This is a genomic window from Thermosynechococcus sp. (assembly GCF_046299655.1).
Classification (GTDB): domain Bacteria; phylum Cyanobacteriota; class Cyanobacteriia; order Thermosynechococcales; family Thermosynechococcaceae; genus Thermosynechococcus.
Genome location: NZ_JBKBHZ010000002.1, coordinates 223,229 through 263,961 on the forward strand (window position 1 = coordinate 223,229; position 40,733 = coordinate 263,961).

Consider the following 40,733-nt stretch of genomic DNA (forward strand, 5'->3'; position numbering starts at 1 on the left):
GACCTCAAGGGACATGCCGATACCCCCAGCGCTGCTGTCGAAAAGGATCCAATTCTTGCCGAAGCCGCAACGCTGGCCAAACAGCGGGGTGTGGAGTACCAATGTGTGCTGACCACTGGCAAGCCTGGTGAAGAAATCTGCCGCATTGCTGCCGACACCAATGCCGATCTCCTTGTTCTGGGTTCTCCAGATCGGCGTCCCTCGATCGCCCGCAGTTTACCCGACTTGGATCGCCTTTTGGGTACTTCCCTTTCTGACTATGTGCGGGTTTATGCCGAGTGCCCTGTGCTCTTTGTGCGACAATTGGAGGGGTAGTCGGGTCTGGCGGCAGTGACCTTTTTCGATCATTTGCGCTGGCAGGGCGATCGCCAGTGGCGGCAATGGAGCGAAGCTGTTGAGTACACTTTTCTTCAACTCTTTCACCAGCAAACGGCGCCATTTTGGCAGGATTCTCCCCCCTTAGAGGCATGGCTACGCTGGTTCTTTCAGGGGGTCTTGCTCCTTGGCCTTGGATTCGTTCTGTATTTCCTAGGGCGGAGCCTGTGGCAATGGTGGCAACGGCGATCGCGCGCTTTCTCCCCCACAGCTATTTCTACCCTTGAGGAGCGCCCCAGACCCGTGCGGGAATGGTTGGAACTTGCCCAAAATCTACAATTGGCGGGGGACTATCGGGGAGCCTGCCGTGCCCTTTACATGGCTTTGCTCTATCGGTTGCAGGAGGCGGGCTGGCTGCGGCTTCAGCCCCATTGCACCAATGGCGACTACCTGCGGGAATTGGAGCGGCTCTTTCAACTGGGGGAGCGATCGCCCGCCGTGCGGCGGAGTATTCAGCATCTCTTTCAAGTTCACAGTCGCAGTTACTATGGTGCCGAGGCAGTAGATGCTCAAACTCTAGCCACCTGTCACGCCGCCTATTTTGAGGTGGAACCCTTCCTGCGGGAGTCCCAGCCATGATTGCGAGCAATCGCCGCCAGTGGGTTTTTCTTAGCTTTGCTGTCTTGGTGCTATTGGTAGTCGGCCTCCTGATTCTAGTGGTGGCTCCCAGTAGTCGCGCTGGTTCTTCCTTTGATTCCTCCCCTTGGGGCACGCAACAGTTTTATACCTACCTAGAGCAGCAGGGGTTTCGAGTGGAGCGCTGGCAGCGGAACTATAACAACCTCAGGGGCCGAGGACACATCTTTATTCAGATCAGTGGCGGTCCGATCGGTTGGCCACCCCCCCTTGTGGAGTGGCTAGATCAGGGCAATACGCTGGTGCGCTTCTACTGGCATGGGGAATCCACCGCAGCCCCCTTTGAGACACGGCTCTCCATGCCTCAAGGCAATGTGTTAGTTGAAACGCGCCGCCGCGTTCCCGTCCAGCAGGGCGATCGCCCCCTTCTCAAGGATAATCACGGTTTGATTGTCTATCTCAGACGCTCTAATAGTCCCCATAACCATGAGCAGCGCATCCTTGGCGTCTATCCTTGGTTAGTGGCCAATGTCTATGGCGGCGAAACCGGTCTTGCCAACTTTGCGGTTGTGACTCAGCTCTTGCAGGAGGTCATTGAACCGGAGGCAACCATTTACTTTGATGAATGGCTCCACGGCTATCGCCAACCCACCCCAGAGGATTTGGAGAGCGGCACCGTACCCCAGAGCCTCCTTGACTACTTCAGCCGCACCCCTTGGTTGGCGATAGGGTTGCAATTTGCCCTGTTGCTTCTCTTTTTGCTATGGCAGCAAAGTCAACGTTTTGGCCCCCCTGTGCTAGAAAAAGAACCCGTCTCTAGTAATAGTGCCGCCTACATTGAAGCCCTCGCAGGTGTTCTTGAGCGAGCACAGCAGCGACTGTTTGTTCTACAACAGCTTCAAGATCGCTTGCGCCGTAACTTAGCCCATCAACTCGGCCTTGCCGCCAATCCTCACCATCTGCCTAGGGATTCAGAACTCATGCAAGCATGGCAGACCGCAACGGGGCGATCGCTCAACTCCCTGCAAGACCTCCTCAGTAATCCCCACAGCATTGATGATTCTCAGTTGCTCAAATGGCTAGAGCAGGCCGCTAGGGTCCTAGAGGCGCTGAAAACGCCTAGCCCTTAGGCTTTGTCTTCACACACACTGGTCCATTGACAAGGGTTTGGCAAGCCAAGCGATAGTTTTCTGGCTTACGGCGGAGCTTGCGCTCCTCCACTGGCGTGCGGGGGGAGAGATTTTCCATGCCCTCGACAATCTCAACAATACAGGTGCCACACTGGCCATAGCCCCCACAATTAAAGAACTTGCCCTTGAGGGTATAGAGGTCAACTCCCGCTTCCATTGCTTTTAAGCGCAGATTCGCGCCGTTGGCAGCAATTATTTCTTTGTTTTCGTTAACAAACTTAATATTTGTGGCCACAAATTCAGCTTTGCTTGCCATAGGAACCGACGCTAGTTACCATTCTTAATACATTCTCATTTTGGCAGAAAAACTGCCCAACCGTAGCTGAAGTTACGGGTAAACTGGCTGTTAAACTCTTAGTAGGGAAGCGGTTGTTACCGTGATGCGGCTGCTTAATAAAATTTGTTCATGCAAACGCTAAATTTTTGTATAGGAGGAGCGTAGTCAATGGGACTACCTTGGTACCGAGTCCACACCGTCCTGATCAACGATCCAGGGCGGTTGATTGCGGCCCACCTGATGCACACGGCATTGGTCGCCGGTTGGGCAGGGTCGATGGCTCTTTATGAGCTAGCTATTTTTGATCCCAGTGATCCCGTTCTCAACCCCATGTGGCGGCAGGGAATGTTTGTGTTGCCCTTCATGGCACGGTTGGGGGTCACGGGGTCTTGGAGCGGTTGGAGTATTACCGGCGAAACGGGAATTGACCCCGGTTTTTGGAGCTTTGAGGGAGTTGCCCTCGCCCACATTGTGCTTTCGGGTTTGTTGTTCTTGGCGGCCTGCTGGCACTGGGTCTATTGGGATCTCGAACTCTTCCGCGATCCTCGCACCGGTGAGCCAGCACTCGACTTACCGAAAATGTTTGGCATTCACCTATTTCTTGCTGGTTTGCTCTGCTTTGGCTTTGGGGCTTTTCACCTGACGGGTCTCTTCGGTCCTGGGATGTGGGTCTCTGACCCCTATGGCTTGACGGGCAGTGTTCAACCGGTGGCTCCTGAGTGGGGCCCCGATGGCTTCAACCCCTACAATCCCGGCGGCGTCGTGGCTCACCATATTGCAGCAGGCATTGTTGGGATTATTGCTGGCATATTCCACCTGCTGGTGCGCCCACCCCAACGCCTTTACAAAGCGCTGCGTATGGGGAATATTGAAACGGTGCTCTCCAGCAGTATTGCGGCTGTCTTCTTTGCTGCCTTTGTGGTTGCCGGCACCATGTGGTATGGCAGTGCCACTACGCCCATTGAACTCTTTGGGCCGACTCGCTATCAGTGGGACAGTGGCTACTTCCAGCAGGAAATTAACCGCCGCGTACAGGCCTCCCTTGCCAATGGTGCCACTCTTGAAGAGGCTTGGTCAGCGATTCCAGAGAAACTGGCCTTCTACGATTACATTGGCAACAACCCCGCTAAGGGTGGCCTGTTCCGTACTGGCCCGATGAACAAAGGGGATGGGATTGCCCAAGCTTGGAAAGGCCATGCCGTCTTCCGCAACAAAGAGGGTGAAGAACTCTTTGTCCGTCGCATGCCCGCCTTCTTTGAGAGCTTCCCCGTGATCCTCACCGACAAGAATGGCGTTGTCAAAGCCGACATTCCCTTCCGTCGTGCGGAGTCGAAGTATAGTTTTGAGCAACAAGGGGTTACCGTCAGCTTCTACGGTGGTGAATTGAACGGCCAAACCTTCACCGATCCACCCACCGTTAAGAGCTATGCCCGTAAGGCCATCTTTGGTGAGATCTTTGAATTCGACAAGGAAACCCTCAACTCCGACGGGATTTTCCGCACCAGTCCCCGTGGCTGGTTTACCTTTGCCCATGCAGTCTTTGCCTTGCTCTTCTTCTTTGGGCACATTTGGCACGGTGCCCGCACCCTATTCCGCGATGTCTTCTCTGGGATTGACCCAGAACTCTCTCCAGAACAAGTGGAATGGGGCTACTACCAAAAGGTGGGCGATGTCACCACCCGTCGCAAAGAGGCTGTCTAATCATTCCTAGGGGACGACTATGGAAACCATCACCTACGTTTTCATCTTTGCCTGTATCATCGCGCTGTTCTTCTTTGCCATCTTCTTCCGTGAGCCTCCTCGGATCACCAAGAAGTAGCCTCTGACCCATCACCAAATCGGTCTTTCATACGTGCCGATCGCCCCTGCGGTCGGTTTTTTTGATTTTTCTCTGATGTTCAGGGGGATAATGGCTGCTGATTCCTAAATCTTTCGCTCCCGCAGTCACGGTTTCTGGTAGAGTCTTTATGGTACGGTGGGACGGCTAAGCTTGTTGTCTGTCAATCGCTAAGGAGAAACCTCTGAGTACCCGAGTCATTATTGTCCGCCACGGTGAAAGCACGTTTAATGTCCAAGAGCGGGTGCAAGGTCATAGTGATGCCTCTTCCCTGACGGAGCGCGGTCGTTGGATGGCTGCCCAAGTGGGTCTCGCTCTAAGGGACATTCCCATCCGCAAAATTTACACCAGCCCCCTGAAACGGGCAAAGGAAACCGCAGAGGGGATCTATGCCCAACTGCAAGCCCCTGAACTCCAGCCTCCCCAAGCCCTAGATTTGCTCAAGGAGATTGCCCTGCCGGCGTGGGAAGATCTGCCCTTTGCCGAAGTGAAGGCCCGCTTCCCAGAAGACTATCGCCGCTGGCAGGAAGCCCCAGAAACCTTGATGATGACAATCACCACGGAAAGTGGCCAAACCAAGGAGTTTTTCCCGCTATTGGATCTCTACGATCGCGCGGGTATGGTTTTGGAAGCGCTGCTGACGGCTCACGAAAATGAAACGATTGTCATTGTTGGCCACAGCGGCATGAACCGTGCCCTCATCTGCACGGGTCTCGGCTTGGGGGTCAAGGGCTATTTGCGGCTCCAGCAGGCGAACGGCGGCATCAGTGTCTTAAATTTCAGCAACGGCTTGCGGCAACCAGCACAACTGGAAGCTCTTAATCTCACTAGCCATCTCAATGATCCCTTTCCCCAGCCCCGCTTTAAGGAGCAAACGCTGCGCATCTTTCTGGTTCGCCACGGTGAAACGGACTGGAATCGCGAGGGACGCTTCCAAGGGCAAATTGATGTGCCCCTCAATGAAAATGGCCGTGCCCAAGCGGCGGCGGTCGCTGAGTTCCTCAAGGAGGTGCCTTTCCACCATGCCTTGAGTAGTCCCCTCCTGCGTCCCAAGGATACGGCTTTGGCGATTTTGCAGTACCACCCTGATGTAGCGCTAGAGCTAGAACCAGCCCTTACAGAGATTAGCCACGGTGATTGGGAGGGCAAGTTTGAACCGGAGGTGGAGGCGGCCTATCCGGGGGAACTGGAACGCTGGCGGACTACCCCTGCCCTTGTGCAAATGCCCAACGGGGAAAACCTCGAACAGGTGCGCGATCGCGTGGTCAGGGCATGGGAAAAATGGATTAGGCGCTGGCAAATCAATGCCCCCACCCCCCACAATGTCTTGGTCGTGGCTCACGATGCCACCAATAAGGTCCTGCTCTGCCACATCCTTGGCCTTGGCATTGAAAACTTCTGGCTCTTTAAGCAGGGGAATGGCAGTGTTACGGTGATTGACTATCCCCTCAAGGGTGGTCTGCCGCGATTGCAGGCAGTGAATATCACCACCCATCTGGGGGGCGTGCTGGATCGGACAGCGGCGGGAGCCTTGTAGGCCATGCTGTGGCGACTGTTGCAACAGGTGCGGCTGCTGGATCCGGTCAACCGCCAAGATCAACACGCAGATGTGCTGCTAGCAGAGGATCAACTGGTGGCGATCGCCCCGGCGGATGTGCCCGCTGCCGCGGAAATCATTCCAGCAGCCGATTGGGTTTTGGCGCCGCCCTTGGTGGATCTCTACAGCCACAGTGGTCAACCGGGCTATGAAGCGCGAGAAACCCTAGACAGCCTTTTGGCCGCTGCTGCTGCTGGAGGGGTGCAGCATTTAACCCTCTTGCCCACCACCGAACCCGTGATTGATGATCCTGCCCTTTGGCAAGCATTACAACGGCAGATACCGCCCACCGCTTGGTCACAGGTGCGGGTTTGGGGTGCACTCACCCAAGGATGCAAGGGAACGGCGCTCACGGATTTAGCGGAACTGGCAGCCAGTGGCGTGGTCGGCTTTTGTGATGACTGCGGATTGACCCACTGGCCCTTGCTACAGCGGGCACTCACTTATCTCCAGCCCCTGGGGAAACCCGTGGCCCTTTGGCCTTTTGATTCGGCCTTGGCGGCGAAGGGGGTGGCGCGGCAAAGTGGAGTCGCCACTCGTTTGGGCTTGGTGGAGCAACTGGTCTGCTGCGAAACCATTCCCCTATTGGCGATTTTGGAATTGGCACGCACCGTCTCAACGCCGATTCACCTCATGCGTCTGTCAACGGCTCGCAGTGTGGAGATTCTGGCCAAGGAGAAGCCCGATCACGTGAGTGCCAGTGTCTCATGGCTGCACCTGCTCTTTAGCGTGGAGGATCTAGTCAATTACGATCCAAATCTGCGCCTAGACCCGCCGCTGGGAACGACGAGCGATCGCCAAGCCCTGATTGAGGGAGTGAAAACAGGGGTGATTGAGGCGATCGCCATTGACCATACCCCTCTACTCTACGAGGAAAAAATGGTGTCCTTCGCGGAGGCCCTCCCCGGCGCCATTGGCCTTGAATTAGCCCTCCCCGCCCTCTGGCAGGAACTGGTTGTCAAGGAATACTTGAGTGCTGTTGATCTGTGGCATGCCCTCAGTACAGCACCCGCTCGCATTCTAGGCATTGAGCCACCCCGCCTTGAACTGAACAGTCGCAACTTTGTTCTTTTTGATCCGACGGCGACTTGGCAAGTCACACACCAAAGCCTGCGATCGCGCGCACGCAATACCCCCTTTTGGCAGCAATCCCTGCGGGGTCAACTGGTGCCCTTTTCACCCAGCATCAACTCTGGCCGCACCCACTGATCAAATTCCTCCGCCGTGAGGTACCCCAATTCCACCGCCGCTTCCTTGAGGGTTTTACCTTCGCTATAGGCCTTTTTCGCGACGGCTGCCGCCTTGTCGTAGCCAATGTAGGGGTTCAAGGCCGTCACCAGCATGAGGGAGCGCTCTAAGTAGCTCTGAATTTGCTGCCGATTTGGTTCGATGCCTGCAAGACAAAACTGGGTAAAGGTCTGCCCCGCGTCACTCAGGAGTTCAATCGAGCGCAGCACATTGTGAATGATCAGGGGCTTAAAGACATTCAGTTCAAAATTGCCCTGGCTGCCGGCTATCCCCACTGCTGCGTCATTGCCCATCACCTGCACACACACCATTGTCAGGGCTTCACATTGGGTAGGGTTCACCTTGCCGGGCATAATGGATGACCCCGGTTCATTGGCGGGTAGAATGAGTTCCGCCAATCCACAGCGAGGGCCTGAGGCCAACCAGCGAATATCATTGGCCATTTTCATCATCGCTGCAGCTAAGGTTTTCAGGGCACCACTGAGCATCACTAGGGGATCATGGGCTGCCAGAGCGGCAAAGGGATTTTCAGCTTTGCGGAAGGGATACCCCGTCATTCGCGTCAACTCCGCTGCCACGCGATCGCCAAAGCCCGGCGGCGCATTCAGACCCGTCCCGACGGCGGTACCACCGATGGCAAGAGGATAGAGATGCTCTAATACGTACTCAATATGGGCTTGACAGGCGGCAATTTGACTGGCGTAACCTGAGAATTCCTGACCCAGGGTGAGAGGTACTGCATCCATAAGGTGGGTGCGCCCGATCTTAATAATGTCCGCAAAGGCCGTTACTTTGTCCTGCAATACCGCCAGTAGCCGCCGCAGCATCGGCAGCAGTCGCTCCTGAAGCTCAATCACCGTGGCAATATGCATTGCTGTTGGAAAGGTGTCATTAGAGGACTGGCTACAGTTCACATGATCATTGGGGTGAATTGGCGTTTTGCTCCCCTTAACGCCCCCCGCCAGTTCAATGGCACGGTTAGCAATCACCTCATTCACATTCATATTGGTTTGGGTACCGCTGCCCGTCTGCCAGATGGAGAGGGGAAACTGATCATCCCAGCGTCCCTCTATCACCTCAGTGGCGGCTTGAATAATCCATGCCGCTTTGTCGGCAGCTAAAACCCCTAAATCGCGGTTGGCGATCGCTGCCGCCTTTTTTAGCCGTGCCATGGCATGGATCACCTCTAGGGGCATCCGCAGGCCACCAATGGGAAAATACTTGAGGGAACGCGCTGTCTGGGCACCCCAGTAGCAGTCCGCTGGGACCTCAATGGCACCTAGGGAATCGTATTCTATGCGTGTTGCAGTAGTCATTCAGATTGAGCAAAGCAAGGAGTAAAAATCAACGCGTGTTGCTCTGCGAGCCGCGATCTTCCGAATAATCCGAATAATATCGTGACATACTCCCGACCCTCCTTCGCGTAGAGGGCGGGCTTCTCCACTCTTTCGACCTTCGCGTTTTATAGTGAGCCGATGCCCTAGGCCCACTGTTTTGATGAGTTTCGCCGAGTTGATGTCTCGCGACATGGATGCGCCACAATGAGAGCATTCATGCCAGCGGTCAGACCACTCCTTGGGGACTCGGTTCAGGCAATTTGCACAATACTGAGATGTGCCAGCGGGGTTAACCTTCCCGACCCACCGCCCAGCGTTTGCAGCTTTGTACGGCAGGATGTTGTTTAGGAACCCTGCTCTCCCCGCATCGGCAAAACTTTTATTCAGGCTGGATTTAGCCGCCTGACGATTGGGCGATGACTATAGCACAATTATGGTTATAGCACACACTTATTGCACAGCAAGACCCCCCTCGCTCGGGCACTTCGGGGGCAGCGAACCCCCTCAGCGCCCCTAGCTCTCATCCTGACGCTCCCCTTCGGAAGAGCGCGGGGCTTCCCGCCGATTATCTAAAAGTATTTGGGGAAAGCAAATGTCCGATTGCGGTTGCCATATTGAAGCGAAAAATGCAGCGGAGCGCAAAACCCTGCGCATCGTACTTCTTGTGAATTTAGGGATGTTTCTAGTGGAGTTGGGTAGCGGCATTCTTGCCCATTCCACAGCGTTGATTGCTGATTCTCTGGATATGCTTGCCGATGCTCTCGTTTATAGCCTTTCCCTTTATGCCGTGGGGCGTTCTCCAAAGCAGAAAACCCGTGCAGCAGCTCTGAGTGGTCTTTTTCAGATGACCCTTGCAGTTTTAATTTTGGGGGACGTGATTCGTCGCCTTTTAGCAGGTAATGCACCAGAGGCTGATTGGATGATGGCGATCGCTTTTCTAGGACTGGTGGCCAATGGCTACTGCCTTTACCGGATTGCTAAACATCGGCGAGGGGAAGTGCATATGCGCGCCAGTTGGATTTTTACCCAAAATGACGTGATTGCCAATGTCAGTGTGATGATTGCTGGGGGGCTAGTCGCCCTCTTGCAGTCCCCTTATCCTGACTTGATTGTGGGGTTTGGCATTGCTAGCCTTGTGTTCTGGGGAGGGATTCGCATTGTGCGGGATGCAAGGCAAGCGGTGATGAACACCCCTGTAGAATGAGTAGGGTTACTTTTGGGGAAGTCTGCTGTGAGCGCACTAGCGATCGCCATCATTGACTACGATATGGGCAACCTACATTCCGTTAGTAAAGCCCTTGATGTGGTAGGGGCAAGACCCTTAGTCAGCGATCGCCCCAGTGAGATTGTTGCCGCCGATGCTGTGGTACTCCCCGGCGTGGGTGCCTTCGACCCAGCCATGACCCATCTGCGCGAGCGGGAGCTGGTGCCGGTTCTTCACCAAGTAATTCAGCAAGGAATGCCCTTTCTGGGGATTTGCCTTGGCCTTCAAGTCCTCTTTGAATGCAGCGAAGAGGGAACAGAACCCGGCCTTGGTATTTTTGCGGGCAAAGTGCAGCGCTTTCAGTCAGCACCCGGCCTCACAATCCCCCACATGGGTTGGAACCAACTGACCTTGACCCAATCCGCCTGTGCCCTCTGGCAGAATTTACCCCCCGCCCCTTGGGTCTATTTTGTCCACTCCTACTTTGTTGTCCCCGCTGATCCAAGGTTAGTGGCGGCAACGGTAACTCATGGTCAGCAAACCGTAACAGCCGCGATCGCCCACAAGAATGTCTTTGCTTGTCAATTTCACCCGGAAAAGTCGGGCAAGATCGGCCTGCAACTACTGCGCAACTTTGTCACTCTGGTCACGCATCAGTATCGCTATTCTGATAAAGAATTAAGACATTATCCAAGACAATAGCTGCGAATCACTTCATCAATCCCACTGTTTGACCCTGCATACATCCGCGCTCGCTTCAGCCCACAAAAGTTGTGCTCAATCACGTCTAAATTAGGAGAGTATTTCGGTAGAAATCACACCTCGGAACCTGCCGCTTGCCGCCCCTTTCGGGTGAGTCGGTGCATGATCCGTAATCAACAACGAAGCTCTCTCTAACTCCGGCAAAATACACCACCGTTGCCTCGCCGTGACTCTTGGATTAGAGCAAGCCACGATAGCGAATAAACGTCAGCACTGCTGCCCACGACCCCAAGGCCACTTTCAGGGCAATGAGGATATTCAACCAAGGAATCCAGCCGCCACTAAGGAGCGTACCAAATCGTCCCGCAGGCAGTGCCGCTCCCATCAACAGGCTGGCACCGCAGAGAATAAAAACAATCACGGAGATTTTTTCCCATGTGGCGGCATGGAAGCGACGATAAATGCTCTCTAGCCACTCTGGCGCTGAGGTAATAGCCACAAGACCGATCGCCGTCCCACCAGCAACGCCAGCCGCAAATCCGCCCCCCGGACTCAGGTGCCCCCGCAAGGCCAACTCAATACACACAAGGGAGCAAATGGTGGCACCAAATCTTGCCAAAACAATCGAGGGCTGATCATTAAAGCGGCTAACGTGGCCAAGGGGTTTTTCATTGCTGAGTAGATACTGCGCCCCCATGATGGCAAGGGTGAATACCACCACCTCAAAAATGGTGTCGTACAGGCGATTGCACAAAATCACGGCGGTCACGGCATTGGGAATCGCACTCTGGTTAACAAGGGTTTCGACAATGGGAATCGTTGGTACCGCAGGCAGGGTGGGGATCATCAGCATTTTCACCAGCAGTAGCACTGCCGCAATGCCATAGAGCCAAATCATGCCGCTGACTCCTCTTCACTGGGCAAGGGGTAATACACGAGTTCTGTGAGACTGGTGAGGTGGGGCTTGAGGATGGTGTAGAGGCGTGCCACACGGGTCATTGTTAATAATTGAGTGGTTTCTTCAGCGCATAGGGCGTGGATCTCGCGATCGCGGAGCGCTATTTTGAGTTGCTCAAACGTGGGATAGATGATTAATTCAACGCGCAAATGATAGGGGGCAACGGCTTCACGAATGGCTGCCAGCAAGTGATCCAAGCTATCGGTGGAGAGTGCCGAAGCTAAGATGCCCAATCGCAGCACCAAGGAAGAGCGTACTGCAACGGCGTAGAGCATAATTGAGAGCATCGTTCCCACAAGGGCTTCGGTCAATGCCACATCGGCAGCACCGAGAATGGCATAGAGAAGGGCCGCCACGGCACCAATAATGCCGCGAATTACAAGGGCGTGGTAGGGATTGTCCTGAAACACCAGCATGAGAGCCGTTAGGGGCAAGAGTGCAGTGACAGCGATGAGCCAGCTATCCATCGGTGTCCTCCCCTTGGGAGCAGTAGGCCAAAACGTAGCCTAGAATGGTGTTCCAGAGGGCGAGGGAGATCAATGCCAAGACCAGAAGCGGCCATTCGCGGGGAATGCGGAGTAATACCCCGATCATGATCGCCATCGAACCCAAGGTATCGGAGACTGACAAAAAATGCAGTTTATAGAGGGGCGATCGCCGACCTACCAGCGGCCACGTTCCCCACAGCCAAAGAAAGAGACCAAAACTAATACAGGCATAACTGATCCACTGTAAAATCACTGACCCCCTCCCTAGAGATTGGCGACATCCCGTAGTCGCCGCAAAATCTGCGCCAGTAGCATCAGGGCACCATTGCCCACACTAAGAATAATCACCCCCACAATGCCAATCATCCAATCATCCCGCTGCACCGACACCAGCAAGATCATAATTGCTGCTTTTGTGGCAATACTGGCAAAGGCCAACATCTTCGACCAGATGTGCTCCCCCTTCCAAGCAGCATAGAGGGGAATACCCAGAATCAGCAGCATGATGACTAAAAAGGCCGTCATTTTTCGGGTCTGCGCTCCACTAGTTGGTGCACTTCAAACCAGCCCTCCTCGTCGTAGTGCAGCACGATCGTCTTGGGGGTGAAGGTAATCGTAAAAATGTCCAGAAAAATCAGAGCGGGGGCACGAGTCGGATCAACGGGTTCACAGACGATCGCTTCATGCCGATGGGGACGCACCATCATTTCAATAGCTTCAATATAAGCTCGGGGAACAGCCACCGCCACTTTCCTGAGGGTACTCAGCCACTGCCGTAGGGTTGCTACCCCCCCCTGCCCTTGGGGCAGCAGGAGCGAAACCAGAATTCCAATCGCCAGATTGACCAAACCAAAGTCCGCCGTCAGCAGCAGCCAAATCGTCAGGCGCAGGGCAAAGTTCAAGTAATTCATAGGGCTAACCCCACCAAGCCAAGTAAGAGCAATAACATCACTCCTAGAAGATGCTCTAGGCGTTCCCAAGCCCCTCGCCAAGCAGACTCCCAGCGGGAGACCCCCAAGGCCACTAAGCCACAGCCCACCAAGGGGGGCAAAACAGCGCGGAACAAACCCATGCCACTCCTGTAGGCTTCCATGTAGCCCGCATTGGCCAGCGCTAGCCCACCCAAGAGCACCATTGTGGCGGCACTGTAGCCCACAGGCATGGGGGTCTTGCTCGGATAGCGGGGCAAAAAGAGAAATTTGCTGTAAATTGTGGCGGTCAAAAAGCCAGCACCGTAGAGGAGTCCCTGCTGCCAAGGCTCAAGGTAACTTAGGGTCAAGGCCTTAGCGGGGAATCCCCCAAGGAGGGGGACACCAACAATGCCATAACCAGCCATCATCAGGGCGATCGCCACTGGGCGCGGCAGACCCTCTTGGCGCAATTCACTCAGACGATAGTGGCGCAGTTCCCCCACACTCAAAAAAAGACTGGCCTTGGCTAAGCCGTGCATGAGGGCATACAAACCCGCCGCCGGGGGAGCAATAATCACCCATCCCAGTTGGCCAAGGGTACTAAAACTGAGCAGCCGGCGTATATCCTCGGCGACTAAGGCCAACACCGCTCCCAAAAAGATCGAGGCGAGGGCAAACAACCCCACAATATCCGCAATGTCACTATGGAGCAGACTGACGCGAGCAAGGCTAAACACCCCAGCATTTTCGACAATGCCGGCTAGGAGAGCAGCAACTACAGGAGCAGCAACGACGTTAGTTTGGGGCAACCAAAGCCCACTAATGAAAATGGCGCCCTTGGCTAACAATGCCATCAGGATCAGGGCGACTGCCTCCGGCGGCGCTTGCCTCAAAGCACTAAAAGCGAACGTATGACTTGCCTGATAAACCAAGGCTACTCCCATGAGATAAAACAGCATGGCCACATTGCTGACCATGAGATAGCGCAGCCCAATCCAAAGGGGGCGATCGCTCCGAGGGTAGGCAATGAGAAGAAAAACAACAATCCCCAGCACCTCAATGTTGACGTAGAGACTGAGGAAATCCGCTGAAGTAAAGACGGTATTGGCACAACCGTGGAGCAGACACAGCAAAACATAAAAGAACGCCTTGTAACCTGCCTGCCACGTATGGAACAGCGCCGCTAAAATCACAAGGGCATTGGTGACAATAAAGTAGCCGCTGAGGGGGTCAATGCGTAGGGAAATGCCAAAGCTATCGAGAAGGACAAACGCAGTGTTGACTTGGTTGATGGTGATGCCTAAGCCGACACAGAGGGAAACAACGGCGATCGCCAGCGTCAGACCCCGCGCCAAGAGGGGCAATAAGTAAAGCGTTAAGCCTGCCACAAAAGGCAACAAAATCCAAGCGATCGCCAGCTCCGTCATTGCTACTTCCTACAGATACTTTTGATCAATTTCTGGTGTTTCTAAAGTTGGGTTATCCCGCGCTAGCTTCATTGCCGCCACCAGCATCAGCGTTTGAATCGAAAGGCCAATCACGATCGCGGTTAAAATCACGGCTTGGGGCACCGGGTCGGCGTAGGCAACATCAAAGGCACCCCCACGGGCAATAGGCGTGACCAAACCACTGTGGGTGGCAATCACCACAAACAAAGCCACCACCCCAGTACTCATGACATCCATTGTCACAATCTTCATCAGCAGATTTTTTTTGACAATCGTGGCTAAAAAACCAACGAGGATAGTGACAAAAACACAGGCTTCCAAGAAAATCATCAGACCCAACCCACAGATACCTTGGTATTTAGAACAAACTGTAACATTCTGTTTTGCTGTTACGCCTCGCCTTTTGCCATAAAACTGCACCGCCGCAACCAACGGTGAGGAACCTTCGGCACGTCAACCTCCATCTTAACTTTATTCAGATCAATATCAATTCCCTATAGAATAGATTTTTGTCAATATCAGTGCTATAAACCCTATAACTTAGAAAAATGCTTAACAATTTGCAACATTCAGCAAATAGGTATATATTCTTATTCAAATACTTGAACAGATTACTGGACTCGTCCCTTGGGGGGTTGTCTGATGAATGTCCAATTTCCTTGGCTGACTGTACTCACACTGCTGCCTTTGGTGGCAGCCCTTTTCATTCCCGTGTTGCCCGACCGTGAGGGGAAAACAGTCCGCTGGTACGCCCTAGCGATCGCACTCCTCGAATTTGGCCTTTCGGCCATGGTTTTCTGGCAGCACTACAATGCTCAATCCGCCCAGATCCAAATGGTGGAAACCGTGCCTTGGCTGCCGCAAATCGGCCTGAACTGGTCCCTAGCGGTTGATGGCCTTGCCGTCCCCCTGATTTTGCTGACGGGTCTGGTAAACACAGTGGCAATCTTTGCGGCTTGGCAAGTGAAGCAAAAGCCGCGTTTATTTTATTTCCTGATGTTGGCGCTCTACAGTGCCCAAATTGGTGTCTTTGCCGCCCAAGACCTGATCCTCTTCTTCCTGATTTGGGAATTGGAACTGGTACCCGTCTATCTGTTGATCTCCATCTGGGGGGGTGCCAAACGCCAATACGCCGCTACCAAATTCATCCTCTACACTGCCGTTGGTTCCCTCTTTATCCTCCTTGCTGGCTTGGGGATGGCCTTCTATGGCGGTGACTTTACGCTTAACATGGCGGTCTTGGGTCTCAAGAACTATCCCTTGGCACTCGAACTGCTTGCCTATGGTGGCTTCCTGATTGCCTTTGGTGTCAAACTGCCCATTTTCCCACTGCACACTTGGTTACCCGATGCCCACGGTGAAGCTTCTGCCCCGGTCTCCATGGTGCTGGCGGGCGTGCTCTTGAAAATGGGGGGCTATGGCCTGATTCGCTTTAACCTGCAAATGCTTCCCGATGCCCATATCTACTTTGCGCCGGTTCTCATTGCCCTTGGGGTTGTGAATATTGTCTATGGCGCTCTGACTGCCTTTGGCCAAGAGAATCTAAAGCGGCGGCTGGCCTACTCTTCAATTTCCCATATGGGCTTTGTGCTGCTGGGCATTGGTGCCCTCAATGGCATTGGTCTCAATGGGGCGATGCTACAAATGCTCTCCCACGGTTTGATTGCGGCTGTGCTCTTCTTCCTAGCGGGGGTGACCTACGATCGCACCCACACTTTGGCCATGGAAAAAATGAGCGGCATTGCCCAATCCATGCCGAAAACCTTTGCCCTCTTTACCGCTGGCTCTATGGCCTCGCTGGCGCTGCCTGGCATGAGTGGCTTTGTCAGTGAACTCACTGTCTTTTTGGGCTTGACCAACAGTGATGCCTACTCCACCACCTTCAAAGTGGGGGTGATTTTCCTCGCTGCCGTGGGGGTGATTATCACGCCCGTCTATCTGCTCTCGATGGTGCGCCGTGTCTTTACGGGCAAACAAGCGGGCGAGATGTTTGACAAACTGCTGTTGGACATCAATCCCCGCGAAACCTTCATTGCCCTGTCCCTCTTGGTGCCGATTATTGCTGTGGGAATGTATCCTAAGCTGGCCACCCAAACCTACGATGTGACCACGACAGCGATCGCTAGCCATGTCCATGCCGCCCTACCCGCTGTGGCGCAGCACCATCTGCCCCTCTATGCTCAACTGACCCAATCCGCCCCCAGCCTAGTCAGTGAAGCAACCGTTGCCGGCAGTACTCTTTAGGGATTGGAGGGGGGAAGCCCCTTCTCCAACTGGCAGTTCAGGGCATTCATTGCTAGAGTGGAGTAACGGCATTCCTGCCCTTGGGCAGATTGCATACAGCCCTTTTCACAAAGACAATATGTGCTTAGCACTGTAAAAGCTGAGCTAGGGGAGCACTCCATCTCTTCTCTCCACCCCATACCCCAGAAAAGGGCTGTAAACTGAATACGGTGATTCAATAAAGGCTCTATGAGTAATCTTGAGAAACAAATTGAACAAGCCCGCGAGGAAGCCCACAAAATCTGTGACACCGAAGGGGCAACCTCTGGACAGTGTGCCGCCGCTTGGGATGCCCTTGAGGAACTGCAAGCGGAAGCTGCCCACCAACGCGCTGAGCAGCAGGATCACAAAACCTCCTTCCAGCAGTACTGTGATGACAACCCTGATGCTGCTGAGTGCCGCATTTACGACGATTAAGGGTTGAGGGTGTGGGTCGCTGGCAACAGTTGTGGGATCAATTTGCCGCAGCAACAGGTCAGCGGCTCCATGACGGCAAAGCCCTGTCAGTAGGGGGTGGCAGTATCAACACCGCCTATGTGTGGCAACATCCAGAGCAAACCCTCTTTATTAAGTTCAATCGCCCCGAGCGGCAGGCCATGTTTGCTGCTGAAGCCCATGCCCTGGGGGCGATCGCCAACGTGCAAGCGATCCGCGTTCCCCTTCCCCTGCTATGGGGGGTGGTGGAGGACGCGAGTTTTCTAGTCTTGGAATACTTACCCCTCACTAGTGCTGGCGATTGGTGGCAGATGGGGGTAGCACTGGCGCAGTTGCACCTCAAGGGGACGAGCGATCGCTACGGCTGGCCAGAAAATAACACCATTGGTGCCACCCCCCAAATCAACCCCTGGTCAGACAACTGGGGGGAGTTTTTCCGTGAAGCTCGCCTGCGTTACCAGTTTGATCTTGCCCGTCGGCGCGGCGGACACTTTCCCAAGGCGGAGAAGCTCCTAGAAGCCATTCCAGAACTCCTGAACCATGAGCCAACCCCTACCTTGGTTCACGGCGACCTCTGGTCGGGAAATGCTGCTTTTTGTCGCACAGGGGAACCGGTGATTTTTGACCCTGCCAGTTACTATGGCGATCGCGAAGTGGACTTAGCGATGAGCGAACTTTTTGGCGGCTTTCCTGCGGCCTTTTATGAGGGCTACAATGCCACCTATCCCCTCCCTGCTGGCTATGGGCAACGGAAAATAATCTACAACTTGTACCACATCCTCAATCACTTCAATCTTTTTGGCGGTAGTTATGCTGCCCAAGCCCAGTACATGATTGAGCAGATCCTGCGATTCCTCTAACTCATGCCCTAGCTCATCCTGAAGATCAAACAGTAACCGCTAGCCTGATATCGCTGTAGTATCGTGGAGTGCATGGCTTCTTTTGAGTGTTTGCGAGATTCCTTCCTATGTCCGATGGCAAAGTGCCACCCACAAATGCTTCTACCCCTGAATCAGTGACAGCCAAGACCAAAAAGGCCACAGAACCTTGGTGGTTGGAAATGGCCAAAACGTTGGGACTAGCGGCTGTCCTAGCCTTTGGTATTCGAACCTTTGTGGCCGAGGCACGCTATATCCCCACTGGCTCCATGGAAGAAACCCTGCTGATTAACGATCGCCTGATTATTGAAAAAATCAGCTATTACTTCCATCCGCCCCATCGCGGCGACATCATTGTGTTTAATCCAACCCCCACGCTTCAGCAGGCGGGCTTTCGCGATGCCTTTATCAAACGGGTGGTGGGCCTGCCGGGCGATCGCGTCGAACTGCGGGCAGGGCGGGTCTATGTCAACAATCAACCCCTGCCCGAACCCTATCTTGCGCCTGCAACATTTACCTCCGTGGATACCTGTGCGGGCATGCAGCCCTATTTGGCACAGCCGCAGGTGATTCCTGCCAATAGCTACTTGGTTTTAGGAGATAACCGCAATAACAGCTTTGATGGCCGCTGCTGGGGAGTGGTACCGCGCAATTACATTATTGGTCGTGCCGCCATTCGCTTTTGGCCCCCCGATCGCTGGGGATTGATTACTGATCCCAAGGAACCGCAACAGTGAGGCAAACCCTGCGCACTGAGGTACTTGTTGTTGGCGGTGGGACAGGGGGGGTAGCTGCTGCCCTAACGGCGGCGCGAATGGGCGCCCAAACGGTACTTGTCAGTGAAACCCCTTGGCTTGGCGGCATGCTCACGAGTGCGGGGGTAGCTGCCCCTGATGGCAATGAACTGATGGCATGGCAAACCGGCCTGTGGGGCAAGTTTCTGCGGGCGATCGCCCGCAGACAGCCGGGGGGGCTAGATCATGCTTGGGTGAGTTTCTTCACCTTTGAGCCAAAGGCCGCCGCTGATCTGTTTGCCGAGTGGGTCAAGGCAACCCCGAACTTGACGTGGATGGTTGGTGATCTTCCCCAAGCGGTTTTGCGCCAAGGCGATCGCATCCTCGGCGTGGAATTTACCAGCCTCACCATCCATGCCCAAATCACCATTGACGCTACAGAACTCGGCGATCTTCTTGCTCTAGGAGAGATTCCCCATCGCTGGGGGTGGGAGTGGCACGCGGAAACCCAAGAACCCTCCGCCCCCTTAGCCCCCACACCCCTGACGCAGACCTATCCCGTTCAAGCCCCCACATGGATTGTCGTGTTGCAGGACTACGGTGAAGGTGCAACCGCCCCAGAGATTCCCCCCTCCCCCCTGTGGGATGAGCGCAAGTTTAGGGGGGCTTGGGCAGGCTATGACCTGCAGCACTTTCTCAACTATGGCCGCCTACCGGGAAATCGCTTTATGCTCAACTGGCCGCAGCAGGGAAACGACTATGGGGTGGGTCTGGAACGGCTGGTTGGCTCTCCTCAAGAGCGACAGGCCTTTTGTCAAGAAGCCCGCTGGCACGCGCAGGATTTTGCCTGCTACATCCAACGCCACTTTGGTCGCCGCTATGGTCTCGCGGAGGATACTTTTCCAAGATTCCCTGACCAACTGGGGGGCGGTGCCTATGCACTCCATCCCTACTACCGCGAAAGTCGTCGCCTGATTGGTGTCACGACCATTCAAGAGCAGGATATTCTCCCCAGTGCTCTACCGCCCGTTGATGCCCAAGGTCACTACACAGGCATCGCCATCGGCAACTATCTCAACGATCACCACTATCCGGGGATGGAACTTCCTCTGATGCCTAAGTCCATCCGTTGGGGCGGTCGTTGGACAGGGACACCCTTTGTGATTCCCTATACGACCTTGATTCCCCAGCGGGTAGAGGGCTTTTTAGTGGCAGAGAAAAATATCTCCGTGACCCATATCGCCAATGGAGCCACCCGCTTACAGCCTGTGGTGATGGGCATTGGCCAAGGGGCAGGGTGGTTGGCGGCGACAGCCATTCGCCAAAGGAAATCTCCCCAGGAGCTGGTGGGTGCCCTTGACCTCAGGTCTCTTATTCAGGAGTGCCGACAGGCAATTTTTCCCTTCTTTAATCTGCCGCTGCTGCATCCAGAGTGGGAAGCTTGGCAACTCCGAGCGTTAGAGACCTTTGATCCTGCCCTTCCCCTGCCTTGGACGGTGGCGATCGCCCAGCCAACACCAATGACCGTGAGCGCAGGAATGCAAACGCTGACTGGCGAATTCGTCCAACTGGGAGAGCAGGCCTATCAACTGCGCACCGATCAAGAGTCTTGGCCTTTGGTAACACTCCACCCCACTGTGAACGATCGCCTGCAAACTGCCAAACACGGCCAGCGGCTTAGCGTAATGGGATTTCTCAATCCCTATGCCCCTTGGATGCGGGTAGAGCATGTGGCCTAGGTCTCGCAGCTCAGTTCCCCAAGGCGTTGATTGAAGCGCAGATTCTCAGTGTAGTCCACCGGAACATCAATAATACTGGGGACAGACTGCCCTAGGGCGGCTTTCAGAGTTGGAATAAAGTCAGCAGTCGCTTCAATGCGATAGCCTTTGAGTCCCATGCTTTCGGCCAACTTCACAAAATCCGGGTTGCCAAAGTGGACATAGGCCGACTCACCAAAGTAGCGTTGCTGTTTCCACTCAATGAGACCATAGCCGCCATCATTAAAGATGATGGTTGTAAAGTTAGTGCCCAACCGCAGCGCTGTTTCCAGTTCTTGGAAATTCATCATGAAGCCCCCATCGCCGGTGACTGCCACCACATGCCGCTGCGGATAGACTAATTTGGCCGCTACTGCCCCCGGCACGGCAATGCCCATGGCGGCAAAGCCATTGGAAATTAAGCAGGTGTTGGGGCGATCGCAATGGTAGTGGCGAGCAATCCACATCTTGTGGGCACCGACATCCGAAATCACAATGTCCTCTGGTCCCATCACTTGGCGCAGGTCATAGATGAGCTTTTGCGGCTTGACGGGAAAACTCTCATCTTGGGCATATTGGCAATAGTCGGCAACAATGTCCTGACGCAGTTGGACTGCATAGGGAGTGGGCTTATCTTGGCGATCGGCACGCTTGAGAATTTCATAGAGCGAATCAGAAATATCGCCCACCACCTCCACCTCAGGAATGTAGCTGCTGTCAATTTCCGCATGGGTGGCCGCAATATGGATAATGGGCAAGCGGCCATCGGGGTTCCAGCTTTTGGGGGAGTACTCAATCAAGTCATAGCCAACGGCAATAATCAAATCAGCGTGATCAAAACCGCAGCTAATGTAGTCCCGTTGCTGGAGTCCCACCGTCCACAGGGCAAGGGAGTGCTGATAGGGAATGACCCCTTTGCCCATGAATGTATTGGCTACAGGGATATTGAGCTTTTCGGCAAAATGGGTGAGAGCAGCGGCAGCGTGGGCACGAATGGCGCCGTTTCCCACCAAGATCAGGGGGTTCTCGGCAGCATTAATCAGTTCAGCGGCCTTGAGAATACTCTGGAAGGAGGCATAGGTTTTTTCCGGCGGGCTGGGCTTGAGGGGATAGCCCTCGGCTTCCATAGCAGCAATGTTTTCGGGCACATCAATGTGAACCGCCCCCGGCTTTTCATTCTGGGCAATCTTAAAGGCCTTGCGAACAATTTCCGGTGTAATGCTAGGGCGGACAATCTGGGCATTCCATTTGGTGACCGGGCTAAACATGGCCACCAAGTCCAGATATTGGTGGGACTCGATGTGCATGCGATCTGTCCCCACTTGTCCTGTAATGGCCACAAGGGGAGCGCCATCGAGGTTCGCATCCGCAACACCCGTCATTAAGTTGGTGGCACCGGGGCCAAGGGTCGAGAGACACACCCCCGCTCTGCCCGTGAGGCGACCATAGACATCGGCCATAAAAGCGGCGCCTTGTTCGTGGCGGGTAGTGATAAATTGAATCCGGGAGCGACGCAGGGCATGGAGGACATCGAGGTTTTCTTCCCCCGGCAGACCAAAAATATATTCCACGCCTTCATTTTCAAGGCATTTCACGAGTAATTCAGCAGTATTCATAGGATGGGCGATCGCGGGCACTACTTTCTATCGTAGTTCTGCTTCTTTCTATCGTAGTTCTGCTTCCCTTGCCCAATCCTTAAATGTTGGCAAATGCTGACGAAAGTTATACCACTGCCAGATCGGAGATCACCTTGGCCAAATCAATATCCTTTTGGGTAATGCCGCCAGCATCATGGGTGGTGAGGCAGACTGTCACTCGATTCCAAGAGATAGAGAGATCGGGGTGATGTGCGGCCTGCTCAGCGGGATCCACAAGGCGATTGACAAAGGCAATGGAGCCTAGGAAGTCTTTGAAGGTAAAGGTTTGCTCAAGGCGATCGCCCACCAATTTCCAGCCGGGCAGATTAACAAGCTGTGCCTCAATATCCGCTGGGGATAATCGCTCTGCCATAGTTTTGCCTCAACCGTATTAGCTCTAGGGTAGCAGAGCCAATTTACCAACTTGCCTTAACAACTCCCGGCAGTAGCCCTTGGTGTGCCATTTCCCGCAGGGCATTGCGGCAGAGGCCAAAATCACGATAGTACCCCCGCGGACGACCTGTCAACCAGCAGCGATTCCGCAGCCGCGAAGGGGCACTGTTACGGGGCAACCGTTGCAGTTGACGATGGATGCTCATGATCTCTTCTTGGGTTGCGGCACTGGCCAGTTTTGCTTTGAGTTCTTGGCGTTTGCTAGCGTATTTCGCAACGAGCCGTTGCCGCTTTTTTTCCCGTTCAATCATGCTTTTTTTGGCCATGGGGGTGTGCTTGTCCTCAATAATGATGAATTTGCTATCCTATATCCTATCAAAGAGCGATTTGCTGCTGCAACTGTTGATCCTTGTGGGGTATTGCCGTGCCCTTACATCTGTACAACACTCTGTCTCGCCGCCTTGAAGCCTTTACTCCCCTGCACCCAGAGCGGGTGACGATCTACGCCTGTGGTGTTACGGTGTATGACTACTGCCACTTGGGGCATGCCCGTTCCTATGTGGCTTGGGATGTGCTGCGCCGCTATCTCACCTTCTTGGGCTACACGGTGCATTATGTGCAGAATTTTACGGATATTGATGACAAAATTCTGCGCCGTGCCCATGAAAACGGTGAAACCATGGTAACAGTGAGCGATCGCTACATTGCCGCCTACCACGAAGACATGGCGGCCTTGAATATCCTACCTGCCAGTGCCTATCCCCGCGCGACAGAGGTGATTCCAGAAATTATTGATCTGATTCAAGGCTTGCTAGATCGCGGCTATGCCTATGTGGCCGGCGGGGATGTTTACTATGCGGTGGCGCAGTTTCCCAGCTATGGCAAGCTCTCTGGGCGACAGCTTGAGCAACTGATGGCCGGTGCCAGTGGCCGCATTGAGGAAGAAGAGCAGCGCAAACGCCATCCCCTTGATTTCGCTCTCTGGAAAGCCGCAAAACCCGAGGAAATGGGTGTCTATGATCCGTGGGAAGCCCCTTGGGGCAAAGGGCGTCCTGGCTGGCACATTGAATGCTCGGCAATGGTGCGACAGGCCTTTGGGGCAACGGTGGATATCCACTGCGGCGGTATGGATTTAATTTTCCCCCACCACGAAAATGAAATTGCCCAGTCGGAGGCGGTGACCCAGCAGCCCCTTGCACGGTTTTGGCTGCACAACGGCTTTGTGACCGTTAACGCCGAGAAAATGTCAAAGTCATTGGGAAACTTCACCACTATTCGCGATTTGCTGGCTCAAGGGGTAGATCCGATGGCCTTACGCCTGTTGGTGTTGCAGGCGCAGTACCGCAAACCCCTCGACTTTACACCGGAGGCACTTACCGCCGCTGCCAAGGGCTGGCAAACCCTAGCGGAAGCCCTGCGCTTGAATCAGCAGGTTCCCCTCCCCCCCACGCCGCCGCAAGACGTGAAAAGCCACCCCAGTTGCCAAGCCTTTTGTCAGGCCATGGATGACGACTTGAACACTGCCGCTGCCCTCGCGGTGATCTTTGAGTTGGCGAAAACCCTCAATCGGGAGCAACATCGCTATCTGCATGGCGGAGGGTTGGGGCGATCGCCCGCTGCGGTGAGTCGCGATTGGCATACCTTGGTTGCCCTTGCTCAGGTCTTGGGTCTAGAGGCCAAGGAGGCGCCAAAAACTTCGCCAACGATGGGACTCAGCGATGAGGAGATTCAAAACCTGATTGCTGCTCGTACCGCTGCCCGCCAAGCCAAGAACTATGCCGAGAGCGATCGCCTGCGGGATCTCCTTTTGGCGCAAGGGGTCAAACTTGTGGATCAAAAGGACGGCACCACCCATTGGTTTCGCGTGCCCGCTGGCTCAACCCCCTAACAGTGGAGACCACTATGCACGATTCCCTTGCTGACCTGCATCAGGAACTCTTGGCGCTTCTGTGCCGTGATGCCTACCGTGCCGGCGAGTTTATCCTTTCCTCTGGCCAAAAAAGCCACTACTACATCAACTGCAAACCCGTGACCCTATCGGCGCGGGGCGCTTACCTAGTGGGGCGGCTCTTCTTGGCGCAGTTAGCCCCTGAAGCAGTGGCAGTGGCGGGTCTCACCCTCGGGGCGGATCCCTTGGTGGTGGCAGTGAGTGTCCTCTCCAACTTGCAGGGGCAGGATCGGGCGGCACTGATTGTGCGCAAGGAAGCTAAAGGCCACGGCACAATGAGCTTTATCGAAGGTCCCCCCTTGCCCCAAGGGGCGGTGGTGACGGTGCTAGAGGATGTGATCACAACGGGGGGGTCTGCCCTCAAAGCGGTCCTGCGGCTCCAAGAGGCCGGCTATGTGGTGAATGAGGTTCTTGCCATTGTGGATCGCCAAGCGGGCGGGGAAGCCGCCTTTGCTGCTCAAGGGGTACCCCTGCGATCGCTCTTTCGGATGAGTGACCTCGAAGCCTACCTGAAGTCGGCCTAGATGCCCAACCGCTGGTAAATTTCCTCGAGGTGCCTGAGGTGGTGTTCAGGGTTAAAGCAGGCCTCGAGTTCCGCTGGCGTGAGGTAGCGCTGAATTTCTGGATCCCCTTTGAGGTTGGCGGCAAAATCGCCGTCGGGTTGATTCCAAGCGGCATGGGCGTGTTTTTGCACCAAGGCATAGGCAGCCTCGCGACTCAGCCCCTTCTCCACCAGGGCCAAGAGTACTCGCTGACTAAAGATGACACCGCCATAGCAGTTCATATTGCGGCGCATATTCTCCGGATAGACCTGTAGGGTTTGCACCAAGTCCGTCATCTCCACCAGCATAAAGTGGCTGAGAATCGAGCTATCGGGCAGAATTACCCGTTCCACCGCACTGTGGGAAATATCCCGCTCATGCCAGAGGGCAACATTTTCCAGAGCCGCCAAGGCATTGCCCCGCAGCACCCGCGCTAGACCCGTCAGCCGTTCAGACCGAATGGGATTGCGTTTGTGGGGCATGGCAGAGGAGCCTTTTTGGCCCTTGGCGAAGAATTCCTCGACTTCTAGAACATCGGTGCGCTGCAGGTTGCGAATTTCAACGGCAAAACGCTCGAGGCTTGCCCCCAAGAGGGCAAGGGTTTGGGCATACTCGGCATGGCGATCGCGGGAAATCACCTGCGTTGAAGCGGTATCCGGTTGCAGTCCCAGTTTTTGACAGGCGATCGCCTCTACGCGCGGATCCACATTGGCATAGGTACCCACTGCCCCAGAAATTTTGCCCACGGCCACGGTGCGCTGTAATTGACACAGGCGATCGCGGTGGCGCAGCAGCTCCGCCAACCAACCAGCGAGCTTGAAACCAAAGGTAATTGGCTCGGCATGAATCCCATGACTGCGTCCCACCATCACCGTATAGCGATGTTCTTGGGCGCGGTGGCGCACCGCCTGAATGAGATGCTCCAACTGCTCTTGGATCAGCCTCAGACTGGCCACCAATTGCAAGGCTAAACCGGTGTCAAGGACATCGGAACTGGTCAAGCCAAGGTGAATATAGCGCCCGGCATCGCCAACATGCTCATTGACATTGGTGAGGAAGGCAATAACGTCGTGCTTTACCTCCGCCTCAATTTCCAGCACCCGTTGGGGGTCAAACTTGGCCTTGGCTTTGATTTCAGCGACGGCGTCAGCAGGAATATGACCTAGTTCCGCTTGGGCTTCGCAAACCGCAATCTCGACATCCAGCCATGTTTTGAATTTGTAGGCATCGGTCCAGAGATTCCCCATCGGGGCAAGGGTATAGCGTTCGATCATGGGCGTGTATCTTTCTAAGGGTGGTGAAAAACTAATAATCTAATGGCGATCGCCTATTTGAGTTCGGGATGGTACACAGCCTCCGCCGTGGCAAAGCCATTGAGGCGGTAGATGAGTTGGTAAAGACGGCTGTAGTCCCGCTGATTAAAGTGCAAAATCAATCGCGGCAGATGGAGGGTGTGGGTCAAGGCGGGGCGGTTAATGGGTTGCTCGTCTTCCACTTCCCGCGGCAACGGTTCAGTGCGTTCAATCTGCCCCGACACGAGAATGTCCTGAAAATCGCGATTGAGTTCCGCTAGAGCAGCATCACTAATGTCTTGATTCAACCGCAGCACCAAGCGATCGCCCACATAGCGGCTAGAGTGATAGACACGATAAAAGCCACTTAGATAAGCCAAGCCTTCCTCAACACTGGTACAGATGCGGTAAAGTTCCTGATCTTCGCCGTTAATCAGTCCCTTGGCCACTAGCTCTTGGCGAATAAACTGATCCCAATGTTGCCAGTAGGTACCACCAGGAACATCCATCAAGACCAAGGGTTTAGGGGGAGCTTTGCCCGTTTGGCAGAGGGTCAGGCATTCAAAGGCTTCATCTTGGGTGCCAAAGCCACCGGGAAAAACGGCAATGGCATCGGTTTCCTTAAGTAAAAAGAGCTTACGCGTAAAGAAGTACTTAAAGTGAATCAAGCGCGGATCCCCTTCAATGTAGGGATTGGCTCCCTGCTCAAAGGGCAGTTCAATGTTGAGGCCAAAGGACTTATTGGGGCCTGCTCCTTTGTTGCCCGCCTCCATGATGCCACCCCCGGCACCCGTGATAATCATAAACCCGGCGGTGCTTGCCACTTGGGCAAAGCGCACCGCCATCTCATAGACTGGTGCTGTGGAGGGGATGCGCGCAGAGCCAAAGATGGAAATTTTGCGGGTATGGCGGTAAGGGGCAAAGACCCGCAGCGCTTGGTGCATATCCCGCAGGCAGGAACGTAGAATCTTCCAATCTAGTCGTTCCAGTTCCTCGTCAGCAATATCCAGAAAAAGTTGCAGAGCTTGGTAAATCACGTCGCCATGGGGCACACTATCCAAGCGACGAATTAACTGATCGAGGTCTTGCTGTAGGCTACTTAAAGCGACTCGCGAAAGGGTCATGGCACCCTAAAAACGTTATCACCCTATTTTATCAGGCAGTGGGATCACCTGATGCAGTGGGTAGGCTGAGGGTAAAGGTGGTGATGCCCCCTTCGCTGTGAACGTTAATTTCCCCCTGCAATTGCTCTACCAGCTTTTGGGTGAGGGCGAGGCCTAAGCCCGTTCCCCCCTGTTGCCACGGATCGGCATTGGGAATGCGATAAAACTTTTCAAAGATGCGCGGCAGCTCCTCACTGGGAATCTCGGAGGGATTACTCACTTGAATTTGCAGGCGATCGCCCCCGATGGGATCAAAACGGATAACAATCTGTGCGCCAGCGGGGCTGTACTTACAGGCATTGTTGAGTAACTCAGCTAAGATGCGGGCTAGGGCATGACGGTTGGAAAGCAGGGGCGGCAAAGTGGGAGGGCGGACAATCTCAAGGGATTGCTGCCGCTGTTGCATGCGATTGCGGAAGGGCTCGAGCACTGAAGGCAGCCAACTGTGGAGATCAATCACCTCCTGTTGAATCTGACTGCGCCCTGCCTCTAGGCGTTGCAGATCGAGTAAATCATTGATCAATTCCGTTTCGCGGTTGCACTCATTGGTGAGAATCTCAAGGTAGCGTTTCTGGCGATCGTCGGTGGCAAATTGCTTCAGCATATAGATGGCCATTTTCATGTTGGCCATGGGGGTACGTAACTCGTGGGAAACGGTGCTCAAGAAATCGTCCTTAATGGCATTGAGGCTCTCTAGCTCCTGCATTTTCTGTTCCAGTTCGGCAGTCCGTGCGCGCACCTGTCGCTCCAAATCCGCATTGAGTTCTTGCACCTGTTGGTAAAGCTGCGCTTGGTGAATCGCGAGGGCACACTGATCGGCAATGGTTTTGACGAGGCTTAAATCTTCTGGCGTCCAAGATTTAGGTAGGGTTTGTTGCCAAAGCGGGCGATCGCTCACTAAAACGGACGTTGCCTCACTGGGTTCCCACTCACAATCTAGGAGCGTAATTTGCCCAAGGAGTTGGCCAAGGTAAACCAAGGGGGTCATCACCACAGCGTTGACGTTGAAAGTTCTCAAATCCGTTTGCAGCGGCTGCGGTAAATCGGTACAACTAGCCGCCAAGACCACCTGTTCACCGTTGCGCAGGGCGGGTTCAAACAGGGCGATCGCTCGCTGGTTCAGAGCAATCAAGTGGTTGGGTAAGCTGACCAATTGAGGACGGCTGGCATAGGTAGGGGTATTGGGAGCATGGGTTTGCGTAATCAGACAAAGCGTGGATCCCAACGCTTCAAGGAGTAAGTCAGCGGTAATTTGCAGAACCTCCGCTGCCACCATGGTGGTGCGCATGGCTTGAATGATGCGGTTAATGATGGCCTCACGGCGGGCTTGGTTGCGCAGTTGTTCCTCGGCTCGTTTGCGATCGGTAACATCCATGACATAGCTGCGGATGAGTTTACTCTCGTAGATGTAGTGAATGGATTGCTCGTAGATACGCCCTTGGTACTCCACCTCCCGCACATGGACTTTTTCTTGGGTTTGCTTCATGTAGCGGGCGAGTTCCGGCAATCCCACTAGCAGAGGATGAGTCAACTTTTGTTGCTGCAAGTCCCGAAACTGCATCACTGCCGCTGGATTGAGATACGTCACCCTCCCTTCTAAATCCACTTCCAAAATCGGGTTGGGTGTTAGCTCCGGATAGGAGGCCAAACGCACTAAGGCCGCTTCACTAAAATTCTCGATATTCCCTTCACCGAGGGGGAAAAGCGTTGCAAAGGGATTGGTGCTTTTGGAGAGAAATCCTAAGACATCGGTGCTGCGGCAAAAATCCTCAAACTCCTCATCGGTCATATTGGTCAGGGTTAAGTAACGGGCGCGCACCTCGCCCCCAAAGACAATCATGTCGCCACTGCGCAAATCATGGGCAACAATCCGTTGACCGTTGACGAGAATGCCATTGGTACTCCGCCGACCCTGCAAATCACCATCAATCAGGCGAAAAAGATAGCTATTGGTCTCTGGACTGGTCACGCGCAATAGGATGGCGTGCTGCCGTGAGACCATCTTGGAGTGCAGCACAATGGAATTTGTGGGGTCACGACCGATGGAATAGGTGGCTGCCTCCAGTAAAATGGGTCGCCGTCCCTCACTGTCTTCGAGGACCAAGAGGTGACGAACGGCCTGCCGCTCATGGCTCACCCTTGCCTCCTTGCCTAGGCTGACGGTGTATCCTGACAAAAGGAAACAGGCGTGGCACTGGCCTTCCAAGAGGGTTCTTTGACGGGCAGGGTGGTATATTGGCGCACCAAGGCACGGAACTCATCGCCGTCAATGGTTTCTTTTTCTAGGATGAGTTCCACCAACTTATCAATGGCTGCCCGATGCTCGCGGATGAGTTTGCGAGCGGTTTCATAGCAGTGCATCACAATCTCGCGAACCTGGCGGTCAATTTGTACGGCCACCGCTTCAGAATATTCTGCACGGGGCAGCAAATCTCGACCGAGAAAGACCTCGTTACTTGGCGTTTCAAGGGCGAGGTGTCCCAAATCCGACATGCCGTAACGGGTCACCATTTCCCGCGCCAGATTGGCTACCGCTTGTAGGTCACTACTGGCACCCACGGTGACTTCAGCATCGCCAAAAATTTCCACTTCGGCAGCGCGCCCCCCCAAGAGAATGGTGATCTCATCGAGGAGCCATGCGCGGGTATAGAGGCCACTATCCACCCGCTCTTCATCAAAGATTTGCTGGGCAAAGCCACCGACCCCCCCCGAACGGGGAATAATGGTCACCTTGTTGAGGGGATCCGCGTGTTTCAAAAGCGTCATCAGCAGGGCGTGACCCACTTCGTGGTAGGCAATGAGCCACTTTTTCTTACTATCGAGGAGGGGGGTGAGGGTCATGCCAATCGTCACTCGATCAATGGCATCGTCAATTTCGGCATTGGTAATGGCGGGTTTGCGGCGGCGAGCCGTGAGAATCGCAGCTTCATTGAGGAGGTTGGCCAGTTCGGCACCGGAAAAACCGGGAGTACGGCGGGCGATCGCCTCTAGGGACACCTCTGGGGCAATTTTTTTGTCCCGCGCATGGACTTGGAGAATTTGTAAGCGCCCCTTGTAGCCGGGCAAATCAACGGTAATTTGGCGGTCAAAGCGGCCCGGACGCAGTAGGGCAGCATCCAAGACATCGGGGCGGTTCGTTGCCGCAATTACAATAATCCCCGTATTGCCCTCAAAGCCATCCATCTCCGTCAGCAGTTGGTTGAGGGTTTGCTCGCGCTCATCATTGCCGCCGCCAATGCCGGCACCCCGCTGACGACCCACGGCATCAATTTCATCAATAAAGACTAAACAGGGGGCGTTTTCTTTTGCCTTTTTGAAGAGATCCCGCACGCGGGAGGCACCCACGCCCACAAACATTTCCACAAATTCTGAGCCTGAAATGGAAAAGAAAGGAACCCCGGCTTCACCGGCGATCGCCTTGGCTAGGAGCGTTTTGCCCGTCCCTGGGGGGCCAATCAGCAGCACCCCTTTGGGAATACGCGCCCCAATGGCGGTAAATTTCTCTGAGTTTTTCAGGAAGGTGACCACCTCTTGCAGCTCTTCCTTGGCCTCTTCAATCCCTGCCACATCATCGAATGTCACTCCTGTTTGGGCCTCCATCTGGAAGCGGGCGCGGGATTTACCAAAGTTGAGAATTTGCCCTGGCCCCCCTAGTCCATTACTCGCGCGGCGAAGAATCATCAGGAATAAAATCAACAGGAAAAACCCCAACATCAAGTTGGAAATGACACCGATAACGGCACCATCACTGCCCGAAGGAACTACCCGCACCGTTGTGCCATAACGGGTACTCACTTGGCGCAGCAGTTCTATGAGTTCAGGATTGCGATCAAAAAGCCGTACCTCTTGGAGGGGAGATTGTTCGGGTTGATCTTTGCGGCGAAACTTGGCTAGCCCCTGTTCCTGATAGAGTTCGACGGAGCGGACTTCATCAGCCTTGAGGGCCTTGAGGAATTGACTGTAGGAAACGGTGTTGTTATTGCTCGACTGCGCTAAGCCAATGTTAGTGGGAGCTAACGAGAGACCCACGACCAAGGCCAGTTGACTCAGCCGTTGGGAAAAGCGTTGAGCGTGTTTCATGGAAACCCGTTTCCGAAATTCAGTTCTGATTTCCAGTGTAACAGCGATTTTTTAGTCCGCTAACGCCACAGAGGAGCCACAGCCAAGAACCATCGCCCTGAATATAAAATAGGACAGCATTCTCTTTAGAGCGCCCATGGGACTGATTGTACAAAAGTATGGCGGCACGTCCGTCGGTAGTGTCGAGCGTATTCAAGCGGTAGCCCGCAGGGTCAAGGCGACTGTGGCAGCGGGACATCAGGTAGTAGTGGTGGTCTCGGCCATGGGCAAAACCACAGATAGCTTAGTGCAACTGGCCTATGCCATTAGCGATCGCCCCAGTCAGCGGGAAATGGACATGCTGCTTTCGACGGGAGAGCAGGTCTCGATTGCCCTGTTGACCATGGCACTGCATGCCTTGGGAGAACCCGCCATCTCCCTTACCGGCGCTCAAGTGGGGATTGTCACTGAACCTGCCCACACTCGTGCCCGCATTCTCCACATTGAGACCCAGCGCCTCGAACGGCACCTCAAAGAAGGACAAGTGGTGGTTGTGGCCGGCTTTCAGGGGATTACCGCTGCTGCTGATTTTGAAGTCACCACCCTTGGGCGCGGTGGCTCAGATACCTCGGCGGTGGCCATAGCGGCTGCGCTGCGGGCAGATTGCTGTGAGATCTACACCGATGTCCCCGGCATTTTGACTGCCGATCCACGCCTAGTGCCCCATGCCCAACTCATGAGCGAAATTACCTGCGATGAAATGCTGGAGTTGGCCAGCCTAGGGGCAAAGGTTTTGCATCCCCGCGCGGTGGAAATTGCCCGCAACTATGGGGTGGATTTGGTGGTGCGCTCCAGTTGGACCGATGATCCCGGTACGCGCGTCATTGCCCCACGCCGCCCGCCGCGTCCTGTGGAAAATCTTGAACTGGGTAAGCCTGTGGATGGTGTGGCGCTGGACACCGATCAGGCGAAGGTGGCACTGCTGCGGGTGGCCGATCGCCCCGGCATTGCTGCACAGCTTTTTGGCGAACTGGCACGGCAAAACCTTGATGTGGATTTAATTATCCAATCCATTCACGAAGGGCAGACGAACGATATTGCCTTCACAGTGCAAAAGAGTGTTCTCAAACAGGCAGAAGCGGTTGCCGTGGCCTTTTATCCCCGTTTGAATCCACGGGTGGAAGAGACGGATGTGCTTGTGGATGCCGATATTGCCAAGGTGAGTATCACAGGGGCAGGCATGATTGGCCGACCGGGGGTGGCGGCTCAAATGTTCTCGGCCTTGGCGGCGGCGGGCATCAACCTACAGATGATCTCCACCTCTGAGATTAACGTCAGTTGTACAGTGGCCGCAGCGGATGCCGGGCGAGCGATCGCCGTGCTCTCCCAAACCTTTGATGTGGAACCTACCACCACCGTCTCCCAAGCGGTCCCCGATGCACCAGCGGTGCGGGGCGTGGCTCTTGATCCTAAACAGGCGCGGATTGCGATTCGCGATGTACCCGATCGCCCCGGCATGGCGGCAGCAATTTTCCAGACCCTTGCGGATGCGGCCATCAGCGTGGATATGATTATCCAGTCCCAGCGATCGCGCCCCTTGGGGGGTGTGATGACCCGCGATATTGCCTTTACGGTAGCCTCTGCCGATGCCGAGCAAGCGGTGGAGCTGCTCAAGAGGGTTCAGACCCAATTGGGTTACGGCGACATCCTTGTGGATACAGCGATCGCCAAAGTGAGCATTGTCGGGGTAGGGATGATCCAGCGGCCAGGGATTGCCGCTCGCATGTTTGCCGCCCTTGCCCGTGAGAATATCAACATTCAAATGATTGCCACCTCAGAAATTCGCGTCAGTTGTGTGGTAGCAGAATCGGAGGGGGTACGGGCACTGCGGGCAGTGCATACGGCCTTTGGTCTCGATGGGGAGGCACCCGTCGTCATTCCCGATGTCGCCAAATAGGCCGCCCCCTTGGCAAATTGGCCTTGTGCTCAGCGTGGGCGTGGTGGCAGTTTCGACGGCGGCTGTGCTGGTGCGCTGGGGCGTTGGGGACTTACCCACCCAGTCCTTGAGAAAAACAGTGGGGTTGAGCATGCTCTTGGCCACTGGCCGTTTAGGTTTGGCCGCTCTTTTTCTGATACCGCAACTGTACCCTTGGCCGTGGCTCGACCTGAGTCAGCAAAATCTACGTTGGGCAGTGGCGGCTGGGGTTGCCCTTGCGGCGCACTTTAGTCTCTGGTTCACCTCACTGAACTACACCTCGGTGGCGGCCTCAACAACGCTGGTGACCACAACCCCCATTTGGTCAGCTCTTGTGGGCTACCTTTGGCAGGGACAAACTCTCAAACCGCGGGCTTGGGTGGGCATGGCGATCGCCCTTGGTGGCAGTGCCCTGATTGGCAGCGGCGAACCGACAAGTGCTGTGGCAAGAAACCCCCTGCTGGGAAATGCACTGGCGATCGCTGCCGCTTGGGCGGTTAATGCCTACTTTATTTGTGGTCAAGCTGCCCAAAAGGCGGGCCTTGCAATTCATCACTACGCCCTTGTGGCCTATGCCACTGCTGCTCTGGTGCTTCTACCTTTGCCGCCCCTCCTTGGCTTTGCCTACACGGGTTGGCCGCTAAAGCTCTATGGCGCTATTCTCCTGCTAGCGCTGATTCCGCAGTTGGTGGGGCACACCAGTCTCAATTGGGGCGTGCGTTGGCTCTCCCCCACAGGGGTTACCCTTCTGGTGTTGGCTGAACCCATTGCGGCCAGTCTCTTTGCTTTCCTGCTCTTTGGGGAGGTGCCGACAACGGCAGTGATCACGGGGGGCAGTCTCGTGCTGGTGGGGTTAAGTGTAGCACTGTGGCCTAGTCCCTAGGGGGGTTTCGGCGATCGCCGCCGCTGTTTGAGCGTCTCCAAAGCGTCCCCCAAGGCGGTAATGAGTCCCTCCCGGGTACGGGCATGATGTTGCCGCTCCGCCTCTAGGGCACGCCGCAGCCGTTCATTTTCCAAGAGGGCTGCAATCAGTTGTGCCTGAAGTTCGGCAACCGAAGTTTCACTGCGCACGCGGGCTTCAATCCGTGCCTGTTCATCTGCCCATTCCGGGGCTTCGGCATCCACAGGCGGCGGGGGCGGTTCAGGAATCAGTTGCGGTAGTTCATTGGCTCGCGCCTGCGCCCGTTGCAGTTGCTCTTGCAGACGTTGAAGCTGTTCCTGAAAATCTGCCACAGTGGATAAGGCACAGTTAGGAATTCTAGGGCTATTGTGATACGAGTATCCTCAGAAAACAAGGGTCAAGATATATTCGTGGGTGGCGAGGTACTCCAAGCATGGTGGCATTGGGCACAGGCCATCATTCCAGAGCCTGAGCGCGAGAGTGGTCTACAGGAGTTAAAACAATTTCTCAGTGCCTTTACAGAGTTGAGTCCCCTTGACATCACGCTGCGCCGCTTCCCACCCCAGATTCGTCTCAAGCTGCCCCTTGCAGATCTCCAAGAGCGCTGGCAACGCCGCTGGCAACAGCGTGTCCCCCTGCAATACCTCATTGGCACGGTGCACTGGCACAGGCTGGAATTGGTCGTCACCCCCAGTGTGCTGATTCCACGGCCAGAAACGGAGGAGTTACTAGAAGTGGTGGCGGCCACAGTGCCCCCTTGGCAACAACAGGGACATTGGCTGGATTTGGGTACGGGTAGCGGGGCGATTGCCATTGGGTTGGCGCAGCTATTTCCGGCGGCCTTTGTGCATGCGGTGGATTGTAGCCCTGAGGCCCTTGGGGTTGCCCAAATCAACATTGAAAGATACGCCTTGGGCGATCGCCTGAAGTGCTACCTAGGAAGTTGGTTTGACCCCCTTGCTTCTCTCCAAGGGCAGGTACAGGGCATTGTCAGTAATCCCCCCTATATTCCCACCCGCCTAGTGGCTACCCTCCAACCGGAGGTACAGTACCACGAACCTCCCCTTGCCCTCGATGGGGGTGCGGATGGTTTGCAGGCGATTCGCCAGATTGTTGAGACAGCGCCAGAGTATCTTCAGCCCCAAGGCTGGCTCTTTATGGAATTGATGGCGACCCAAGGGAAAGCGGTGGCGGCACTGGCAATGGCCACCCAAGCCTATGAACGGGTGGAAATTCTCCACGATCTCAGTGGCCACGATCGCTTTCTCGTTGCCCAAAGCCGTTAGCCGCGATCCCAGCGCCAAAGGGCAACCATGAGGGCAACCACTCCGATTTGTAATGCCAGATTCCACGCCAAATCGTCACCTGCGGTGCCCGCCAATCCCTTGAGGCCAAGGATAAAGGCACCCATGAGGCCGGAGGCGGCAAAAACCGCGTAGAATACGCGCCGTAGTCCCCGATAGGGCGCTGCTGCCTCGGCTCGCAGGCGATCGCGCAGGGTGGCTTGAGTCACTTTAGCGGGTTGTTGGGGTTCGTTAGCAGCCATCTTGATTTTGCCGTCACCTGAAAATATCCTACGTCCCTACAATAGGGAACGGTGTGCATCAATGACGGTCTAAGGCCGTAGGCCAAAAGAAATGTGAGGAGTTTGATATGCATTGGCAGCGAATTAGTCTGGCACTAGCGATCGCCTGCGGTAGCACGGTTGCCATTCCCCAACTCAGTCAACCCTCCCAAAATACGGGTGCAGGGACACTCCGCTGGAGCGATGCTTCCTTTCCTGTGGAAAATTTTCAAGGCTATACTTCTCCCTTTGGCTACCGCCGATCGCCCACGGGGAAACCCACGACTGAATTTCACAATGGCCTTGATTTTGCGGCTCCCCAAGGAAGCTATATCCGCAATTGGTGGGTGGGGAAAGTCATTGAAGTTTCCGATCACACCGCCTGTGGCACCTTGGTACGGATTCAATCGGGGGCTTGGGAACACGTTTACTGCCACATGATGGGGCGCGTTGAGCAGACCCCCCAAGGACGAGCCATGGTTGATCGCAGCGGTGGCATTGTGATTCTAGAGGGGCAGCGGGTACCGACAGGCGCGCGGATTGGTCGTGTGGGCATGACGGGGCGCACCACCGGACCTCATCTCCACTGGACGCTCCGCCACCGAGGGGAATTGGTCAACCCGGCTGTGGTTCTACAGGCCATGTATAGTAGCCAAGCCCAACGATAACTCTCTGATTAAATAACGGGACTGACGGGGCTCGAACCCGCAACTTCCGCCGTGACAGGGCGGTGCTCTAACCGATTGAACTACAGTCCCAATTTTTGAGCGATTTTTAGACTATCAGGAAAATCATGGCCTTGTCAACGGGTTAAATTTGCCTTGCAGGGCGATCGCTGACTATCCTTTCTCGTCGCCCTTGGAGCGAACCTTGCCAGTGGACTGATAAACTTGATAATCTCGTCAAGATTGATTTCAGAAATCATCGCCTAGCGTTTTGGAGTGCATCTGTGAAGGTCGTTGTCGTTGGCAGTGGTGGTCGAGAGCACGCGATCGCTTGGAAGTTACTCGATTCTCCTCGCGTGACGCAGGTCTATTGTCTGCCCGGTAATGGCGGGACGGCCTGCCTAGAGGGGTGCGAGAATGTAGCCATTGCAGCCACCGACCTCACGGGCATTGGGGACTTTGCCAAAGAGAATCACGTTGATTTAGTGGTTGTGGGGCCAGAAGCACCCCTTGCTGCGGGTTTGGCTGATTACCTCCAAACGCTAGACATTCCCGTCTTTGGCCCTAGTCAAGCTGGAGCAAAAATTGAAGCCAGTAAAGCTTGGGCAAAGGCCCTCATGGAGGCGGCGCAGATCCCGACGGCCAAGGCAGCGGTGTTTGACACTTACGAGGCGGCCGCTTGCTATGTCCAGACCCAAGGGGCACCCATTGTTGTTAAGGCGGATGGCCTAGCCGCGGGTAAAGGAGTAACAGTGGCAACCACGGAAGCGGAGGCGATCGCGGCCCTCGAGCGGATTTTTGGCGGTGAATTTGGCACGGCGGGTCAACAGGTGGTCATTGAATCAGTCCTAGAGGGGCAAGAGGTCTCGGTACTTGCCGTTACCGATGGCAAAACCATTGTGCCGCTCTTGCCTGCCCAAGACCATAAGCGCGTTGGCGAAGGGGATACTGGTCCGAATACGGGAGGCATGGGAGTCTATGCTCCAGTGCCTTGGGTGACACCAGAGTTAATGCAACGGATTCAACAGACGATTCTTGAACCTGCCCTTGGGGCGTTACAGGATCGAGGAATTCAGTACTGTGGGGTGCTTTATGCCGGTCTGATGGTGACGCCCGCAGGGGATCCCTACGTGGTGGAATTTAACTGTCGCTTTGGTGATCCCGAAACCCAAGTGGTACTTCCCCTCTTGGAAACCCCTCTGATTGAGGTACTCTCGGCTTGTGTCGAGGGACGCTTAGCCAGTTTGGGAGCATTACAATGGCGCAATGCGGTGGCGCTATCGGTTGTACTGGCCGCAGGGGGCTATCCGGGGAGTTATCGTAAAGGGGATTTGATTCAGGGCATTCCCGACGCTATGGCACAGGGGGTACTCGTTTTCCATGCGGGAACGCGCTGGCAAGACGGGCAGTGGTACACCCATGGGGGGCGGGTCTTGAATGTCACCGCTTTGGCTCCTGATTTTGCCACAGCTCAAGCCAAGGCCTATGCCGGTGTGCAGGCGATTCAATTTGCCGATTGCTACTATCGTCGTGACATTGGCTACCGTATTCTGAAATCATCGGCTCATAAAGGGGAATACAATTCATGACCGTTCTCCCTCCAAAAACTAGCCCCTTGCGCTGTTTAAGCGGCGCACTCATTGCGGGTACACTTGGGATGCTCCTCTATCAGCTCACAGGGGCGATCGCCTCCATCTTTGCTACTCAGGCAGTGAGCTACCACAATCAACTGGTCTATGGCGTGGCCGTGGCCGTGCGCACCCTCGTGGTGGGCTTGTGTACCCTTGCAACTGGTGTCTTTAGTATTATTGCCGTGGGTCTCGTGGCTCTAACGCTGCAACTCCTTTGGGAACGCTGGCTACAACGGGAGCAGGCTTAGTCCTTGCTGAGTTTGCCATCCTCAATCTTCGTGATGCGATCAGCAATGGCTGTAATACGGAGATTATGGGTGACAATCAACACTGTGCAGCTGTTTTGCTTGGCTAGGTTGTAGAGAATTTTGATCACCTGTTGGCCATTTTGGGAATTAAGGGAAGCCGTCGGTTCATCCGCAAAAATGATCTTCGGCTCACCCGCTAGGGCACGGGCAATGGCAACCCGTTGTTTCTGCTCCCCGGAGAGGTTCGCGGGCACAAGGTCGAGGCGATCGCCAGTTCAGTCCTCGTCACGGCAGCAAATCTCATCAGTTATTAATTGCCGAATTAGCTACTGGTGGCGCTGGCAAAGCGAATTTTCAGGTAGTCTGCCTCCATTTTCGCGCCCACGGGTTGCAGTGCCGCCAATCCTTGGGGCAGCACCATATTGCGACGATGGTTGCCAATGCGAATGTTCAACTCATCAGCAGTTTTATTGAGTTCAATTTTTTCCTTGGGCACTCCCGGTAAATAGAGTTCAAGGCTGTACTGGCCATCACTGGGCACCACCCGAATTGTTTGCTCTTGGTAATAAACCTGCGTCGGATCCTCATTGGCATAGAGGGTTTCCTTGAGGCGATGCAGTGCCGCTAAGCCACAGAGTTCCTCGGCAAAGAGAGGCACTTCCTTAACGGGGAGGGGGCGAAAATTGTCGTGAATCTCTTGGCGATACCGTTGCTGGGTCTCTTTCCAGCGAGCAAAGAAGGGATCATGAACAGTCTCGGGCAGAATGCGGTTGGCCACGACTAAATCCGTGGCCACATTGTAAAGACTGAGATAGGCATGGGCGCGCAGGGATTCCTTGATCACCATCTTTTCAGGATTGGTTACCAAGCGCACTGAGGTTTGCGTGTTGTCGGTGAGGACTTTTTCAAGGGCCTCAATCTGCTCATAAAATTCATAGGGGGCATCCATCACCTCTTGATCGGGCAAGGAGAACCCCGCCAAGGGTTTGAAAATTGGCTCCACAATGGGGCGCAGGGCCATGGACATCCGCTGCAACGGCTTATAGAAGCGGCGCATATACCAACCGCTCACCTCGGGCAGGCTCAACAGCCGCAGTGCCGTGCCGGTGGGGGCAGAGTCAATAATCAGGACATCGTATTGGCCTTCGTCATAGTGGCGTTTCATGCGCACCAAGGCAAAAATTTCATCCATCCCCGGCAGAATCGCCAGCTCCTCTGCTTGCACCCCTTCTAGGCCGCGCGCCTGGAGGACTTGGGTAATGTAGCGCTTGACGGCACCCCAGTTGTCCTCCAGTTCCATCAGAGCATCCAGTTCTGCTCCCCAGAGATTTTCAGCAATAGGCACAGGGACATGCCCCAATTCGAGGTCAAAACTATCGGCAAGGGAGTGGGCGGGATCCGTGCTCAGCACCAGCGTTTTATACCCCAACTCGGCACAGCGTAACCCCGTCGCTGCCGCTACTGAGGTTTTACCAACGCCACCTTTGCCAGTCATTAAAATTACGCGCATGGGAAGGCTCTGCCCTAAACACGGTTGCTTAAAATATCTTAACCCTTGAGTTTATCCTCAGGGGGGCGATCGCCCCCAATCAACGAAAATAAAATCATTAAGAAAAATAAACAAATACAACTACTTATTTAGCTTTACTAAGAATAATTTAGGCCTCTCCCCAATCTCTAAGGGCAAATATTAACTTAGTGCTTAAGCCCTTGCAGTTTGTAACTGTTTCCAAGGGTTTCTAAGTTAAAGAAAATAAATGCAAACTAACTGGACTTATCACGCCTATGACTACGACTCTCCAACGTCGCGAAAGCGCGAATTTGTGGGAGCGGTTTTGTAACTGGGTGACCAGCACCGATAACCGCCTCTATGTGGGCTGGTTTGGTGTGATCATGATCCCCACCCTGTTAGCCGCAACCATCTGTTTTGTGATTGCCTTCATCGCTGCTCCCCCGGTGGACATCGATGGCATCCGTGAGCCGGTTTCTGGCTCCTTGCTCTATGGCAACAACATCATCACCGGTGCGGTTGTCCCCTCCAGCAACGCCATTGGCTTGCACTTCTACCCTATTTGGGAAGCTGCTTCCCTTGATGAGTGGCTCTACAATGGTGGCCCTTACCAACTAATCATCTTTCACTTCCTGTTGGGTGCCTCCTGCTACATGGGGCGCCAGTGGGAACTTAGCTACCGCCTGGGGATGCGGCCTTGGATTTGCGTGGCCTACTCTGCCCCCTTGGCCTCTGCCTTTGCGGTCTTCTTGATCTACCCCATTGGTCAAGGCAGCTTCTCTGACGGGATGCCCCTTGGTATCTCTGGTACCTTCAACTTCATGATTGTGTTCCAAGCGGAGCACAACATCCTCATGCACCCCTTCCACCAATTGGGTGTGGCAGGTGTCTTTGGTGGCGCTCTGTTCTGCGCCATGCACGGTTCGCTGGTGACCTCCAGCTTGATCCGGGAAACCACCGAAACCGAATC

The 40,733-nt window shown here is 54.8% G+C and carries 42 protein-coding genes, 1 tRNA gene and 2 pseudogenes (1 of these 45 cut by a window edge); 23 read left to right on the plus strand and 22 right to left on the minus strand.

Annotated elements, in window-relative coordinates; all coding sequences use genetic code 11:
* The 3 genes in view from ACK4HN_RS02625 to ACK4HN_RS02635 are tightly spaced (at most 15 nt apart) and all read left to right on the plus strand, a layout consistent with a single transcriptional unit that may run on beyond the window.
* Nucleotides 1-315, plus strand: the 3' end of a protein-coding gene (locus ACK4HN_RS02625; RefSeq protein ID WP_409869507.1) for a universal stress protein. The gene continues 540 nt to the left of window position 1, outside the view; only the last 315 of its 855 coding nucleotides appear in the window; its start codon lies off the left edge, out of view; it ends in the stop codon at nt 313-315.
* A gap of 15 nt (nt 316-330) precedes the next feature.
* Complete coding sequence (locus ACK4HN_RS02630) at nt 331-954, plus strand: DUF4129 domain-containing protein (RefSeq protein ID WP_409869508.1); 624 nt, start codon at nt 331-333, stop codon at nt 952-954.
* The gene (locus ACK4HN_RS02635) at nt 951-2,081 is read left to right on the plus strand and encodes a DUF4350 domain-containing protein (protein ID WP_409869509.1); all 1,131 of its coding nucleotides are present in this window, start codon (nt 951-953) and stop codon (nt 2,079-2,081) included. The genes ACK4HN_RS02630 and ACK4HN_RS02635 overlap by 4 nt, the downstream gene beginning before the upstream one ends.
* Here the strand turns inward: ACK4HN_RS02635 and ACK4HN_RS02640 are convergent.
* Nucleotides 2,071-2,397: a 2Fe-2S iron-sulfur cluster-binding protein gene (locus tag ACK4HN_RS02640; protein WP_409869510.1), complete on the minus strand. Its 327-nt coding sequence runs from the start codon at nt 2,395-2,397 to the stop codon at nt 2,071-2,073. The genes ACK4HN_RS02635 and ACK4HN_RS02640 overlap by 11 nt on opposite strands.
* A gap of 189 nt (nt 2,398-2,586) precedes the next feature.
* Here ACK4HN_RS02640 and psbB point away from each other — a divergent pair, with 189 nt between their 5' ends.
* The 4 genes from psbB to ACK4HN_RS02660 all read left to right on the plus strand — a co-directional run bounded on the left by psbB (nt 2,587) and on the right by ACK4HN_RS02660 (nt 7,061).
* Entirely contained in the window at nt 2,587-4,119 is a 1,533-nt protein-coding gene (psbB, locus tag ACK4HN_RS02645; protein WP_409850000.1) for a photosystem II chlorophyll-binding protein CP47, read from the plus strand.
* A 19-nt stretch (nt 4,120-4,138) separates the two neighbouring features.
* Nucleotides 4,139-4,237, plus strand: coding sequence for a photosystem II reaction center protein T (locus ACK4HN_RS02650; protein WP_011057371.1), 99 nt, complete (start codon nt 4,139-4,141; stop codon nt 4,235-4,237).
* Between the two features lie 202 nt (nt 4,238-4,439).
* Nucleotides 4,440-5,792: a histidine phosphatase family protein gene (locus ACK4HN_RS02655; protein WP_409869513.1), complete on the plus strand. Its 1,353-nt coding sequence runs from the start codon at nt 4,440-4,442 to the stop codon at nt 5,790-5,792.
* Between the two features lie 3 nt (nt 5,793-5,795).
* Nucleotides 5,796-7,061 (plus strand): dihydroorotase, encoded by a 1,266-nt coding sequence (locus ACK4HN_RS02660; RefSeq protein ID WP_409869511.1) that lies wholly within the window; start codon nt 5,796-5,798, stop codon nt 7,059-7,061.
* On the opposite strand, the gene fumC is transcribed toward ACK4HN_RS02660, so the two are convergent.
* Entirely contained in the window at nt 7,013-8,416 is a 1,404-nt protein-coding gene (fumC, locus tag ACK4HN_RS02665) for a class II fumarate hydratase (RefSeq protein WP_409877196.1), read from the minus strand. The genes ACK4HN_RS02660 and fumC overlap by 49 nt on opposite strands.
* Nucleotides 8,417-8,851: pseudogene (locus ACK4HN_RS02670) on the minus strand (zinc ribbon domain-containing protein); the annotation flags it as partial. It lies immediately after the preceding gene.
* Nucleotides 8,852-9,029: 178 nt separating this feature from the next.
* On the opposite strand from ACK4HN_RS02670, the gene ACK4HN_RS02675 reads away from it, so the two are divergent.
* Together ACK4HN_RS02675 and hisH are read left to right on the plus strand one after the other, a co-directional pair.
* The gene (locus ACK4HN_RS02675; RefSeq protein ID WP_409850009.1) at nt 9,030-9,641 is read left to right on the plus strand and encodes a cation diffusion facilitator family transporter; all 612 of its coding nucleotides are present in this window, start codon (nt 9,030-9,032) and stop codon (nt 9,639-9,641) included.
* Between the two features lie 27 nt (nt 9,642-9,668).
* A complete protein-coding gene (gene hisH / locus ACK4HN_RS02680) occupies nt 9,669-10,343 on the plus strand; it encodes an imidazole glycerol phosphate synthase subunit HisH (RefSeq protein WP_409869411.1) in 675 nt (224 codons plus the stop codon).
* A gap of 238 nt (nt 10,344-10,581) precedes the next feature.
* On the opposite strand, the gene ACK4HN_RS02685 is transcribed toward hisH, so the two are convergent.
* Genes ACK4HN_RS02685 through ACK4HN_RS02715 form a run of 7 tightly spaced genes read right to left on the minus strand, consistent with a single transcriptional unit; the run spans nt 10,582 to nt 14,478 of the window.
* On the minus strand, nt 10,582-11,241 hold the full coding sequence (locus ACK4HN_RS02685) for a Na(+)/H(+) antiporter subunit B (RefSeq protein WP_409869412.1): 660 nt from the start codon (nt 11,239-11,241) through the stop codon (nt 10,582-10,584).
* Nucleotides 11,238-11,768, minus strand: a complete 531-nt coding sequence (locus ACK4HN_RS02690; protein ID WP_409869413.1) for a DUF4040 domain-containing protein — start codon at nt 11,766-11,768, stop codon at nt 11,238-11,240. The genes ACK4HN_RS02685 and ACK4HN_RS02690 overlap by 4 nt, the downstream gene beginning before the upstream one ends.
* Nucleotides 11,761-12,039, minus strand: a complete 279-nt coding sequence (locus tag ACK4HN_RS02695; protein WP_181496944.1) for a monovalent cation/H(+) antiporter subunit G — start codon at nt 12,037-12,039, stop codon at nt 11,761-11,763. Before ACK4HN_RS02695 ends, ACK4HN_RS02690 begins: the two co-directional genes overlap by 8 nt.
* Before the next feature lie 14 nt (nt 12,040-12,053).
* A complete protein-coding gene (locus ACK4HN_RS02700; protein WP_181495024.1) occupies nt 12,054-12,314 on the minus strand; it encodes a hypothetical protein in 261 nt (86 codons plus the stop codon).
* Nucleotides 12,311-12,700 (minus strand): Na+/H+ antiporter subunit E, encoded by a 390-nt coding sequence (locus tag ACK4HN_RS02705; protein ID WP_409869414.1) that lies wholly within the window; start codon nt 12,698-12,700, stop codon nt 12,311-12,313. Before ACK4HN_RS02705 ends, ACK4HN_RS02700 begins: the two co-directional genes overlap by 4 nt.
* Entirely contained in the window at nt 12,697-14,127 is a 1,431-nt protein-coding gene (locus tag ACK4HN_RS02710) for a cation:proton antiporter (RefSeq protein ID WP_409869415.1), read from the minus strand. The genes ACK4HN_RS02705 and ACK4HN_RS02710 overlap by 4 nt, the downstream gene beginning before the upstream one ends.
* A gap of 9 nt (nt 14,128-14,136) precedes the next feature.
* A complete protein-coding gene (locus ACK4HN_RS02715) occupies nt 14,137-14,478 on the minus strand; it encodes a cation:proton antiporter subunit C (protein WP_409869416.1) in 342 nt (113 codons plus the stop codon).
* Nucleotides 14,479-14,790: 312 nt separating this feature from the next.
* On the opposite strand from ACK4HN_RS02715, the gene ACK4HN_RS02720 reads away from it, so the two are divergent.
* The 5 genes from ACK4HN_RS02720 to ACK4HN_RS02740 all read left to right on the plus strand — a co-directional run bounded on the left by ACK4HN_RS02720 (nt 14,791) and on the right by ACK4HN_RS02740 (nt 20,217).
* Entirely contained in the window at nt 14,791-16,392 is a 1,602-nt protein-coding gene (locus ACK4HN_RS02720; protein WP_409869417.1) for an NAD(P)H-quinone oxidoreductase subunit 4, read from the plus strand.
* Between the two features lie 228 nt (nt 16,393-16,620).
* On the plus strand, nt 16,621-16,848 hold the full coding sequence (locus tag ACK4HN_RS02725) for a Calvin cycle protein CP12 (protein WP_011057657.1): 228 nt from the start codon (nt 16,621-16,623) through the stop codon (nt 16,846-16,848).
* An 11-nt stretch (nt 16,849-16,859) separates the two neighbouring features.
* Nucleotides 16,860-17,726 carry a fructosamine kinase family protein gene (locus tag ACK4HN_RS02730; protein ID WP_409877197.1) on the plus strand — a complete coding sequence of 289 codons (867 nt, stop codon included), beginning with the start codon at nt 16,860-16,862 and terminating at the stop codon, nt 17,724-17,726.
* Between the two features lie 107 nt (nt 17,727-17,833).
* Nucleotides 17,834-18,481: a signal peptidase I gene (gene lepB, locus ACK4HN_RS02735; protein WP_409869419.1), complete on the plus strand. Its 648-nt coding sequence runs from the start codon at nt 17,834-17,836 to the stop codon at nt 18,479-18,481.
* Entirely contained in the window at nt 18,478-20,217 is a 1,740-nt protein-coding gene (locus ACK4HN_RS02740) for an FAD-dependent oxidoreductase (RefSeq protein WP_409869420.1), read from the plus strand. Before lepB ends, ACK4HN_RS02740 begins: the two co-directional genes overlap by 4 nt.
* On the opposite strand, the gene ACK4HN_RS02745 is transcribed toward ACK4HN_RS02740, so the two are convergent.
* The 3 genes from ACK4HN_RS02745 to rpsN all read right to left on the minus strand — a co-directional run bounded on the left by ACK4HN_RS02745 (nt 20,214) and on the right by rpsN (nt 22,591).
* A complete protein-coding gene (locus tag ACK4HN_RS02745) occupies nt 20,214-21,851 on the minus strand; it encodes an acetolactate synthase large subunit (RefSeq protein ID WP_409869421.1) in 1,638 nt (545 codons plus the stop codon). The two genes, ACK4HN_RS02740 and ACK4HN_RS02745, sit on opposite strands and share 4 nt — an antisense overlap.
* 106 nt (nt 21,852-21,957) lie before the next feature.
* The gene (locus ACK4HN_RS02750; RefSeq protein WP_409869422.1) at nt 21,958-22,245 is read right to left on the minus strand and encodes a 4a-hydroxytetrahydrobiopterin dehydratase; all 288 of its coding nucleotides are present in this window, start codon (nt 22,243-22,245) and stop codon (nt 21,958-21,960) included.
* Nucleotides 22,246-22,288: 43 nt separating this feature from the next.
* The gene (gene rpsN, locus ACK4HN_RS02755) at nt 22,289-22,591 is read right to left on the minus strand and encodes a 30S ribosomal protein S14 (RefSeq protein WP_409852762.1); all 303 of its coding nucleotides are present in this window, start codon (nt 22,589-22,591) and stop codon (nt 22,289-22,291) included.
* A 98-nt stretch (nt 22,592-22,689) separates the two neighbouring features.
* On the opposite strand from rpsN, the gene cysS reads away from it, so the two are divergent.
* Both cysS and pyrE read left to right on the plus strand, forming a co-directional pair.
* A complete protein-coding gene (cysS, locus tag ACK4HN_RS02760; RefSeq protein WP_409869423.1) occupies nt 22,690-24,153 on the plus strand; it encodes a cysteine--tRNA ligase in 1,464 nt (487 codons plus the stop codon).
* A gap of 14 nt (nt 24,154-24,167) precedes the next feature.
* Entirely contained in the window at nt 24,168-24,737 is a 570-nt protein-coding gene (pyrE, locus tag ACK4HN_RS02765; protein WP_409869424.1) for an orotate phosphoribosyltransferase, read from the plus strand.
* Here the strand turns inward: pyrE and purB are convergent.
* From purB to ftsH, 4 genes are read right to left on the minus strand one after another with little or no spacing between them, the layout of a single operon-like run.
* A complete protein-coding gene (gene purB / locus ACK4HN_RS02770) occupies nt 24,734-26,029 on the minus strand; it encodes an adenylosuccinate lyase (protein WP_409869425.1) in 1,296 nt (431 codons plus the stop codon). The two genes, pyrE and purB, sit on opposite strands and share 4 nt — an antisense overlap.
* A 53-nt stretch (nt 26,030-26,082) precedes the next feature.
* Entirely contained in the window at nt 26,083-27,171 is a 1,089-nt protein-coding gene (locus ACK4HN_RS02775) for an LOG family protein (protein WP_409877199.1), read from the minus strand.
* Between the two features lie 31 nt (nt 27,172-27,202).
* Nucleotides 27,203-29,347 (minus strand): ATP-binding protein, encoded by a 2,145-nt coding sequence (locus ACK4HN_RS02780; protein WP_409877201.1) that lies wholly within the window; start codon nt 29,345-29,347, stop codon nt 27,203-27,205.
* Nucleotides 29,348-29,361: 14 nt separating this feature from the next.
* The gene (gene ftsH / locus ACK4HN_RS02785; RefSeq protein WP_409869428.1) at nt 29,362-31,290 is read right to left on the minus strand and encodes an ATP-dependent zinc metalloprotease FtsH; all 1,929 of its coding nucleotides are present in this window, start codon (nt 31,288-31,290) and stop codon (nt 29,362-29,364) included.
* 136 nt (nt 31,291-31,426) lie between these two features.
* Between ftsH and ACK4HN_RS02790 the strand changes: the two genes are divergently transcribed.
* Together ACK4HN_RS02790 and ACK4HN_RS02795 are read left to right on the plus strand one after the other, a co-directional pair.
* On the plus strand, nt 31,427-33,226 hold the full coding sequence (locus ACK4HN_RS02790; RefSeq protein ID WP_409869429.1) for an aspartate kinase: 1,800 nt from the start codon (nt 31,427-31,429) through the stop codon (nt 33,224-33,226).
* Nucleotides 33,213-34,127, plus strand: coding sequence for a DMT family transporter (locus ACK4HN_RS02795; protein ID WP_409877202.1), 915 nt, complete (start codon nt 33,213-33,215; stop codon nt 34,125-34,127). Before ACK4HN_RS02790 ends, ACK4HN_RS02795 begins: the two co-directional genes overlap by 14 nt.
* Here ACK4HN_RS02795 and ACK4HN_RS02800 read toward each other — a convergent pair.
* Nucleotides 34,124-34,477 carry a hypothetical protein gene (locus ACK4HN_RS02800; protein WP_409869431.1) on the minus strand — a complete coding sequence of 118 codons (354 nt, stop codon included), beginning with the start codon at nt 34,475-34,477 and terminating at the stop codon, nt 34,124-34,126. The two genes, ACK4HN_RS02795 and ACK4HN_RS02800, sit on opposite strands and share 4 nt — an antisense overlap.
* Before the next feature lie 78 nt (nt 34,478-34,555).
* Between ACK4HN_RS02800 and prmC the strand changes: the two genes are divergently transcribed.
* Entirely contained in the window at nt 34,556-35,431 is an 876-nt protein-coding gene (prmC, locus tag ACK4HN_RS02805) for a peptide chain release factor N(5)-glutamine methyltransferase (RefSeq protein ID WP_409869432.1), read from the plus strand.
* On the opposite strand, the gene ACK4HN_RS02810 is transcribed toward prmC, so the two are convergent.
* Nucleotides 35,428-35,691 (minus strand): DUF3493 domain-containing protein, encoded by a 264-nt coding sequence (locus ACK4HN_RS02810; RefSeq protein WP_409850736.1) that lies wholly within the window; start codon nt 35,689-35,691, stop codon nt 35,428-35,430. The two genes, prmC and ACK4HN_RS02810, sit on opposite strands and share 4 nt — an antisense overlap.
* 107 nt (nt 35,692-35,798) lie before the next feature.
* On the opposite strand from ACK4HN_RS02810, the gene ACK4HN_RS02815 reads away from it, so the two are divergent.
* Nucleotides 35,799-36,377 (plus strand): M23 family metallopeptidase, encoded by a 579-nt coding sequence (locus tag ACK4HN_RS02815; protein ID WP_409869433.1) that lies wholly within the window; start codon nt 35,799-35,801, stop codon nt 36,375-36,377.
* A gap of 16 nt (nt 36,378-36,393) precedes the next feature.
* Here the strand turns inward: ACK4HN_RS02815 and ACK4HN_RS02820 are convergent.
* Nucleotides 36,394-36,467: transfer RNA gene (locus ACK4HN_RS02820), tRNA-Asp, on the minus strand.
* Nucleotides 36,468-36,658: 191 nt separating this feature from the next.
* Here ACK4HN_RS02820 and purD point away from each other — a divergent pair.
* Both purD and ACK4HN_RS02830 read left to right on the plus strand, forming a co-directional pair.
* Entirely contained in the window at nt 36,659-37,963 is a 1,305-nt protein-coding gene (purD, locus tag ACK4HN_RS02825; RefSeq protein WP_409869434.1) for a phosphoribosylamine--glycine ligase, read from the plus strand.
* On the plus strand, nt 37,960-38,253 hold the full coding sequence (locus tag ACK4HN_RS02830) for a DUF3082 domain-containing protein (RefSeq protein ID WP_409869435.1): 294 nt from the start codon (nt 37,960-37,962) through the stop codon (nt 38,251-38,253). The genes purD and ACK4HN_RS02830 overlap by 4 nt, the downstream gene beginning before the upstream one ends.
* On the opposite strand, the gene ACK4HN_RS02835 is transcribed toward ACK4HN_RS02830, so the two are convergent.
* Together ACK4HN_RS02835 and ACK4HN_RS02840 are read right to left on the minus strand one after the other, a co-directional pair.
* Entirely contained in the window at nt 38,250-38,507 is a 258-nt protein-coding gene (locus ACK4HN_RS02835; protein ID WP_409869436.1) for an ATP-binding cassette domain-containing protein, read from the minus strand. The genes ACK4HN_RS02830 and ACK4HN_RS02835 overlap by 4 nt on opposite strands.
* A 68-nt stretch (nt 38,508-38,575) precedes the next feature.
* Nucleotides 38,576-39,763 (minus strand): TRC40/GET3/ArsA family transport-energizing ATPase, encoded by a 1,188-nt coding sequence (locus ACK4HN_RS02840; protein ID WP_409869437.1) that lies wholly within the window; start codon nt 39,761-39,763, stop codon nt 38,576-38,578.
* A gap of 275 nt (nt 39,764-40,038) precedes the next feature.
* Here ACK4HN_RS02840 and ACK4HN_RS02845 point away from each other — a divergent pair.
* A pseudogene (locus ACK4HN_RS02845) lies at nt 40,039-40,733 on the plus strand (photosystem II q(b) protein); the annotation flags it as partial.

Coding starts and splice junctions, on each gene's coding strand:
- ACK4HN_RS02840 (WP_409869437.1), bottom strand. CDS start 39,763: ATGCGCGTAATTTTAATGACTGGCAAAGGTGGCGTTGGTAAAACCTCA.
- ACK4HN_RS02700 (WP_181495024.1), bottom strand. CDS start 12,314: ATGACGGCCTTTTTAGTCATCATGCTGCTGATTCTGGGTATTCCCCTC.
- ACK4HN_RS02745 (WP_409869421.1), bottom strand. CDS start 21,851: ATGAATACTGCTGAATTACTCGTGAAATGCCTTGAAAATGAAGGCGTG.
- ACK4HN_RS02685 (WP_409869412.1), bottom strand. CDS start 11,241: ATGATTTGGCTCTATGGCATTGCGGCAGTGCTACTGCTGGTGAAAATG.
- rpsN (WP_409852762.1), bottom strand. CDS start 22,591: ATGGCCAAAAAAAGCATGATTGAACGGGAAAAAAAGCGGCAACGGCTC.
- ACK4HN_RS02810 (WP_409850736.1), bottom strand. CDS start 35,691: ATGGCTGCTAACGAACCCCAACAACCCGCTAAAGTGACTCAAGCCACC.
- ACK4HN_RS02720 (WP_409869417.1), top strand. CDS start 14,791: ATGAATGTCCAATTTCCTTGGCTGACTGTACTCACACTGCTGCCTTTG.
- ACK4HN_RS02635 (WP_409869509.1), top strand. CDS start 951: ATGATTGCGAGCAATCGCCGCCAGTGGGTTTTTCTTAGCTTTGCTGTC.
- psbB (WP_409850000.1), top strand. CDS start 2,587: ATGGGACTACCTTGGTACCGAGTCCACACCGTCCTGATCAACGATCCA.
- ACK4HN_RS02815 (WP_409869433.1), top strand. CDS start 35,799: ATGCATTGGCAGCGAATTAGTCTGGCACTAGCGATCGCCTGCGGTAGC.
- ftsH (WP_409869428.1), bottom strand. CDS start 31,290: ATGAAACACGCTCAACGCTTTTCCCAACGGCTGAGTCAACTGGCCTTG.
- ACK4HN_RS02715 (WP_409869416.1), bottom strand. CDS start 14,478: ATGATTTTCTTGGAAGCCTGTGTTTTTGTCACTATCCTCGTTGGTTTT.
- lepB (WP_409869419.1), top strand. CDS start 17,834: ATGTCCGATGGCAAAGTGCCACCCACAAATGCTTCTACCCCTGAATCA.
- ACK4HN_RS02705 (WP_409869414.1), bottom strand. CDS start 12,700: ATGAATTACTTGAACTTTGCCCTGCGCCTGACGATTTGGCTGCTGCTG.
- purB (WP_409869425.1), bottom strand. CDS start 26,029: ATGATCGAACGCTATACCCTTGCCCCGATGGGGAATCTCTGGACCGAT.
- ACK4HN_RS02775 (WP_409877199.1), bottom strand. CDS start 27,171: ATGACCCTTTCGCGAGTCGCTTTAAGTAGCCTACAGCAAGACCTCGAT.
- ACK4HN_RS02640 (WP_409869510.1), bottom strand. CDS start 2,397: ATGGCAAGCAAAGCTGAATTTGTGGCCACAAATATTAAGTTTGTTAAC.
- ACK4HN_RS02650 (WP_011057371.1), top strand. CDS start 4,139: ATGGAAACCATCACCTACGTTTTCATCTTTGCCTGTATCATCGCGCTG.
- ACK4HN_RS02795 (WP_409877202.1), top strand. CDS start 33,213: ATGTCGCCAAATAGGCCGCCCCCTTGGCAAATTGGCCTTGTGCTCAGC.
- pyrE (WP_409869424.1), top strand. CDS start 24,168: ATGCACGATTCCCTTGCTGACCTGCATCAGGAACTCTTGGCGCTTCTG.
- ACK4HN_RS02725 (WP_011057657.1), top strand. CDS start 16,621: ATGAGTAATCTTGAGAAACAAATTGAACAAGCCCGCGAGGAAGCCCAC.
- fumC (WP_409877196.1), bottom strand. CDS start 8,416: ATGACTACTGCAACACGCATAGAATACGATTCCCTAGGTGCCATTGAG.
- ACK4HN_RS02750 (WP_409869422.1), bottom strand. CDS start 22,245: ATGGCAGAGCGATTATCCCCAGCGGATATTGAGGCACAGCTTGTTAAT.
- ACK4HN_RS02690 (WP_409869413.1), bottom strand. CDS start 11,768: ATGGATAGCTGGCTCATCGCTGTCACTGCACTCTTGCCCCTAACGGCT.
- ACK4HN_RS02830 (WP_409869435.1), top strand. CDS start 37,960: ATGACCGTTCTCCCTCCAAAAACTAGCCCCTTGCGCTGTTTAAGCGGC.
- ACK4HN_RS02790 (WP_409869429.1), top strand. CDS start 31,427: ATGGGACTGATTGTACAAAAGTATGGCGGCACGTCCGTCGGTAGTGTC.
- ACK4HN_RS02660 (WP_409869511.1), top strand. CDS start 5,796: ATGCTGTGGCGACTGTTGCAACAGGTGCGGCTGCTGGATCCGGTCAAC.
- ACK4HN_RS02710 (WP_409869415.1), bottom strand. CDS start 14,127: ATGACGGAGCTGGCGATCGCTTGGATTTTGTTGCCTTTTGTGGCAGGC.
- ACK4HN_RS02675 (WP_409850009.1), top strand. CDS start 9,030: ATGTCCGATTGCGGTTGCCATATTGAAGCGAAAAATGCAGCGGAGCGC.